Consider the following 55,590-nt stretch of genomic DNA (forward strand, 5'->3'; position numbering starts at 1 on the left):
CAGCAGGGTGCGTACGAACCGCCACACCGGGATGCCCAGCGCGGTCAGGTCGGCCCGGTGCCAGGCCACCGCCCCGGCCAGGTCGTCGGCGGGCACGGCGGAGCCGAGCCGGCCGCGCAGCCAGGTCACGTGCGCCACCACGGGCGCGGCGTCCGGGCTCGACAGCCAGGACTCGACGTGGTCGCGCAGGTCGCGCTCGATCTGCCGGATGCGCTCGCGGGTCACCGAGAAGCGCTGGGCCAGCTCGTCGAGGGTGGCCCGCTGCGGCGCGTACAGCCGGTCGCGGGCGATGGCCCGCTGGCGGTCGTCCAGCTCGGCGAAGACCTCGTTGATCAGCTCGGGGATCGGCAGCTCGGGGCGGGTGGGGTGGGGCGGCACCGCGGTACGGGTCTCGGCGGGTTCGAGCAGCCGTTCGATCACCGACAGGCAGAGCTTGTGCACGACCTCGCGGCCGAGGGTGTCGGCGGTCCGCGCGGAGTCGAGCGGATCGGTGAACCTGACCAGCGGCAGGATGTCGCCGAGCACAAGGTGTCCCCAGCAGGCCATGGACAGGTCGGCGAGCCGCGCGGCCACCTGCGGGGTCCCGATGGTGGCGCAGGCTCGATCGACGGGCAGCGCCTGCCACCACACCTGTGGCAGGCGTGGGTCGTCCGCGATCGGCGCGATCTGCCTGGGGGAGGTCCAGCGCAGGGGTGGCACGATGTCGCTCAGGCTGAGGTTCATTGAAATCCAACCGGCAAAGGATTCATATCCGCAGTTCGAGACATTATGGGGTCAGGACGGCAGGAAAGGGCTTGCCCTGCCTGAATGGGACACATACAGCAGCTCGGCTGCCCTGGTGCAGGCCACGTACAGCAGGCCGCGCTCTCGTTGCAGGTCATGGGCCCTGGCCGCCGGGTCCTCTGCGGCCGGGGTCAGCGCCGCGGGGGAGGGCACGATCCCATCCGTCACGCCTATCACGGCCACCCGCCGGAACTCCAGCCCTTTCATAGCATGCAAGGTGCATACTCGAACCCCCAGATTCGCCTTTTCGGTCGCCGCTCGGGCCGCGCGGACGAAGTCGGCCTCCCGCGCGGCGACCGCGATCTCCGACACCGGCACGCGATCGTCGACCACCCACTCCTTCAGCATGGCGATCAGCCCCGACAGTTCCGCCTCCGCGGAGTCGTAGCCGACCACGACCGGCCGGGCCCCGTGCCCGTCCGAGCCGAACCCGAACAGCTCGTGCATGGTCTCCACCAGGCCGTCCACCGGGCCGCCGCCGCGCAGCCGCACGCTCCAGGAGAGCAGCTCGCGCGACAGCCGGCGGGAGACGTCGAGCCGCCGCGGCGTCGCGGCGATGCCCACCGCGCTCAGCGGGACCCGGTTGTCGGAGATCCGCTGGTGCGGGTCGCCGACGATGAACAGGTCGTCGCTCAGGTGCGGGACGGCCGCGCGCAGCAGCCGCCACTGTGCCGGGTGCAGATCCTGCGCCTCGTCCACGACGATATGCCGGTAGGGCTCCCGCAGGGGCCCGGAATCGTCCAACAGGTCGCCCGTGGTGCGGCTGAGCAGCGCGCACGCCTCGGCCGCGAGCTGTAGCAGCGTCCGCCGGCCGCTCTCCCGCAGCCTGGCCGTCACCTTCGCGATGGCCTGCCAGATCGCGGCCCGCTCGGCCTCGCCCAGGGCCACGCTGCGGCCCGGGCGCTCGGCGTCCAGGTACTCGGCGAGCGTGGTGAGGTTCTGGGCCAGCACCGCCTGTTCCCACTCGCGCAGCACGAAGCCGGGCGAGTGCGGGCCGCCCCTGGCCGCCTCGGCGAAGAGCCGGCCGACCTCGGCGTCGCCGGCCAGATTGGGCTTGCGGCCCTCGGCCTCGGTCATGATGTGGTGGGCCAGCCGGTCCACGTTGCCCACCTCGACCCGCTTGCGCCGCACGCAGTCGGTGACCAGCAGGTCCAGTTTCGCGCTCAGCAGGTCGCTCAGCCCCCGCGAGAACGTCACCAGCAGCACCGGCCCGGCCCCCTCCGCCGCCAGGTACGCCGCCCGGTGCAGCGCGATCAGGGTCTTGCCGGTGCCCACCCCGCCGGTGACCAGAACCGGACGCTCGTAGTGCGGGGTGCGCGACAGCCGGTGCTGCTGCGGGTGCAGGAAGACGCACCAGCCGGGGGAGCCGAGCACGCGGTCGAGTTCGGTGTGGTCGGCGACGAACGCCGCGCGGTCCGGGCTGCGCCGCAGCGCCGCCTGCACGTCGGTGGTGTCGATCGGGGCGTCGTCGATGGACGTGGCGGCGGCCGGCCAGGTGACGGCGGTACGCCAGGAGTCCAGGGCCCGCCAGGCCGCGGTCAGCGAGCCGGTCCTGGCCAGCTCGGCCAGCGGCGCGTACTGCGTCGGCGGCAGCAGCGGCTCCAGCGCCGCCAAGGTCGCCTCCGTGGACACCAGGCGGATGTACGGCAGCAGGCGCGGGTCGATGCCGACCGACGCCAGGTCCGCGTCGGGCACGTCGTCGAACAGACGTCTGCCGGGCCCGTCCGCCGAACGCCGCAACGCGGGCTCCGCCCGCTCCAGCGCCTCGGCGTCCCACACCTCGATGACGCCCAGCCTGGAGTTGACCCCGAACCCGAGGCCGCTCGCGTACGCCGACGCGTCGCCGTCCGGCAGCACCGTGAGCAGCCAGTAGACGTCGCCGTCGCGCAGCACCACCCCGCGGTACCGCTCGGCCAGGCGCAGCGTCGCCACCCGCGCGTCCCGCGCGTCGCCGACCTGCTCCGGGTACGGCGCGGCCGGGACCTGCTCAAGGAACCGCCGGATCGCGACAACGACGTCCCGGCGCACCGGTTCGGCCAGTGCGCGTAGTTCCCTGGGGAACTCGGGGGAGATCGCGAGCCGTGGCAAAGGCGGTCTCCGGCTAGGAGAGAAGTGACAGCAGATCGCGGTCACCACGCTCGCGCAGCCGTACCAGCAGGTCGGGGTGACCCACCGAACCGGCCATGCCGATCCGCGTGGCGATCACCCGCGACGCCTGGTCCGCGGTGTTGTCCGGCGCGGTGTAGCCGACCAGGCGCAGCGCCTGGGTGATCGGCTCCACGTCCGGGCCCGCGGCGTCCAGGTGCCTGGTCCGCAGCATGCCATCCTCGGACAGGGTCAGGAACAGATGGCCGCCCTCCTTGGCCTCGACTTCTTCGAGCAGCCGCAGCAGCGACTCCACCACCGGCCTGCTCTGCCAGGTCATCGTGAGGTCACCCGCGGTGCTGCTAACAGTACGGCTCTGGCCCGGGGACAGTCCTAGATAAGCGGCGAATCCGCTCGGCAGCGGGCACTCGGCGCCGTTCAGGTGCTCCTCGGTGAGGTCGATCCGCAGCCACCAGCGGCCGTCGGGCTGGCGGAAGCAGCGGCGGGTGAAGCTCACGTCCTTGAAGGGGCGGAAGCCTTTGGACGCGGGTTCCTGGCCGTGCGGCTCTTGGCCGGTCGGCTCCTGCTCGGCCGGTTCCTGCTCGGGTTCCGGGGCCGCCGGCTCGTCCAGGGGCTCAGGGGGGCCGGGGTGGGGCGGGGGCAGGGGGACCGCGGCGGCCGGGTCCGGGGGCGGGAGGGGGACGGCGGGGCCTTCCGGGGGCGGGAACGGCACGGGGAACCCGCCGGGCGGGGTCAGCTCGGCGGCGGGCTCCGGGGCGGGGAACGGAGGCATCAGCTCCGGCTCGGGAGCGGGCGGCAGGGGCGCGGGCTCCGGGAACGCGGCTTCGAGGGGGCCAGGTACGGGTTCCAGAGGGCCGGGGGCGGGCTGCGGGTACGCGGGTTCCGGGTACGCGGGTTCCGGATACGCGGGCGCGGGCGCGGGTTCTGGGTATGCGGGCGCGTGGTCGAGCTGGGCGGGGGCCGCCGGTTCCGGGTAGGCCGGTTCGAGCTGGGCGGGCGCCGGGTCGGCGGGGTACGCGGGCGGGGGCGTCGGCGCGGGCGGCTGGTTCAGGATGCGCAGCCGGGGGACGTTGGCCAGCCAGTCCCTGGCCACCTCCGGATGGATGCCGATGCCGACGACCAGCTCGATGGCCTGTTCGAGCGTCGGCGGGCGGTCCGCGTTGATGATCAGGCTGCGGGTGCGCTCGTGCAGCTCGTCCAGGTCGCCGTCCACGATCCAGCCGTCCATCAGCCGGTGCCCGGGCAGCGAGGCCAGCACGAACTGCCAGCCCGGCACCTCCAGCGCGCGGATCTCCTTGCCGTGCCAGTCCGCGGCCTCGACCAGCCGCGCCTTCGGCGCGGCCTTGCCCAGTGCCTGCTGCACGTCGGCGAGGTGCGTACGGTACGGCCGGGCGTCATCGCTCACCAGCCACTTCTTCAACCGCACCCGGAGGTCGGCCTCGACCTCCTCGATCTCGGGCGTCGAGACCGCGAACAGCTTGGCCAGCTCGTCCACCGCGCCGGGCGAGTCGGTGAACACCCGGTTCTGGGCCACCGCCCAGGTCTTGTCCTCCAGGCCGGTGAAGGCCGACTCGATCAGCGCGTGCAGATCGGGCTCCTCCGGCTCTTCGGGCTCCGGCGGCTCCTGCGGGATCAGCGGCTCGAACAGCGAGCGGCCGGAGGAGGCGCCGGGCGGCGGGCCCGGGGGCAGCGGCGGCAGGTTGGTGATGCCGAGGGCGGCCAGCGGCGCGAGGCCGGGCGGGGCGAGGTCCTGAGGCGGCACTGGGGGAGGCGGCGGTTCGAGGGGAGCGGGCGGTGGTTCCGCCGGCGCGGGCGGGGCCGCCGGCACGGCGGCGGGGATCTTGGGACGCCACAGGGCCTGGCCGTTGACCCGCTGCTCCAGCTTGGGCTCGCGTTCCTGGTCCTGCTCCTGCTCTTCGTTGGGCCGGGGTTCCGGTTCGGGCGCGGCCTCCGGGGCCTCCTCTGCGGCGGGCTCCGCGGCCCCCTCAGGGGTCAGGCGCAGGAAGGCGGCGGTGAACAGCGTGGTCAGTACCGGCCGGGCCTGTACGAACGGCTGGTCGATCAGCTCGCGGGCGCTGAGCGTGAGCAGTCCCGCCCAGGAACCGGCGCGGTCCAGGGCGATCGCCGTGTACGGGTCGTCGGCCTCGTCCGGGTCGAGTACGTACAGCGCGGGCAGTACGTCTCCCACGGACGCCGCGGGCCACTGCTCCAGGGCGATCTCCGCCAGCAGTTCGCCCAGCGCCTCGGGCGGGATCGTCGCCAGGACGCGCGACATCGGCAGGCTCCGCCACCACGCGTCCGGCAGGCCGGGTTGTCGGCGCAGGCGCGGAATGGTGGCCGCGTCACTCCATCGCAATGGAGGCACGAGGTCACTCAGGCAGAATCTCATCCCGTTCCCTCTCCGGCTTTCGCACCGACACCAGCCCCCATGGACCTCGCGCGCGGCCCTCCCGCTTGGAGTGCCGCGTGTGACCTACGAGACCAAGGAAGAGACATAGTTTGGCAAACCACCCCTGTGCTTCGGGGCGATTCAGCGTCGAACGGCGGCGAACCTGAGCCTCACGTAGTCCGCCATCCATCCGGTCTCCCGGCGCAGGGCCGGTGCGGCCAGCTCGTTCACCCGCCGGAGCAGCGGGTCCACCAGGTCCGGCGGCAGGCCCTCCAGCAGCGGCGCGCCGAACAACCGCACCCAGTCGGCCGCGCCGTCCGGGCACTCGTCCAGCGGTGTCGGACGGTCGAAGTACTCCAGCAGCCGGACGGCGAAGCCGCCCTGCTCCAGGCGGGTCGCATACTCGGCGGGTGTGGGGAAGAACCACGGCAACTCCGGCTCGCGCAGGCCGTACTCGCGCCAGGCTGTGGACATCGCCGCGATCATAGCCGCGCAGTTGCCCGCGCCGCCGAGTTCCGCGACAAACCGGCCACCGGGGCGCAACGCGTCACGGACGTTGGCGATCACGGCCGGCGGGTCCTTGCTCATCCAGTGCAGCGCGGCGCTGGAGAAGACCGCGTCGTACGGCTCGGCGACGGTGAAGTCGTGGCCGTCGCCGACGATGAAGTCCAGGCCGGGGTAGTGCGCGAGCGCCTTCTCGATCATCGCGGCCGACCCGTCGATGCCCAGAACCTCGGCCCCACGCGAGTGGATCTCCGAGGTGAGCGCTCCGGTGCCGCACCCGAGATCGAGCACCCGCTCACCGGGCCGCGGATCGAGCAACTCGACCAGCGGCGCACCCTGCGCCGAGACATAGCCGAAGGAGCTGTCACACGCACCGGACACGCCAGGTGCGGCCCACCGCGTCAGGCTCGGCGTGTCGTACCGCAAGACAATCAGCTCACATTCCGAGACACCCTGGGAACATTACGGCAGGGACACTCTAGAGCCTTCGCCCCGATAGATCGTATTCATCACAAAAGCCGCAACAGTCTCTGTGGTCACTCCAGCCCCAAACCCGACATTTCCCCTGCGCGGGTGGGGCGGCGGGTGTTCGGGATGAGGCTAGGGCCGGGAGGTGGGTGGGGCGTGCTGGCGGTGCCGTGGCTGAGGCACCGTGCCACCGCTCTGGCCTTGAACGTCCCCGCGCCCGCCTGGCAGTACTGCCTGAACCGCTGACTCGCCTGGCCACCCCGACTGCCACGCCGACAGCCGCTCCCAACGCCACACCCACCCCGCCCCATCAGGTGTACCGATCCCCGGCCCTCCCGTGTACCGAACCATCGGTCCGGCGGCTCGCCGGCGGTGGGGGGTTCAGCCGATCTGCTTGGGCCAGGATTGGCGGAGGTAGGTCTTGGCGGCGTCGGTTTCCGGGATGGTCAGGACGGCGGGGCGGCCCGCTGGGGCGGGTGGGAGTTTGGCGGCGGCCTCCTCGTTGATGGTGCCGCGCATGCGGAGGGCCTCCAGGCGGGACGGGCGGGCGAAGCCGGCCAGGAAGAGGTTCTGGCCCTCGTCGGAGAACAGGAACTCCTGCCACAGCCGGGCCGCCGCCGGGTGGGGCGCGTTCTTGTTGATCGCCTGGACGTAGTAGGAGGCGAGTGCCGCGTCGCGCGGGATGACGACCTTCCAGCCCTCGCCCTCGCGTGCCGCGCGGGCCGCGTTCAGGTGGTCCCAGTCGACCGCCGTGTTGGCCGGTTTGGGCGGCCGGGCGCCGGTGGTCACCAGGTTGCCCGCCTCCTTGAGGCGGGCGAAGAACCGCACCCCGCGCTCGGCCTTGGCCGCGCCCGAGGACATCGAGGCGGCCATCACGCCGTTGAACGCGGCGGCCGTCGAGAGCGGGCTGCCGGGCAGCGTCACCGCGTAGCCGGGCTTGAGCAGGTCGGCGAACGACGCGGGCGCCGGGACCTTGCGCGGGTCGTACCCGATCGACATGTAGCCGCCGTACCCCGCGTACCAGGCGCCCTCGTGGTCCTTCAGCTCGTCAGGGATGTCCTGCCAGGTCTGCACCCGGTAGCGGGCGAACCGCCCCGCGTTGGCCACCGCCACGTCGAGACCGAGGTCGAACACGTCGGGCACCGCCGCGGTCTTGCCCTCCCTGGCCGCCTGCGCGGCGGCGTCGATCTCGCGCCGGCTGCTGGCCCGCGGCTCCAGTTCGGTCACCTTGATGCCGTACTTGTCGCTGAACGCGCCGATCACGCCGCCGTAGTTGACCCAGTCGTGGGGCAGCCCGATGACGGTCAGCGAGCCTTCCTTCTTGGCGGCCTCGACCAGGCGGTCCATTGTGGTGAACCCCTCGCGCAGCGAGGCGGCCTGCGCGTTCACCGGAGGCAGCGGCTTGCCGCCCGCCTTGGGCGCGCTCTCGCCGCCGCATCCGGCGAGCGTGGCGACTGCGGCGGTGGCGGAAAGGAGCACGGCAGCGGTACGTACGGTCACAACACGAATACTTACCGCTACAATCGTCAGCGTCGAGGAGGCGCGGCGGTGTTCTTCCGAAGTCCCCGCGAAACCCCGGCGGAGACTCCGGGAAACCCCCGGCTCAACGACTGCGGCGCTCCGGAGGCGGCGGCACCACCTTGGCCGCCGCCAGGGTGTCTTCGGCGATCTCGACCAGCTCGCCGTCCCGCCTGCGCACGGCCAGGACCCCGCCGTGCCAGGAGACCAGATCGCCCACCACGTCGCGGAAGCCACCGGTCACGTGGCGGCGTATGCTCACGCGTCGTCCCACGTCGGCGGGGCTGATCGCGATCACGAGCCGGCCGCCGAACCTGGCCGTCACCGACTTTGCCCCCCTCCGTTTCAGAGAATCACCGGGCACGGCAATACTAGGGCGTAGCAACCCGCGGTCGAAGACCCGCGCCCAGGTGCGGAACGAAGAAGGAGCCCGAGGTGACCTACGTCATCGCGCAGCCTTGCGTGGATGTCCTGGACAAGGCGTGCATCGAGGAGTGCCCCGTCGATTGCATCTACGAGGGCCAGCGCATGCTCTACATCCACCCGGATGAGTGCGTGGACTGCGGCGCGTGTGAACCTGTGTGCCCGGTAGAGGCGATCTTCTATGAAGACGACACGCCCGAGCAGTGGAAGGACTACTACAAGGCCAATGTGGAGTTCTTCGACGACCTGGGCTCGCCGGGCGGCGCGTCGAAGGTCGGCAAGATAGACAAGGACCATCCCGTCGTGGCCGCCCTCCCGCCGCAGGCCGAGGACTGACCACCTGCGGAAGAGAGTTTTGGGGGACACGCTGTGAAGGCGCTGCCGGACTTCCCGTGGGATCGTCTCGCACCGTACAAAGAGCGCGCCTCGGCGCACCCCGGCGGGATCACGGACCTTTCGGTGGGCACGCCCGTCGATCCGGTTCCCGAGTCGGTACGGCAGGCGCTCGCCGCCGCCTCGGACAGTCCGGGCTATCCGCTGACCTATGGGACCGCCCGGCTTCGTGAGGCGGCGGCGAACCGGCTGCGGCGCACCCACGGCGTCGCCGCCGATCCCGCTGCCGTGCTGCCGACGATCGGTTCCAAGGAGCTGGTCGCCTGGCTGCCCACCCTGCTCGGGGTGCGCCCGGGGCAGCGCGTGATCTTTCCCGAGCTGGCCTATCCGACCTACGACGTCGGGGCCAGGCTGGCGGGGGCCGAGCCGTACGCGACGGACGGCCTGCTCGCGCTCGGGCCCGAGCCGGTGCCGCTGGTGTGGGTCAACTCGCCGTCCAACCCCACCGGCCGGGTGCTGCCCGCCGAGCACCTGCGCAAGGTCGTCTCGTGGGCGCGCGAACGCGGCGCGGTGGTCGCCTCCGACGAGTGCTACATCGATCTGGGCTGGGAAGAGTCGCCGATCTCGATCCTGCACCCCGACGTCTGCGGCGGCTCGCACGAGGGGCTGCTCGCGGTGCATTCGCTGTCCAAGCGGTCCAACCTGGCCGGCTACCGGGCGGCGTTCGTGGCGGGCGATCCGGCGCTGATCAAGGCGCTGCTGGAGGTGCGCAAGCACGCCGGGATGATCATGCCCGCGCCGGTCCAGGCCGCCATGACCGCGGCCCTCGACGACGACGCCCACGTGGCGGAGCAGCGCGAGCGTTACGCGGCCCGGCGGGCGGCGCTGCGCCCGGCGCTGACCGCGGCGGGCTGGCAGATCGAGCACTCCGAGGCGGGGCTGTACCTCTGGGCGTCCAACGGCGCCGATTGCTGGGAACAGGTGGCGGAGCTGGCGGCGAAGGGGATTTTGGTGACACCCGGTGACATTTATGGACCTACCGGTAGTCGTCACATCCGTGTTGCTATCACCGCCTCTGATGAGCGTATCGATGCGGCGGTGAGCCGCCTCCAGTAAGATCCCGCGGCATGACCTCTGCGGTCGTACTCGGCTTGAGCATCGCCATGCTCGCCCTTCTGCTTGTCGCGTATCTCGCCACGACGCGGCAGGACAGAAAGGGCAAGTCCATGCGTTCCGCCGGGTCGCCCCCCCAGCCGCAGCCCGCTCCCGTACAGGAGCCGGCCTCGTCGTCGCGCGCGTCCGGTCCCGGACGCGCCGGCAGCGACTACCCTGACCCCCGCACCATCAGGGTGGGCGACACCGTCGGATACCAGGGCGTGCGGGCCCGTGTGCAGGGTGCGCTGTACCTGTCCTCACAGGGCAAGGAATGGACGCACTACCTGCTCGACGACGGCACCCGCCGTACACAGTGGCTCTCGGTGGTGGAACAGGGCGGCACGCCCGGCGGCGATCCAAGCCATCTTGAGGTCGAGCTGTGGACGACGGTGCCGACCCAGGGCATGGTCCCGGCCAAGAGCATGCTGATCATGGAGGGCGTGGAGTTCTTCCCGATCGAACGGGGCACCGCCGCCTTCCGCTCTGAGGGCGTGACCGAGCGTCCGGAGCGCGGGCTGCTCGACTTCGCCGACTACCGCGCGGACGACGGGCGGCTGCTGTCCTTCGAGCGGGTCCAGGGGCAGGCGTGGACCGCCTCCTACGCGAGCCCGCTGCCGCCGGGATCCATCGAGATCGAGCGCCCGAAGAACTGACCGCCGGAGCGGCGGGGCCTCAGGTCAGTTCGACGTGGCGGGCGGGGGCCTTGGTGTCGTCCCGCCAGCCGGTCTGCCCGTCGTCGGCCGACCAGGCGAGCCGGTCGAACCTGATCTTGCGCAGGCCGTACCGCTGGGCGTGCGCGACCGACCAGGCGGCGATCAGCCAGCCGCGCCGCGAGCTGGACGCGCTGATCCGGGTGCCCTGGGCGTCGAGCGTGACCGAGGCCGCCGCCGCGCCCAGCGCCCTGACCAGCTCCTTGCGCGCGGCGTCGGGCTTGGCCTTGGGGGCCGGACCCTCGCTGGGCTTGGGAAACCAGCAGTTCAACGCCTTCGGCACCCGCCCGGTGAAGGCGGCGGCGAGGATCTTGGCGTCCTCCTCGTGCTGGGCGTAGGCGGTGCCGTCCGCCGAGCGCTGCACCTCCTGGGCCGCCTCGTGCAGCGGCTTCTTGCGGTAGTCGGGCACCTTGACCAGCGCCGCGAAGAACCGTGTCGAGGCGTAGACCGGGTCCTGGAGCTGCGCCGCGCTGCCCCAGCCCTGGGAGGGACGCTGCTGGAAGACGCCGACGGAGTCGCGGTCGCCGAACGGCAGGTTGTACAGCTTGGACTCCTGGAGGCCGGTCGCGTACGCGATCACCACGGCCCGCTCGGGCAGCTTGCGCCGCGCGGCCACCGCCGCGATGGTCGAGGCCACCGACGCCTGCTCGATCTCCAGGTCGAGCTGCCCACGCGGTGTGGTGATGTGGCAGCGCTCGGTGAGCACCAGCGGCCGGGTGCGATTGAGCATCCACAGCACACCACCGGTGATCGCGACGGCGAGCACGACGACGATGACGCCGATCGCGACAACCCCATGAGAGAAGCCTTTCCGCACGTTAAGAACCTATACGCAGCCGGGTGCCGACGGTGCGCGGTCGCGCGGGGTGCGGAGCGTATTCACAGTGTCGGCGGGACGACCCACTAAGCTCCCCTCTCATGACGCAGAGCTTTTCCAGTCCGCTGCCGCCTGCCGTAGACGAGCTGTGGGAGCGCAGGGCGGAACTGAGCCCCGACGACGCCGAGGCGCGCGGCGTGGTCGTCGGCGCGGTCGACCTCCTCGACACCGGCAAGGCCCGGGTCGCCTTCGTGGACGACGCGAGCGGCGAGGTCGTGGTGGACGAGCGCGCCAAGCGCGCGATCCTGCTGAGCTTCCGGGTGCTCGGCATGTCGCGCTCGCAGGTCGGTGACTTCCAGCACAACGACCGCATCCCGCTGAAGACGACGTTCGACGGTGTCCGCGTGGTACCCGGCGGGATCGCCCGGTGGGGGGCGTTCCTGGCGCCCGGCGTGGTGATGATGCCGTCGTTCGTCAACATCGGCGCGTACGTCGACGCCGGCACGATGGTCGACACCTGGGCCACGGTCGGTTCGTGCGCCCAGATCGGCGCGAACGTCCACCTGTCCGGCGGGGTGGGCATCGGCGGCGTCCTGGAGCCGCCCAACGCCGTCCCGGTGATCGTCGAGGACGAGGCGTTCATCGGCTCGCGGTGCATGGTCGTGGACGGCGCGCGGGTGCGCAGGGGCGCCAAGCTCGGCGCGGGCACCGTGCTCACCGCCACCACCCGCGTGTACGACGTGGAGACCGGCGAAGAACTGCCCCAGGGCGAGGCTCCCGCCTGGTCCGTCTGCGTCGAGGGCACCCGCGTCAAGAGCTTCCCCGGCGGCGACTTCGGCATGCGCTGCATGCTGGTGCTCAAGCGCCTGGCCGAGGGCGAGCAGCACGACAAGCTCAAGCTCAACGAGATCCTGCGCGAGCACGGCGCGAACGCTTGAGCGGCCGGGCTCCCGACATGCGTTTGGACCTCACCCAGGAGGCGTGGCGGCTCGCCGCGCGGATCGTCGACATCGAGTCGGTCAGCGGCGGCGAGCGCGCCCTCGCCGACGCGATCGAGCAGGCCCTGCTGCCGTCGCCGCACCTCACCGTGCTGCGCGACGGCAACGCCGTGGTGGCCCGCACCGACCTCGGACACCCGGAGCGGGTCGTCATCGCCGGGCACATCGACACCGTGCCGGTCGCCGACAACCTGCCGAGCAAGGTCAGCGGCGACCGCCTGTACGGCTGCGGCACCTCCGACATGAAAAGCTCGGTGGCGGTGGCGCTGCGGATGGCCGCCCGGCTTACCCGCCCCAACCGGGACATCACCTACATCTTCTACGACTGCGAGGAGATCGAGGCCGAGCGCAACGGCCTGCGCCGGCTCAGCCTGGCCCACCCCGACTGGCTGAGCGCCGACTTCGCGGTGCTGATGGAGCCGACCGACGGGCTGATCGAGGGCGGCTGCCAGGGCACCCTGCGCGCGGAGGTGGTGGCCCGGGGCACCCGGGCGCACAGCGCGCGCTCGTGGTTCGGGGTCAACGCCATCCACGGCATCCTGCCGATCCTCACCATCCTGGACTCCTACGAGGCCAGGCGGCCGGTGGTGGACGGGCTGGAGTACCACGAAGGGCTCAACGCGGTCCGCGTGCGCGGCGGCGTGGCGGGCAACGTGATCCCGGACGAGTGCGTGGTCACGGTCAACTACCGCTTCGCCCCCGACCTGGACCTCGCGCGGGCCAGGCAGCATGTCAGGGACGTCTTCGCCGGGTTCGACGTGCTGTTCACCGACGGCGCTCCGGGGGCGCGGCCCGGGCTCACCCATCCGGCCGCGGCGGCGTTCGCCTCGGCGGTGGGCGGCGCCCTGCGGGCCAAGCTGGGCTGGACGGACGTCGCGTTGTTCTCCGCGCTGGGCGTGCCCGCGGTCAACTACGGGCCGGGCGATCCGAATTTGGCGCACCAGCGCGAGGAGTGGGTGTCGCTGCCGAAGATCGAGGAATGCGAGCAGGCGATGCTCGCGTGGCTGTCGGCCTGACAGGACCAAGGGGTGAGCCGCCCGCCGGGCGGAACTTACCCGTACATATGAAAGTGGCTTTCCTCGCCGGCCATTTGACGGGGAAAGCCACTTTCAGTCCCGAGCAGCACCCTCGACTGTTAGACGCGCCCTCGGCGAATTCCGGTTCCGCCCTCCCGCGGACTTTTTTCAAGATTCTTCTCGACCCTCCGGCGACGCGCGCGCGAGTGGTTCCGGCTAGCGTGACCGCATGAGACAGCAGCGTCCGGAACGCCGGCACGGGGCCTCGCTCGTGCGTGGCGCCCTCGTCCCCGACTCCACCCACGACCAGCGGCTCCTCGACCGGAGGGGCCCGGCGGAATGGCTGCACATGGACCCATGGCGGGTGCTGCGCATCCAGGCGGAGTTCGTGGAGGGCTTCGGTCAGCTCGCGGAGCTGCCGCCCGCGGTCACCGTGTTCGGCTCCGCCCGCACCCCGGAGGACTCCCCCGAATACCAGATGAGCGTGCAGTTGGGCCGCGCGCTCGCCGAGGCGGGTTACGCCGTGATCACCGGTGGCGGGCCCGGGTGCATGGAAGGCGCCAACCGCGGGGCCAGGGAGGCCGGCGGCATCTCGGTGGGCCTCGGCATCGAACTTCCCTTCGAGCAGCGGATGAACGACTATGTGGACCTCGGCATCGAGTTCCGCTATTTCTTCGTCCGCAAGACCATGTTCGTCAAGTACGCCAACGGCTTCATCACGCTGCCCGGCGGCTTCGGCACGCTGGACGAGCTGTTCGAGGCGCTGACCCTCGTCCAGACCGGCAAGGTCACCTCCTTCCCGGTGATCCTGCTGGGCAGCCGCTACTGGGGCGGGCTCATCGACTGGATCCGCGGCACGCTGGAGTCCACCGGCAAGATCTCCTCCAAGGACCTGGACCTGGTGCAGATCACCGACGACGTGGACGAGGCGGTGGCGGCCATCGCCGAGTCCGACGAGCGGCGGCTGGCCCGGCTGCGCGAGGAGCGCGAGGCCGTGGAGAGCAATGTCGCGGCGGGCGAGTGAGGGCCGTTAAGGTCGTCGGGTGTTCGTCTGTGTGTACTGCGCGTCCAGCCAGAAGATAGACCAGCGCTATGTGGATCTCGCCTACGACGTCGGCGTACGACTGGCCGAACGCGGGCACACCCTGGTCAGCGGAGGGGCCACGGTCTCCTGCATGGGCGCGGTGACGCGCGGTCACCGCGCCGCCGGAGGGCGGACGATCGGGGTCATCCCGCAGGTCCTGGTGGACATCGAGATCGCCGACGAGGAGTCCGACGAGCTGATCGTCACTCCCGGCATGCGCGAGCGCAAGGCGGTCATGGACGAGCGCTCCGACGCCTTCCTGGTGCTGCCCGGCGGCATCGGGACCATGGAGGAGTTGTTCGAGATCTGGACCGCACGGGTGATCGGGATACACGACCGGCCGCTGGTCGTGCTCGACCCCTGGGGCCTGTACGAGCCGCTGCGCGACCTGGTCGGCGGCATGTACGAACAGGGCTTCACCCGCCCCGACGTGTTCGACGTGATCTCCTTCACGACCACCGTCGAGGAGGCCATGCAGCGGATCGAGGCCCGTACGCAGCGGATCAGGCCCACCGCCGGCGAACTCGCGGAATCCGTTGAGGACTGATCGGGCGGAGCGATGAGGCGGGTGTGACGAGGCCCGACCATCGGGGAATTGTGGCACGATTCGTATGTGCTGGTCGTACTCGCCCTCGCCGCCCTGGCGATCCTGGGCGGCGTGGTAATGGTGGCCACGGGCCGCGGCGGTGAGATGCAGGACTTCCCGCCCGACGTCCCGCCGCTCGACCTGCCCGCCGCCGGACAGCTCGCCGCCGTCGACTTCGTCGCCCTGCAACTCCCGGTCAGCCTGGTCGGCTATCACACCCAGACCGTCGATGAGACGCTGCACCGCGCGGCCGGGGCCATCAGCGCCAGGGACACCCGGATCGCGGTCCTGGAGCAGCGGGTCACCGAACTGCTCGCGCACCGGCTGCACGCCCGGCAGGAGGCCCAGGCGGGCCGCGCGGGGGCCGCGCCGCACGGCGACCCGCGCCCGCGCGTCGAGCACCGGCCCGAGGGCCCCGAGGTGCCGCCCGAGCTGCCCCAGGACGAATCACAGGACACGGAGGAAGCCGAGAAGGCCGGCGCGGAGGAGACCAGGTGACCGCGCAGGCCGCCGATCCGGTCCGCTGCGGGTGGGCCACCTCCGCGCCCGACTACATCGACTACCACGACCGTGAGTGGGGCCGCCCGGTCCGCGGCGATGACAAGGTCTTCGAGCGGATCACCCTGGAGGCGTTCCAGTCGGGCCTGTCCTGGCTGCTCATCCTGCGCAAGCGGGAGGGCTTCCGGGAGGCGTTCGCCGGGTTCTCCATCCCGCGGGTCGCCGCGTTCACCGAGAGCGACGTCGAGCGGCTGCTCGGCGACGCGCGCATCGTCCGCAACCGGGCCAAGATCGAGGCCGCGATAGCCAACGCGCGCGCCGCCCTCGATGTCCCCGGCGGCCTGTCCGACCTGGTGTGGCGGTACGCCGACCCCGATTCGCCGGCGCCGAAGACGACCGCCGACGTGCCCGCCCAGACCCCCGGCTCCAAGGCGCTGGCCAAGGAGCTGAGGGCCCGCGGGTTCAGGTTCGTCGGGCCGACCACCGCGTACGCGCTGATGCAGGCGATCGGCCTGGTCAACGACCACCTGGCCGACTGCTGGGTGCGCGACCCGGGCTGAGCCGCGCTCAGCGCCCGTGGAAGACCGGGCGCTCCTTGGCGACGAACGCCGCGGTGGCGGCCTGGTGGTCGGCGGTCGCGGCGCAGGCGTCCTGTAGGTCGGCCTCCAGGTCCAGCGACTGCGACAGGGTGTGCGCGGCGCCGAAGGCCAGCGCGCGCTTGGTGGCCGCGTACGCCCGGGTGGGGCCCTCCGCCAGTCGTACGGCCAGCTCGCGGGCCGACTTGGCCAGCTCGTCGGCGGGCACCACGCGCGAGACCAGCCCCAGCTCCCTGGCCCGCTCGGCGGACACCGGGTCGCCGAGCAGGAGCAGCTCGGCGGCGACCGAGGGGCCGACCAGCCGTGGCAGCGTCCACGACGCGCCGGAGTCGGGAGCCAGGCCGATGGCCGCGAACGCCATCGCGAACTTCGCGTTCTCCGACGCGATCCGCAGGTCGCAGGCGAAGGCCAGGGACGCGCCAGCGCCCGCCGCCACGCCGTTGACCGCCGCGATGACCGGCTTGGCCATCTCGGTGATGGTCCGCACGATCGGGTTGTAGTGGTGGCGCACGGTACCGGCCAGGCCCTTGCCCGCCGCCAGGTTGCCGGCGTGCTCGCGGAGGTCCTGGCCGGCGCTGAACGCCTTGCCCGCGCCGGTCACCAGCACCGCGCGGACCGCGTCGTCTTCGGCGGCCCTGGTCAGGGCGGCGAGCAGGTCCGCCTTCATCGAGGCGACCAGGGCGTTGAGCGCGTCGGGGCGGTCGAGGGTGACGGTGGCCACGCCGGACTCGACATCGTAGCGGATGCTCACTGATTCTCCTGCGGATCGGCGAGGGTGCGGTCGACGAAGGCGGCGGCGGCCGGGAGCAGCCGGGCCGCCTCCTGCTCGAAGAAGCTACGGGCCTTCTCCCCGGGCCAGGCGGGCGGGAGCAGCTCCGCCGGCAGGCCCGGATCGCGGAACAGGAAGTTGCGCCAGCCGTGGACCAGCCTGCTGCGCACCGCGAAGACCAGGTCGTCGGGGGCCCTGCCGGGGACCGCGCCGACCAGGTCGGCGGCCTGGGACAGCCACAACTCGTAGGCGCCCGCGATGCTCGCGAGGTCCCATGCGCGGGCGACCAGCTCGCGCGGGTCGCCGTCGAGCGCGGCCTCGAACAGGTCGGCGTGGACCTGTTCGGCGGTCAGCAGCGTGGCCAGCTCGGGGGAGGGGCGGGGGCCGATCCAGGTGGTCTCCGACAGCGGCGCGTAGCCGAGAAAGGCGAGGTCGGCCCGCAGCCGCTCGCGTTTGGGCCGCTCGCGCACCTGCTCGACCACCACGACGTGCCACTTTCCCGGCCAGGAGATCGTTCCGGGCCGGTAAATTCTGAGTGCGGCTTCGTCCAGGCGCCGTACGCACTTGGGGGTCACCGCGTAGCCGGGCCCCTGGGGCACCCGCATCGGCGCCAGCCACCCTTGGCGCACCATGCGCGAGATGGCCGTCCGCACGGCGGGAGCGGCGATCTCAAGCGGCGCGAGCAGGCGTACCAGGGCGGCGACCGAGGCGTGGCCGCCCCGGGAACGCAGGTGGTCCCCGTACAGATCGAATAGCGCGGCGCGGGCGTTCACGAGGACCAGTTTGGCGCTCCGAAGGGGGCCCGACAACGCATTCTGGGAGGAGATCGTTACCCGGTAGCCACCGAGAGGCGGGATAATAGGACATCCAGAAGACGTGAATGCGCCGGCCGCCCCCAGCGGGTGGGCCGGATATCGCGACAGCGGAGTCCAAAGGCAGGAAGGGATGCACGCATGGCGGCGATGAAGCCGCGGACCGGCGATGGTCCGCTGGAGGTCACCAAGGAAGGGCGGGGCATTGTCATGCGGGTCCCTCTGGAGGGTGGCGGCCGGCTGGTCGTCGAACTCTCCGCGGACGAGGCCAGCGCACTAGGCGACGCGCTGAAGAACGTCGTCGGCTGACCGGCACCCAGACCTGATCGACGGCCCTGGCCGCAGGACCATCCCCGCCGCTCGGGTGGTCGGCGCCGGGGCCGTTGATGTTGGGGCGGGCCCTCCCTTCCGGCCCGCCCGCCATGAGCTCCGCGGCGCACGCCGCCCCACGACCGTAGGAGTAGAGGCAAGGTGCCCATCCAGACCACGATCTCCATCGCCGGCCGCCCGGCTGCGGACGCGACCCTGCTGGCCGTCCCCTACACCGCGGATCTCGACCCCGACGTGTCCGGGCTCCCGGTGCCCGCGCGAGACCTGCTCGCCCTGCACAAGGCCAAGGCGGAGCCGGGGGAGGTCGTGGAGACCCCGGTGGCGCGCGGCGGCGGGGTGGGCCGCGTCCTGCTGTACGGCACCGGCGACGCCGGTCCCGACGCGCTGCGCAAGGCGGGCGCGGCCGTGGTGCGCCGGGCCAAGGGGCACGAGTCGGTGAGCGTGACGCTGCCGGCGGCCGGGCCGGTGGCGGCGTTCGCGGAGGGCGCGCTGCTCGGCGCGTACACGTTCCGCATCGGCGAGCAGCGCGGCAAGGCCGTCGGGCGGGTCGAGTTCGTCGCCGCCGACCCCGGCGCGGTGGCCGACGACGTGCGCGCGGGCGAGCTGGTCGCGCGGTCCGTCGCGATCGCCAGAGACCTGGCCAACACCCCCGCGTCGGTCAAGACGCCCGCCTGGCTCGCTGAGAGGGCCGTGGAGCACACGGCCGACCAAGGGGTCACCGTGCGCGTGTGGAGCCCGCAGGAGCTGCGTGAGAGCGGTTTCGGGGGCATTCTGGCGGTGGGGCAGGGTTCGGCGAGCCCGCCGCGGTTCATCGAGCTGTCCTACCGCCCCGAAGGCGGCGACGACGGCCGCCACGTGGTGCTGGTCGGCAAGGGCATCACGTTCGACAGCGGCGGCCTGTCCCTCAAGCCGACCGCGAACATGAAGTCCCAGAAGACCGACATGGCGGGCGGCGCGACGGTGATCGCGGTGCTGTCGGCGCTGCGCCGCCGCGGTGTGCGGGCCCGGGTGACCGGCCTGGTCGCCGCCGCCGAGAACATGCCGTCCGGCACCGCCCAGCGGCCCAGCGACGTCATCACCCAGTACGGCGGGCGCACCGTCGAGGTGCTCAACACCGACGCCGAGGGCCGCCTGGTGCTGGCCGACGCCCTCGCCTACGCCGACGCCGTGCTCGCCCCCGACGCCGTCATCGACGTCGCCACCCTCACCGGGGCCATCAACGTGGCCCTCGGCCCGAGTCACGCCGGTCTCTACTCCTCCGACGAGGAGCTGGCGCGGTCGCTGATCGCGGCGGGCGAGGACAGCGGCGACCGGATGTGGCGGATGCCGCTCATCGACGACTACCGGCCCGCCCTGGAGTCCCCGATCGCCGACCTGGCCAACGTGGAGTCCGGCACGACGTACGGCGCGGGGTCGATCACCGCGGCGCTGTTCCTGCGGGAGTTCACCGGCGGGCGGCCCTGGGCGCACCTCGACATCGCGGGCACCGGCCGCAGCGTCGTGGACGAGGGCCTGTTCACCAAGGGCGCGACCGGCTTCGGAGTGCGCGCGCTGCTGCGCTGGCTCGACTCCTGAGCCCGGCTCCCGAAAAGGCTCAGCCGGCGATCTTCACCGCGGCCAGCAGGCCGTCGCCGAGCGGGATGAGCAGCGGGCGGAGCCGGTCATCGCCGCGGACCAGCTTGCCCAGCTCGCGGATCACGACCGTGTCCGGGTCGCGCTGGGCCGGGTCGGCGACGCGGTCCTGCCACAGCGCGTGGTCGAAGACCACGATGCCGCCCACGCGCAGGACGCGGACCGCCTCGGCCAGGTAGTCGGGGTATTCGTGCCTGGCGCCGTCGGCGAACACCATGTCGTACCCGCCGTCGGCGAGCCGGGGCAGCACGTCGAGCGCCCGCCCGGCGATCAGCCGGGTGCGGCCCCCGGCGAAGCCCGCCTGCGAGAACGCCTCACGGGCCAGCCGCTGGTGCTCCGGCTCGACGTCCACGCTGGTCAGCGTGCCGTCCGGACGCATGCCGCGAAGCAGCCAGAGCCCGGACACCCCGCAGCCGGTGCCGATCTCCACGACGGCCTTGGCGTTGATCGCCGAGGCCAGGAAGCACAGCGCGGCCCCGCCGCCCGGCATTATCGGCGCCGCCCCCACCTCCTCGCCGCGGCGGCGTGCGGCACGCAGGATGTCGTCCTCGGGATGGAACTCCTGGGCATAGGCCAGAGTGGCCTCCACCGGACTTTTCGGCGTCCCGCCCATTGGCCTCTCCTCCCTGCTTTCGCCGTACGCACTGTTTGGTGGCTGGTCGCAGCCTAGGGGAGGGAAGCGCGAACGGGAACTCATGTGACCCCCGGTGCGTTGCACGGTTTAAGCGGCCTTTGCCGGTCGGCAAGGCATTCAGTGCGCATGAAGGGACGAAACCAGGCACTATGGCGATAGCGGTGGTCCCGGAGAGAGGAGTGCTGGTGGACGACGGCCACCAGATGGAGACTCCCGTGTCGGGATGGACTCCCCCGACCTGGGAGGAGGTCGTCCGGACGCACTCGGCGCGGGTGTACCGGCTCGCCTACCGGCTGACCGGCAACGTGCACGACGCCGAAGACCTCACTCAGGAGGTCTTCGTCAGGGTCTTCCGGTCCCTGTCGAACTACACCCCCGGCACGTTCGAGGGCTGGCTGCACCGGATCACGACCAACCTGTTCCTCGACATGGCGCGGCGCAGGCAGCGCATCAGGTTCGAGGGCCTGGGCGACGACGCCGCCGAGCGGCTGACCGGCCGCGAGCCCTCGCCCGCGCAGGCGTACCACGACGCCCACCTGGAGCCCGACATCCAGGCGGCGCTCGACGCGCTGGCCCCCGAGTTCCGCGCGGCCGTCGTGCTGTGCGACATCGAAGGGCTGTCCTACGAGGAGATCGCGGCCACGCTCGGCGTCAAGCTGGGCACGGTCCGCAGCAGGATTCACCGGGGCCGCTCACAGTTGCGTGAGGCGCTGGAGCACCGCGCCCCGCGCGGCGAACAAGTCCCCCCGACCGCCACCTCTGGGGAGGATTTGGCATGAGCCACTTGGGAGAACGCGTCTCCGCGCTGGTGGACGGCGAGCTGGGGCACAGCGAGCGTGATCGCGCGCTGGCCCATCTCACCTTCTGCACCGACTGCCGCGCCGAGGTCGAGGCGCTACGCGCGCTCAAGTCCCGGCTGCGCGCGCTGGACGGGCCCGCCATGCCGGCGGACCTCACCATGTCGCTGCTGCGCATGTCCGAGCCTGGCGGGCCGCTTCCACCGCGCATCCGCCCTTTCCCTGACGCCTCGCACACCTTCGGCGGCGTGCCGATCCCCGGCATGCACACCATCTCGCCGCCCGACAACCGCCCGCCGCGCCGCGGCCGGGGCAGGCCCGACAACCGGGCCGACAGCTCGGCCAGGACCGGCAGGGCCAGGCGCGCCGGATACGTCGCGGTCGGCATGGCCTCGGCGGCCGTCGCCTTCGGCACCATGTTCGTGGTCGGCGGGGTCGGCCAGGCGCCGCCGGTGGTCCCGCAGATGGAGCGGTTCGCCAACCAGCACAAGACCACCGCCCCCTACGTCCATCCCGGTTTCTCCGAGGCCGTCCGCCCCACCCCGCACGCCACCCCCACGCCGACCCGGTCACCGCGGCCCGTCAAGTGAGGCGCCTGCCCGCCGCCGTGGTCGTGGCGGCCGTGGTGCTGCTCGTCCTGGTGGCGGCGCACCCGGTGGCCGGCCCGGTGAGCGGGCCGCAGCGGGAGGCGGCGGAGGGCGACGACACCGGCATCGAGCTGTTGCGCGAGGCGGCGTACGCGGGGCGTACCCGGTCCTACACGGGCACCCGCCTGGTCACGACCTGGGGCGCGGCCGGGCCCTCTTCGGCGCTCACATATGTCAGGAACGTTCCAGGGGAGGGCCTTACGGTCCGCGCCGAGACCGCCGCCGGGGCCGGCACGGTCGCGGTCGGCGTCGATCCCGGCTCCCCGGCGGCGGGCCTGGCGTCACCGTTCGACGGCATGCTCGACGTGCTCGCCCGCAACTACCGGGTGGAGACCGCAGGCACCGGCACCGCCTGCGGCCGGACCGGCAGATTCGTGCAGGCCACCCGCGCCGACGGCTCGCCCGCGGCCCGCTACCTGGTGGACGAGGCCAGCGGCGTGGTGCTGCGCCGCGAGGTCTTCGACGGCCGGGGCACGCTGACCAGGGCCGACGCCTTCATCGAGCTGAGCGTCCCGCAGGAGCGGGCGGCGCCGCGGATGTCCGGCCACGCGTGGTACGGCGGGCCGTCCCTCGGCGGCGGGCCGCCCACCGGCCAGGTCGCGCATCTGCGGCAACGCGGCTGGGACGTGCCGGCCGCGCTGCCCGGCCGCCTGGAGCTGTTCACCGCCGGGGAGACCGCCGAAGGCTACCTTCATCTTGGCTACTCCGATGGACTGTCGGTAGTGTCCATATTCGTCCAGCGTGGCACCCTGGACGAGTCTCGCCTCGCGGGTTGGCATGCGCGATCCCGCGGCGGGCATACGATCTGGATCCGTGGCCTCGCGGGTTTCGAGGCCGCGGCACAGCAAGTGGTCTGGGCGAGTGGGGAGCATGTTTACACGGTCGTCGCTGACGCCCCGGCGGACATGGTCGACGCCGCCGTGGCGGCGCTTCCGCACCAGGAGGGCATCGGCGCCTGGGAGCAGGTCTGCCGTGGCGCCGACCGCCTGCTGTCCTGGATCAGCCCGTTCGCCTGAGGATCAGCCGGTCAAAGGGCCCGTTCCGGGGCCCTTCCCGGCAGGTCCCTTTTACAACTCTCGTATGCGGCTGTGGGAACAATTGCGCCAAGAGCCGAGGAGCAGTGAGGCGGAGTAGTGAGGCATCGATGACCGACGAGCAGCGGAACGAGGCCGCCGCCCGCGAAGGTGAGGGCCGCGCGCCGTCGGACCAGCAACCGGACCACCTGGAGCAGGGTCTGGGGGACGCGCCGGCCGCTGTGACCGATCACACACCGGAACGCCCCCGGCCGGACTTCCTGCCCGCCGACGCCTCGGGCCCCGGATCGTCCGAGTTCGCGGCCCCGGGCTCCGCGCCGACCGGCCCCGGTCCCTCCGGCTCCGCGGGGGCCGATCCTGCGGGGCCCGGCTCCGCGGGGCACGATGACGGACCGCCTTCGCCGGGCTGGGGAGAGCTGGGGGCGGGGGGTCTCGGCAGGCCAGGGGCGGGAGCGCCCGACTTCGCCGCGCCCGGGTCCGCGCCGGAGGGCGTACGCGAGCACCGCGATGCCGGTACCGGCACCTGGGGCAACCCCGCCGGCGACACCGCGGCGTTCCCGGTGAACATCGCCCCGATGACCGGGCCGACGCCGTACCCGGGCCGTGAGCCCGGCCCCGCGCAGGGCCAGGGCTACGACCCCGGCCGCTACGGCGGCCACCCGCCGCCACCGCCGCCTGCCCGGGCCTTCGGCATGGGGCCCGGCTGGGCCCCGCCGCCACCGCCGCCGGGACCGCCCGGCGGCGCTCCGGGCGGCGGCTCCGCCCACGGCAGGCGCCCGCCGAGCGTGGCCGCGCTGGCCGCCATCGCCGTGGTGATCGCACTGGTCGCCGGGGCGGCCGGCAGCATCGGCACCTACCTGGCCACCCGTGGCGGCAGCGATGGCACCGACCCCGACTACAGCCTCGGGGCCTCGCCGACCGGCCGCGTCGAGCGGGCCCCCGAGTCGGTCGCCGGAGTGGCCTCCCGGGTGCTGCCGAGCGTGGTCTCCATCGAGATCAGCGGCGGCGCGGAGGGCGGCACCAGCGGCTCGGGCTTCCTGGTCAAGGGCGGCTACGTCGTCACCAACAACCACGTCGCCGCCCCGGCCTCCCAGGGCGCGACCATCACCCTCCAGTTCAGCAACCGCAAGACCACCTCGGGGCGGATCGTGGGCCGTGACCCCGGCTCCGACCTCGCGGTGCTCAAGCCGGACCAGACCTTCGGCCTGGCCGAGGTCGCGCTGGGCGACTCCGACAGCGTGGTGGTGGGCGACGAGGTGATCGCGATCGGCTCGCCGCTCGGCCTGTCCGGCACGGTCACGCTGGGCATCATCAGCTCGCTGAACCGCCCGGTGGTCGCCGGCGGCGAGAGCGGCGTGATGGACACCAGCTACATCAACGCCATCCAGACCGACGCCGCGATCAACCCGGGCAACTCCGGCGGCCCGCTGGTCAACGGCAAGGGCGAGGTGATCGGGGTCAACTCCGCCATCGCCACGCTCGGCCGTTCGCCGACCAGCGGCCAGGGCGGCAGCATCGGCCTCGGCTTCGCGATCCCGATGAACCACGCCCGCAGGGTCATCGAGGACCTGGTGACCACCGGTAGCGCCAAGACCTCCCGGATCGGGATCAGCATCGACACCTCCTACCAGGGGCAGGGCGTGCGCATCGCGTCCCAGGCCGACCGCGGCCAGCTTCCGGTGGAGAAGGGCGGGCCCGCCGACAAGGCCGGCCTGCGCCCCGGCGACGTGATCACCGAGCTGAACGGCAGCCCGGTGCAGAACGCCGAGGAGCTGATGGTGCAGATCCGCAGCAAGGCTCCGGGCGAGAAGATAACGGTCAAATTCCAGCGCGGCGGCAAGGAGCAGAGCACCACGGTCACCGTGGCCGCGGGGGCGGTGCCGTCACCACAGCCGTCCTGACCGTTCCGGGCATCAAGCCGGGCCATTACTCTGGAGGACGGGGCCGGGTCAAACCCGGTCCCGTCGGCTGGCGGTAGGAGATCGCGATGTTCGGACTCGGCCCTTTCGAGGTCGTGGTGCTCGTGGTGATCGCGTTGCTGGTCTTCGGCCCGGAGAAGCTGCCCCAGGCCGCCTCCCAGGCTGGGCGCACGCTGCGTAACCTGCGGCGGATGGCCAACAACGCCAAGCACGACATCAGGTCAGGGCTGGGCCCCGAGTTCGCCGACTTCGACCCGAGCGACCTCAACCCCAGAAACTTCGTCAGGAAGCACCTGTTCGAGGACGATGACGACTGGGCGCGCAAGCCGGGTGACACGGCGGTCGATACCCTCGACCCGGTCGGCTCGCACAACGGCGCGCTCGACGAGCTGGGCTACGGCGAGATCCCGCCCTACGACCACGAGGCGACCTGAGGTCCGGCCCGAAACCGGGCGGGCGGCCGGCTCACAGCAGGCGCCCGGCCAGGAGCAGGCCGCCCAGCGCGACCATCGCGGCCCCGGACAGCCGGGCCACCAGCCTGGCGGCGGCGGGCCGGCCGGCGAAGAGGGCGTGCGTGACCTGGCCGACCAGTAGATAGAAGGCCGCGCACGTCAGCACGAACGCCAGCCCCAGCGCGCCGATCTGCGCGCCCACCGGCCAGCCCGCCCCTGGATCGGTGAACTGCGGCAACAGCGCCACGAAGATCAGCAGCCCCTTGGGGTTCAGCGCGCTGACCCCCACCCCTCGCACGAATACCCGCCGCCCGGCCCCGAGCCCGCCCACCGTCTCGGCGGGGGCCGCGGGCCGCCGTCCGGTGTGGTACGGCTTGGCCGGGGCGGTGGGGTGGAGCAGGGTTGTGGCGCCGTGCCAGATCAGGTACGCGCCGCCGATCACCGTCAGGGCGGTCAGCAGGGCCGGGGTCGCGGCGACCAGTACGCCCACGCCGGCCGCCACCAGGACGGTGACCGCGGCGTAGCCGGTGGCCAGGCCGGCGACGGCCGGTACGGCGCGCCCGCGCAGGCCCGCCTGGACGGTGAACGCCCAGTCGGCGCCCGGCACCGCGATCAGCAGCAGCGCGACCCCCCAGAACGCGAGCAGCGATTCCATGGCCATCAGCAGATTCCCCCCATATTCGCCCGTCACGGGGACGATAGGCGAAATTCGCCAGAAAGTGCTTGCGGCTTTTGCCACCCCAGCCGCCGATCGTGGAAGAATCTTCTCCATGGACGCGATCGACCGGAAGATCCTTGCCGTGCTCCAGGAGGACGGCCGTTCGACCATCACCGAGCTGGCCGCGCGGGTCGGGCTCAGCGTCTCGCCCTGCCATCGCCGGCTGCGCGAGCTGGAGCGCGGCGGGGCCATCCAGGGCTACCGCGCGATCGTGGACCCGGCCGCGCTCGGGCTGACCTTCCAGGCGCTGGTGTTCGTCACCATGCGCCAGGAGGACCGGGAGACCCTGCTGGGGTTCGAGGAGGCGGTGGCGCGCGTGCCGGAGGTCGTACAGGCGCAGCGGTTGTTCGGCGACCCCGACTACCTGCTGCGCGTCGTGACCGCGGACCTGACCGCCTACCAGGAGCTGGAGGACGATGTCCTGGCCACGCTGCCGGGCATCCAGCGGCTCAACTCCACGCTGGTGATGAAGCACGTGGTGGCCGACCGGCCGCTGCCCACGTAGGGCCTCAGGCCGGGGGCGCCTGCTGGCCGTACAGGTGGACGCGCCGGCCCCGGTAGGTCAGGTCGCGCAGGTGCCGGTGGCCGATGCGCTCGGCGACGGCGATGGAACGCTCGTTGCCCGGCAGGATGACCGAGACGATCTCGCTCGCCCCCAGCACCGTGAAGCAGTGCCGTACGGCGGCGCGGGCCGCCTCGGTCGCGTACCCCTTGCCCCAGTGCGGGCGGGCCAGGCACCAGCCGACGCCGAGGCCGGGGAAGCCGTGCGGCTGCCACGGCCCCGCCCGGCCGACGAACCGGCCGGTGGACTTCTCGATCAGCGCCCAGTGCGAGAAGCCCCGGATCTGCCGGTGGCCGATGAACATCGCGAGGCTGCGCCAGGCGTCGGCGGGCGAGCCGCCGACGCTCTCGGCGAGCCCTCCCGCGACCTCGGGATCGGCCAGCATGGCGGCGTAGTCGGCGAAGTCGTCTCCGGTCAGCGGGCGCAGAATCAGGCGCTCGGTCTCCACGGTCGCCGGGCGGTTCAGGCGGGGGACAGGTTGAGCTGACGCCCCTTCAGGCTCGCGCCCTTGCGGCTGAGGCCCGTGGCGATGCGGCGCAGCTCGGCCGCGGCCGGGGTGTCGGGGTCGGTGAGCACCAGCGGCTTGCCCTCGTCGCCGCCCTCGCGCAGCCGCAGGTCGATCGGGATCTGCCCGAGCAGCGGCACGCGCGCGCCCAGGGTGCGGGTGAGCCCGTCGGCCACCGCCTGGCCGCCGCCCTCGCCGAACACCGCGATGCGCTCGTCGCAGTGCGGGCAGGGCAGCCACGCCATGTTCTCGATGACGCCGGCGACCTGCTGGTGGGTCTGGCTGGCGATGGACCCGGCCCGCTCGGCCACCTCGGCGGCGGCCTGCTGCGGGGTGGTGACCACCAGGAGCTCCGCGGACGGCATGCGCTGCGCGACCGAGATGGCGATGTCGCCGGTGCCCGGCGGCAGGTCCATCAGCAAGATGTCGAGGTCGCCCCAGTAGACGTCGGAAAGGAACTGGTAGAGCGCGCGGTCGAGCATCGGGCCGCGCCACACCACGGGGGTGTTGCCCGGTGGTTTGAACATGCCCACCGAGATCACCTTGATGTCGTGCGCGACCGGCGGCATGATCATGTCTTCGACCTTGGTCGGCAGCTCGCTCACGCCGAGCATCCTGGGGATCGAGTGGCCGTAGATGTCGGCGTCCACGACGCCGACCTTGAGGCCGCTCGCGGCCATCGCCGCGGCCAGGTTGACCGTCACCGAGGACTTGCCGACGCCGCCCTTGCCGCTCGCCACCGCGAAGACCCTCGTCAGCGAGCCCGCCTTGGCGAACGGGATCTCCTTCTCCGGCCCACGGTCGCCCCGTAGCCTGGTCTGGAGCGCCTTGCGTTGCTCGGCGCTCATCACGTCGAGCTCTACCGTCACCCCGCGGACGCCTTCGATCCTGCCGACGGCCGCGGTGACGTCGCGGGTGATCGTGTCCTTCATCGGACAGCCGGCGACGGTGAGAAAGATGCCGACGCGGACCGCGCCCTCGGGGGAGATGTCAACGCTCTTGACCATTTCGAGCTCGGTGATCGGTCGCCGGATCTCTGGGTCGTTGACCGTGGCCAGCGCGGCTGTCACCTGCTCCGGGGTTGGTGCCATGGGTCCATGGTATGCGACCGCATGCCGCGGGAATTCGTCCACATCCGCCTGGAAGGTGGCTAACGTCCTAGGATTGACGGGTGACTGTGACGGCGGAAGACGCACAGCCGGGGGAAGGCGCTGCCTCCCCTGAGGATCTGGCGGTCTGGCGCATGCTCCAGCGTGTCCAGGTGCGAGTCACCCGGCTTCTGGAGATCGATCTGATGGTGGCCCACGATCTCCCGCTGGCCTCCTACGACGTCCTCAACCAGCTCGCGGAGACCGCGGAGCGGCGGTTGCGGATGAACGACCTCGCCGACCGGGTGCTGCTGTCCCGCAGCGGCCTGACCCGGCTGATCGACCGGTTGCAGCGTGAGGGCCTGGTCGAGCGCGAGGCGTGCGCGAGCGACGCCCGGGGTCTGTACGCGGTGCTGACCGACGCGGGCGAGGCCCGCCTGGCCGAGGCGGCGCCGACCTACCTGCGCGGCATCCGGACCCGCTTCCTGGACGTGCTCGAACCGCAGGAGCTACGGCAGTGCGCCTCGCTGCTGGGCAAGCTGCTGCCCGCTGAGATCTGCTGACGCGCCCTGCCCTCTTATCGAGGCCTGGCCCGCACGTCGTCCACCAGGCGCTGTAGTTCGGCGTGCAGGAAGTCGCGGGTGGCCACGTCGGCCAGAGCGATGCGCAGCCCGGCCAGCTCGCGGGTCAGGTACTCGGTGTCGGCCTGGTTGCGGTCGGCGACCATGCGGTCCTGCTCGTACTGCACGCGGTCGCGGTCGTCCTGGCGGTTTTGGGCCAGCAGGATCAGCGGCGCGGCGTAGGACGCCTGGAGCGACAGGATCAGGGTCAGGAAGATGAACGGGTACTCGTCGAACCGCCATGTGTCCGGGGCGAGCGTGTTCCACAGCACCCACACCACGATGAACCCGGTCATGTAGACCAGGAAACGCGCCGTGCCCAGGAACCGCGCGATGCGCTCGGACAGCTTGCCGAAGGTCTCGGGGTCGTAGTGCGACCGCAGCGTACGGCGGAGCGCGCGCGGCTGGTCCAGCCGGTCGGCGTGCCGGACCCGGTCCGCGCGGGCGGCGCGGTCGGGCGGGTCCGGGCGGCCGGATCGGTCAGTCGTCATGGGCCGGCTCCTGGTGCTCCCGCCAGTCTTCCGGCAGCAGGTGGTCGAGTACGTCGTCCACCGTGACCGCGCCCACCAGGCGGCCCAGTTCGTCCATCACCGGGGCCGCCACGAGGTTGTAGGTCGCCAGGTAGGAGGCCACCTCGGGCACGCTCAGCTCGGGTTTGATGGGGTCCAGCGAGCCGTCCAGCACGGCACCGAGCAGCGTGCCCGGCGGGTCGCGGAGCATCCGCTGGAAGTGGGCCACGCCCAGGTACCGGCCGGTGGGCGTCTCGGTGGGCGGGCGGGTCACGAAGACCTGGGCGGCCACGGCCGGGCTCAGGTCGCTCTGACGAATGTGCGCCAGCGCCTCGGCGACGGTGGCGGTGGGCGGGAGGACGATCGGCTCGCTGGTCATCAGGCCGCCCGCGGTGTCCTCGGCGTAGGTCAGCAGCCTGCGCACCGGCTCGGCCTCGCCCGGCTCCATCATCGACAGCAGCACTTCGGCCTGCTCCGGCGGGAGATCTTGCAGCAGGTCGGTGGCGTCGTCGGGGTTCATCGCCTCCAGCACGTCGGCGGCGCGCTCGGCGTCCAGCCGGCCGAGGATGCCGACCTGGTCCGGGCCGGGCAGCTCTTCCAGCACGTCGGCGAGCCGGTCGTCGTCCAGGGCGGTGGCCACCTCGATCCGCCGCTTGCCGGGGAGTTCCTGGAGCGCGTGGGCGAGGTCGGCGGCGCGCAGCGACTCGAAGGCGGCGATCATGTTTGCCGCGCCCTGGTCCCGCTGGACCACGCCGAACCCCTGGACCTCCTCCCAGTCCACGACCGACGTCACCCCGCGCCTGCGCAGGCCGAGCCCGCCCGCGCTGCGCAGCCCGGCGGTCAGCACCGCGACCTTGGTGATCATCCACTCCGACCCGCGGGTCTCCTCCATCGCGACGTCCAGTACGGTGACCCGCTCGTCCTTGACGGTCACCGCGAGGTCGAGCAGTTCGCCGATCACCAGGGTCTCGGCGGAGCGCTTGGCGAACCGGCGCATGTTGATCCGCCCGCTGAAGATCACCGAACCGGGCTCGATGCTCCTGACCCGCGTGATCGGCAGGAAGACCCGCCGCCTGGGCTGCACCTCGATCACCATGCCGTGGACGCGCGGCGGGGCAGCGGCGCGCAGCCCGGCGACCACGTCGCGCACCCGCCCGATCTGGTCCCCGGCCGGGTCGAAGACCGGTGTCCCCGCCAGCTTGGCGATGAAGACCCGCACATCGGCAGCCTAGAAGCCGGGGCCCTGGATGCGCCGGACTGCGGGCTCAAAGGATTCTTTGCCCGCCCCGGCCGGGGGCCTCGAAGGGCATGTCGTAGCCTCGCGAACGTGACGGACAGGCTCGGGGTCTTCGAGGAGCATCGGCCGATGCTCCTCGGCATCGCCTACCGGATGCTGGGGAGCGTCGCCGACGCGGAGGACATCGTCCAGGACGCGTGGCTGCGCTGGGACGACGTCACCGGCCCGGTGGCCGACCCCCGGGCCTACCTGGCCAAGATCGTGACCAATCTCTCGCTCAACCGGCTGGGCTCGGCGGCCGTGCGGCGGGAGTCCTACGTCGGCTCGTGGCTGCCAGAGCCGCTGCTGACCTCGCCCGACGTCGCCGAGGACGTCGCGGCGGCCGAGTCGCTGGCGAACTCGCTGTCGATGGCCGTGCTGGTCCTGCTGGAGAGCCTGTCGCCGCTGGAGCGGGCGGTGTTCGTGCTGAAGGAGGCGTTCGGGTTCCCCTATCCCGACATCGCCGAGGCGCTGGACCGCAGCGAGGCCGCGGTACGGCAGGTCGGTCACCGGGCCCGGGCCCACGTACACGCCCGGCGTCCCAGGTTCGAGGCGTCGGAGGAGGTCGGCCGGCGGGTAACCGCGCGGTTCGTGGCCGCGAGCATGGGCGGTGACATCAACGCGGTGATGGAACTCCTGGCGCCGGACGTGACCATGTGGAGCGACGGCGGCGGCAAGGTGCGGGCCGCGCTGCGGCCGATCACCGGGGCCGAGAAGATCGCCAGGTTCCTGGCGAGCGTGGCGGGCGGGTTCGGCGGGTTCGAGATGCGGTACGCGCACGTCAACGGCGGTCCCGGAGTGGTGATGTCCAAGGACGGCGTGCTCGAATCCGTGACCGGCCTGGACATCGCCGACGGGCGGATCACCGCCATCTGGCTGATCCGCAACCCGGACAAACTCCGGGGATTGCCGCAGCTTGACCTCATGTGACAGTATCAAAGTGCTAGTTCACTGGTTACCGGTCCGTCGTCGCGCGGCCGACGGGGAGCACGAGGTGCGCGGCTGATGAGAAAAGTGAGCCTGGGCATAGCGGTCTTAGCGTCCTGCTGCTTCGGCTTTTCCGGTCCGATGGCCAAGTTCCTGGGCGCGGTGGGGCTGACGCCGACCGAGGCGGTCTGGGTGCGGATGGCGGGCGCGGGCGTGCTGATGCTCGCCGTGCTGGCCGTCGTGCGCCCGCGCGCGCTGCGCATCCCGGTGGGCAGGCTGCCGCTGGTGGCCACGTACGCGATCGTCGCGGTCGCGGGCGCGCAGGCGTTCTTCTTCCAGGCCATCACCCGCCTGCCCGTGGGAGTGGCGCTGCTCATGGAGTTCACCGCGCCGGTACTGGTCGCCTTGTGGGTCCGCTTCGTGCGGCGGGTACGGCTGCCGCGGACGGCCTACGTCGGAGCCGTGGTCGCGTTCGGCGGCCTGTGCGTCGTGGTCGAGGTGTGGCAGGGCCTGCGCCTGGACGGCGTCGGCCTGCTGCTCGGCGCCGGGGCGGCGGCCTGCTGCGCCGGATACTTCCTGCTCAGCGACAGCATGGGCGACGACGTGGACCCGCTCGGCGTGATCGCCTGGGGCCTCGCGGGCGCGGCCGTCGCGCTCGTCCCGCTGGCCCGCCCGTGGGGCATCGACTGGACCGCCTTCGGCCGCGCGGCCACGGTCGGCGATCACACGCTGCCCGCCCTCGCGGCGGCGGCCTGGATGGTCGTGGTGGCCACGGTGTTCGCCTACGTCGCCAGCGTCACCGCGGTCCGCAGGCTGTCGGCCGCGGTCGGCTCCACGGTGTCCACGCTGGAGGTCATCGCGGGGGCCGTGGTCGCCTGGGTGCTGATCGGCGAGGCCCTCGGGCCGTACCAGATCATCGGCGGCCTGATCGTGATCGGCGGAGCCCTCCTGGCCCAGTCGGCCACCGCCCCGCCCCCGGTGCCGCGTCCGGCCGAACGCCCGGTGGCCCGCCAGTACGGCTAGGCCGCCTCGGGAATCAGTCGGACGATCTGCGACCCATCGGCCCAGCGGGCGGTCATCGCGGCTCCGTCGGGGGCGTTGAGCCGTTGCTTGGCGAGGGCCGCGACGGCGGGCGCGGCCTCGGCCGCCGACTGGTCCACGACCTCCACGGCGGCGTCGAAGACGGCCAGCTCGCCGCCCTTGTCCTTGCTGCGCAGGGTGACCCGCACCCGGCCGGACTCGGCGAGGCCGGGCAGCGACTGCTCACCGCCGCCGGTGACCACGTAGATCGCGCCGTCGTGCCAGGCGTGCCAGGCCAGCCGCGGCCGGTCGTCCAGCGTGATCCACAGCACACCGGACTTCTTGGCCCCCTCCTCGATCAGCGCGAGGGGCGGGGGCTGCGGGGGGAGATCGGGTGAAGTGCTCACGTCGCGACTTTATGCCCGCCGGCCACTCCGAGGGCGAGCACCTGCGTGAGCAGTTCCGGATAGGTGTAGGGCCGCGACAGCCGCGCGTCGGCGCGGACCGGGGACTGCCGGCATCCGGCGGCCTCGATCAGCAGGATCCGCGTCGGCGACTCCGCCAGCAGGTCGCGCGTACGGCCCGCGGCGAGGGCGGGCGCGTCGCGCTCGATGATCAGTACGTCGTACTCGCGCGCCGTCTTGAGCAGCAGATCCGCGTCGTCGCTCGCCCCGTGCGCGACGTCGGCCGCGATCCCCTCCTCCCTCAGCCCCTCGGCGACCATGTCGGCCAGCTCGGTCTCCGTGTCGGTGATGGGCACGATGAGGACGCGCATAGTCGGCTCCCCCCCGTTGTGCGCGAAGCGGGACCTCCCGCTCCCCTAGAACTATGCCAGCACATCTGTTAAGCGCCGGTAAGAAGCGCTTTGCAGCTACTTTAGGGGCTTTGGAGCGATGCATCGGGACGCGCGGAACGGCGCTCCCTGGTGGGAGCGCCGTTCAGTGGCACCCGGCGTGGGGACGCTCAGTCGCGGTCGCCGCGGGCCATCCGCACCAGCTTCCACGTGCCCGGCAGCAGACCGGCCGCGGCCACCACCTTCAGCGCGTCGCCCAGCAGGAACGGCACCACGCCGGCCATGAGCGCCTTCGGAAGGTCCATGCCGGTGGCGACCATCAGCCACGGCACGCCCACCGTGTAGATCAGCAGCGTGCCGAGCGTGATCGTGCCCACCGTCCGCGCCACCGTACGGTCGCCGCCGCGCCGCGCCAGCGCGCCCGTCACCGCCGCGGCCAGCACGAAACCGGCCACATAGCCCAGCGTCGCGTTGCCGCCGTCCGGGGCGAACCACGGCACGCCCACCTGCCCGAGGACCAGGTACAGCGCCATCCCCAGCGCCGCCAGCACCGGCCCCAGCGCGGCGGCCGACAGCAGCACGGCGAACGTCTGCAGCGTCGCCGGGACCGGGGTGCCCGGCAGCGGGAAGCTCACCTGGGCGGCGACGCCGGTCAGCAGCGCCGCGCCGACGACCAGCGCGCCGTCACGCACCCGCGCCCCGGGGAGGAGGTCCGTGAGTACGGCGGGCCGCTGTACGCCCGAGAGGACAGCCATGTCTTAACTCCTCTAGATCGTTGGTTGACCTCCAATATCGGACATAGCACTCGAAGCTTGGTAGAGCGGGGTGGCCAAGAAAGCCGACCCGGCTTTGTGGCAAGCCCACTGCCGCCCGTTACGGTGTCCGCATGCGATCGCGACGTTCTTGCCTGTCCGTACCTGGAAGCAATCCCAGATTCCTGGAGAAGGCCCAGGGCCTCGACGTGGACGAGGCTCTCCTGGACCTTGAGGACTCCGTGGCGCCCGCCGCCAAGGAGGCGGCCCGGCGCAACATCGTGGCCGCGCTGCGCGAGGGCGACTGGTCGGGCAAGGTACGCGCGGTCCGGGTGAACGACCTGGCCACGCCGTGGACCTACCGCGACGTGATCGACGTCGTGGAGGGCGCGGGCGAGGCGGTCGACTCCCTGATCCTGCCCAAGGTCCAAGACCCCTCGCAGGTGCGGTGGCTGGACACCCTGCTCACCCAGATCGAGCTGGCCAACGGCCTGGAAGTGGGCCGGATCGGCATCGAGGCGCAGATCGAGGACGCCAAGGCGCTGGTCAACGTGAACGCCATCGCGGGCGCCTCGCCCCGGCTGGAGGCCCTGGTGTTCGGCCCGGCCGACTTCATGGCGTCCATCAACATGCGGACCCTCGTGGTCGGCGAGCAGCCGCCCGGCTACACCGAGGGCGACGCCTACCACTACACGCTGATGCGGATCCTGATGGCCGCCAGGATGTACGACCTCCAGGCCATCGACGGCCCCTACCTCCAGATCAAGGACGTGGACGGCTTCCGCCGCGTCGCGGGCCGGTCCGCCGCGCTCGGCTTCGACGGCAAGTGGGTGCTGCACCCCGCGCAGGTCGACGCGGCGAACGAGATCTTCTCGCCCACCCAGGAGGACTACGACCACGCCGAGCTGATCCTGGACGCCTACGAGCACGCCACGACCGTCGAGCGACGCGGCGCGATCATGCTCGGCGACGAGATGGTGGACGAGGCGTCGCGGAAGATGGCCCTGGTGGTGGTCGCCAAGGGCCGCGCCGCGGGGCTGCTGCGGACCACCACCTTCACGCCGCCTGCGTAGTCGTTCTCCCAGGCGTCCGCCGATCGTTCACAAGCGTACGCCGATCGCGGTGAAGAACCACAGCGACGAGGTCAGCCAGAGCCCCACCAGCGCGGTGAACGCCAGCCCGCCCAGCATGGGCAGGCCCCAGCCCGGCAGGCCGCGCCGGGGCAGGGCGAGCATCTTGGCGACGAACACGCCGTAGAAGAAGCAGCCGAGCAGTGAGTGGACCAGGACGCGGGCGACGTCGTACTGGAGGCCGAGGGCGTACAGGCAGTGGAAGGCCACGGGGATGGTGAGCAGGAACGCCGCCCTGCCCGACCACCGGTGCAGGCCCCCGATCCAGGCGGGCGGCCGGGGGACGGGAAGCCTGCCGTACATCACGAGCGCGGACCCCACCTGCACGAACGCCAGCAGGAACGCCCCGGTGGTCAGCCACGCCTTCATCGCCAGCGGGCCGGAGAACCCGGCGGGGCCCACCGCGAACCCGGTCGGTGCGTGGACCCGCCCATAGATGCCCAGCGCGACCGCCATCAGGGCCCCGGCCAGCAACGGGCCCACCAGCTTGGTCGCGCTTGATGACGGGCGGGTGAGGAGGACGGTGTGGGGGCTGGTCGGCTCTCCGGTGTGGTCGTCGCCGGTCATGGCATCTCTCCGATGAACTCGTCCACGTCCTTGGCGTCCACCTGGGCGCCGTCGATGGTGGGGTCGGTGCCCGGGGTGAGGGCCGGCACGGCGACCGGCTGTTCGCCGCGCTTGGCGAAGCCGGTCTGTGTGCCGTCGGCGAGCACGATCCAGCCGGCCTTGAGCCGGGCGCCCCGCACGATCGCGCTCGCCCGGTAGAGGCCGGAGGGCTTCTTGGCGGTCGGCGCGGTGAAGTCCCAGCTCTTGCGGCCGATGCGCAGCCCGCCCACCGCGCGGTTTCCGTCCAGCCGGGCCGACACCGAGGAGCCGCCGAAGCCCTTCAGCCTCACTTCGCCGTCCTTGGCCCTGCCCGCGAACCACGCCTCCGTCCTGCCGTCGCAGAAGTAGCCGATCACCTTGCCGTTCCGGACGGAGATGGCGATCAGCCCTCCTTGCTCCTTGACCCGCCCGGCGTAGTCCGCGCGCACCGGCGCCGGCCTGCCGGTTTTGACCGCTGTGGGCGGGGGAGGGCTCACCTGAGTGGTGGCCTCCGCGCCGGCCTGCGCCGCGCCTCCGGCATCGGTCGAATTCGCCGAAGACGCGGCGGAGACGCTGAGGACGCCTAGTGCGACGGCGACGATCCCCCCGGCCGCCAGCGTCAACGCTGGTCCCAGCCTTGGCATGACTCTTCTCCCCGAGGAGTTGTGGATGTTCCTGCTACGAGGGTCGGCGTTATCCACAGGCGCGTCTGTGAAGAAATGCGCACAGCGACCGGCGAGGAAGAATGGAAGACATGCGCGAAGAAGATCGTCCCGACGCTCGCCACCCCACCCCGCCCGCAGAGCCCCCGGACGCCCCTTCGCCCCCCACCGCCCCCGCACCGCCGGAAGAGGGGGCACCCGCCCCCTCCGCCCCGCCGAGCGGCAACACGGCGTCCGCGCCTCCTGGCCCTGTGTCGCACTCCGCCGAGTCCTCGCCGGGGGAAGACGGTCGCGTCGGTCCATCCGGCTCTGGTTCTGACTCACCGCCGGAGGGTCCGCGTCCTGGCGCGGGCGTGTATCCGGGGGCGGGGCCGTACGGGCCTCCAGGTGGGCAGCCCGGGTCCGGGCACGGGTACGGGGCTTCAGGCGGGCCGTACGTGGGGTACGGGCCCGCTGAGGCGGGGGTGCCGCCCTACCCGTACGGCACGGCACCACCCCCGCAGCCGTGGACGCGGGGTCCTGAGCCCGGTGTGACCTATGACCAGATGGCCCGCACCCCCATGCACCGCTGGTGGCGGCCGGTGCTCGGCACCGTGGTGGTCGCGGCCGGTTATCTCCTGGTCAGCCTCATCGTGTTGCTCGGCGGCATGCTCTTCGCCGTCATGGCGGGCGTCGAGATCTCGATGACCGGCGCGATCCCGTTCGCCGACCCGGTGCTCGGCCTCGCGGTGATGCTGCTGTCCATCGCCGCCGCCCTGCCGGTGGTGTTCGGCGCGGCCTGGCTGATCCAGCGACGCCCGCCCGGCACGCTGTCCTCGGTGCTGGGCCGGTTGCGCTGGGGCTGGATGCTGTTGTGCGTGCCGGTCGCGCTCGGCGCGGGCGTGCTCGGGCACCTCACCGCGTCCATCGTCTTCGGCCTGACCGGCGGGGAGATGCCCGCCGGCATCGGCTGGGCCGGATGGGACACCTTCATCTCCGGGCTGGCCGTGACGCTGATCCTGGTACCGATCCAGGCCGCCAGCGAGGAATACCTGTTCCGAGGGTGGTTGATCCAGGCGTTCGGCGCCTTCCTGCGTACCCCCTGGCCGGGCATCGTGCTCGGCTCGGCCGGGTTCGCGGCGCTGCACAGGTACACCGGCTGGGGCATCGTCGACGTGTTCGCCTTCGGTGTGGTCGCGGGCTGGCTGGCCGTGCGCACGGGCGGGCTGGAGGCCCCCATCGCGTTGCACGTGGTCAACAACGTGCTGGGGCTGGGGATCAGCTCCGCCTCCGGCGACCTGGAGGGGGCGCTGGAGCAGGGGGCCGTGGCCTGGCAGGCGCTCGCGTCCAGCGCGGTACAGCTCACCGTCTTCGTCGTCGTGGTGCTGCTGCTCGCGCGCCGGCGAGGGGTCGAGACGACGACGCCGGGCCGGGAGGTGTCACCGCCGCTGCCGATTAATACCTGACAAAGAGCTACAAAACACATTAAAAGCCACGGGCCATAAAAAAATCTGACTAGAGAGGTCTCGCCAGAGCGGGCGTGTCGTGTTGCCCTGGTGTGTGCGGAGCACCGCGTACGGCGGGCCGGTGATCGGGAGGTGATCGTCAAAGCGGACCGTGGTTCGGCCGAGGACGCCGGATATCCCGTGCCGTCCGGGATTTCGGGAGCGGACCGGTGGAACGGTCCGTGTGTGATACTCCGGCCTGGGAAGGGATTGGCGACGTCGCCAGGTTTGGGAGAGACGAACGTGCGAGCCCCGACGAGGAGGTGCTGAGCGTGGCTTCGGGCCCCCACGACCCGCGCTCGCCGATGGACGACGACGGCGCGCCCGAAGAGGCGATTCCGGGCCGCCCGGATGCCGGGCCGCACCCGCCGCCCGCCCTCCGGCACTCGCCTCCGGGTCCGTCCGAAGAGAAGACCACGGGTGTGCCGCTCGCCTCGCCGTGGGTGATGCCGCCCTTCTCCGCGCCGACCCCCGAGGACTCGCCGTCCATCGAGCCCCGGCAGCCGCGCCGCCGCCCGTACGCGCCGCCGTACGGCCGGCGCGCCCGCCACGCGAGCGGAGACGCCCCGGACGCCGCCCAGAACGCCCCTGCGGGAGGAGAAGGCGCCTCCCCGCCAGTGAGCCACCCCCAGGACGCCGAGCCGTCCCACGGCCCCACAGAGCCCCCCAACCCGGCCCCCGCCGATTTACCTCACCCCCCGGATCCCCCTGCCTCACACCCGGTGTGGAGCAGCCCGGACCACCCCCACCCCCCGGACCCCGAGGCCCCCCGGCCCTCTGGTGGGGTGGGTTTGCCGTGGGGCCGGGGGCCTGGCGAGCCGTATTCGCCCTGGGGTGAGAGTGTTCCTGAACGAGGCGGACCTGCGCCCGAGTCGGGTGAGGTGAGTTCGCCCTGGGGTGAGGGTGTACCGGGACCGGACGACAGACCGGGGTCCGCGCGGGGTGCGGGACCAAGCGGGCCGCATTCGCCCTGGGATGGCAGCCCCGGTGGACCGGGGGAGCCTGGCGGTGGGGCGCGTCCCCTGTGGGGCGGAGGTGTCCTCGGGCCGGATGACGACTCTGGCGGACCGGGATCCCGGCAGGGTGGGACGGATCGGCCAAGGCGACTGGATGCCGGTGGCCCGGACGAGGGGTTCGGCGGCTCGCCCCCGCCGGGGCGTACAGCGGCCGGTCGGGGGCCTGGTGGGGTGGGTTCGTCTTGGGATGAGGGTGTCCCTGGGGCGGAATCTCGTGATTTTGGGGAGCCGGGGCGTGGTGCCGATGGTCCTGGCGGTTCGCGTACGTCGGGGGCAGGGGCTGATGCGGGCTCCGGTGGTTCGCCGTGGGGTGAGGGTGTCCCTGGGGCGGATCGGCCGTGGCGTCCGGATGCCGCTGGGGGGCGTCCCGCATGGGCGGCGGGGGATGTTGGACCTGGTGGTTCGTCCTCGTCTGACGCTGGGGCGGCGGCGGAGCTTGAGGAGGGGCCTTCTTCGTGGGGGGCCGGTGCGGGGGAGGAGGCCGGCGGGGAGCCGCCGCCGAGGCGGGTGGCCAGGCCGGACAAGCTGGTCGCCACCGGGCCGCCGCGTAAGCCGTCCAAGCGTCCGGCGAAGGACCCTTCCGCCCGGCCGCACGCGGGGCGCGCACCGTACGGGCCTCCGGCGGGCGCGGGCTCCGGCGGGCGTCCGGAGGAGAGCGCGGACACCAAGCCTTACCCGCGACCGGCGGGACTGCCCATAACGGCGCGGCAGGAGCGGACACCGGGCGAGCCGGAATCCCCGGCGAGTGAGCGGAACGAACCCGCGCAGCCGGCCCTGAGCTGGGGCGAAGCGCCACCGAACCTGACACCCCCTCCGGCAGCGGCGGCCGACCAGAGCGGTACGCAGCCCCCGCCGACGGATCCGGACGAGACGGTTCACCACCTGGGGCGTCCCCCGGGCGGTAGACCGGCACGCCCCGACCGCTTGGTGGCCCGCGGCCCCGCCCGCGAGCAGACCCCAAGGCCCACCCCCGGGTCTCCCGGGTCAGAAGGCGGCCGAAGCGCGCCCCGGCCGGACGTCGGCCAAGGAGAAGCCTGGGCCGGTGGCCTTGCGCCGAGCGACCCGGAGGCGGGCCGAGGCGACGCGCGGACCGGTCGAGACGGCGTGCCGTCCGGTGAACCTACGCCTGGCGGTCACGATGAGGCGCGGGCCGGTCTGGGTGGCGTGCTGTCCGGTGAACGTACGCAAGGGGGTCAAGGCGCGGGACAGGGGTCCGGGTGGCCCGGTGATCGCCCGGACAGCGGCCCAGGCGGCACGCCTGAGGATCGAGAGCCGGAGAGCGGGTGGCCCGGCGGACGGCCTGAGGGCGGCCGGGGCGCCTCGGCCGGTGATCATGCTGAGGGTGCGCGGGGTGAGTCGTGGCCCGGCGGGCGGCCTGAGGGTGGCCGGGGCACCTCAGCCGGTGATCATGCTGAGGGCGGTCGGCGTAGGGGCTCGGTCGGTGATCAGGGTGAGGGTGTCCGGGGTGAGTCGTGGCCCGGCGGGCGGCCTGAGGGTGGCCGGGGCGCCTCGGTCGGTGATCAGGGTGAGGGTGCGCGGGGTGAGTCGTGGCCTGGTGGGCGTTCTGGGGGTGGCCGGGGCGGGGCCTCGGTTGGTGATCAGGGAGAGAGTGGTCGAGGTGAGGGGGAGAGTCGTGGGCGGGAGTTGGGGGTGGCGCCGTCGGCGATGCGGCGGTCGACCCCCGTACGGCGGCGGCGGGGTGGGCGGCTGCTCGCGCCGCTGTTGGTGATCGTCGTGCTGCTGGCCGCCGCAGGCGGTGGCCTGGTGGTGTGGCGGTGGGCGACGAGTCCGGTCGGGTCCGGGTTGTTGCTGGCCGACGGTGACGGCGGGTCGGGCGACGACGCGTTCGCCGTACCCGCCGGAGGGACCGGGGCCAGTCAGGTGCTCAACGCCGTGACCTCGGTCGGCGACACCATCGTGGCGGCGGGCAGTGACACCACCAGCCCCGTGCCGCGCCCCCTGTTCCTGATGTCCCGCGACGGCGGCAAGAGCTGGCAGCTCGGCAACGTCACCGGCCAGGGCGGGCAGGAGCCCGGTCCGACGACCGTGGGCGGCGTGGCGGGCGGCGACGGGCTGTGGCTGGCGGTCGGCGACACGCAGGGCTACCCGGCCGGCGGCGGCGACGCGACGGCCGACAGGGGCGTGTGGACCAGCACCGACGGCTTCTCCTGGGAGGCCGTGGAGGCGGCCGGGCTGGCCGAGTTCCGGGGCGGTGACCGGATCGCCGACATCGCGCGTACCGGCTCGGGGTTCGTGGCGGTCGGCGCGACCGTGCTCGACGACGGTACGGCGGGCCCCGCCGCCTGGCTGTCACCCGACGGCCGGTCCTGGGAGCGGGTGTCCGGCGCGGAGCTGGGCGGACCGAAGGACGTACGCGGCGTCAAGGCGGTGGTCGCCAGGGGCGACGACGTCGTGGCGCTGGCCGACGCCCCCTCCGGCGGCACCGGGTCGGTGGTACTGCGCTCCGCGGACGGCGGGCGCACCTGGCAACGCGCCGGTTCCCCGCTCGCCGGGGTGACCCCGCGCCCCGGTGCGCTCGCGGCGGTCGGCGACGGGTTCGTGGCGGTGCCCACCAGGCATCGCGACGACGCCGGTGACGTACGGGTCCACTGCTCAGCCGACGGCGCGAGCTGGGAGCGCTGCGGCTCCATCGGCGGGCTGCCGCGCGACAGTACCGGGGTGACCGGCCTGGCCGCCTCGGCGGCGGGCGTGGCGGCGGTGGCCCAGGCGGGCTGGGACCGCTACGCCGTCTACACCAGCAAGGACGGCCGGAGCTGGGCCAAGGGCACCGACCTCGGCGAGGTGCCCGGCACGCTGCGGGCGCTCAGCATCTCCGACGCGGGCACGCTGGTGGTCGGCGGCGACCGGCGTACTCCGGCCGACGTGGGCAACCAGCTCGTGCTGATGACCGCCGCCAAGGGCCAGGCGGCCCAGCCGGTCGCGCTCGGCGACATCGCGGGCCTGACCCGGGTGGCCAGGGAGACCAGCGGCATGGCCGCCGCCAATGGCGCGTTCGTGACGGTCGGCGCGGCGGCCGGCGACGCCGCCATCTGGACCAGCGGCGACGGCCGCGCCTGGACCCGCGCGGGCCCGCCGGAGATCCTGGGCGGGGCGCAGCGCCAGGCGCTGAGCGACGTGACGCACGGCCGTAAGGGCTGGATCGCGGTCGGCCGCGCGATGAGCGACGCGTCCTCCACCGAGCCGCTGGTGGTCACCTCGGCCGACGGCGGTTCCTGGCGCAGGGTCCCGATGACCGAGGGGCTCACGCCCGCGCAGGGCCACTACTTCACCGCCCCGCACGCGGTCGCCGCCTCCTCGGCCACGTCGGGCGAGGGCGCGGGATACGTCCTGGCCGGCGAGGACCGCGGCCCGGCGGGTGTGACGCCGGTGCTCTGGTTCAGTTCCGACCTGCGCAGGTACACCCGTTCGGCCAAACTCCCCGCGGGCGGCGCGGGGGTGCGCATCCACGACGTGGCGGCCACGGCGGAGGGCTACGTGGCGGTGGGCGGCGCGGGCGCGGCGCGGCACGAGAGCGGTGTGGTGTGGGTGTCGTCCGACGGGCTCAACTGGACCGCGCTCAAGCGGCTGACGCCGCCGGAGGCGTCGTCGGCCGGGCTGCGGCACGTGGTCGCGGCGGGCGGGCGGATCGTGGCCGTCGGCGAGGCCAGCGTGAACGGCACGACGCGCGTGTTCGCCGCCATGTCCGCCGACAACGGCTCGTCCTGGGAGTACGGCTGGCTGCCCGCCGACCAGGCCGCCGCCGTGACGGACCTGGCCGAGACCGACGGCGGCATCGTCGCGGTCGGCAGCCACGGGCCCTCGGCGGAGAGCGACAGCGCCGCCTGGACCTCCCAGAACGGCCTGACCTGGCAGCGCCAGACCCTCACCCAGGAGGGCCTGGGCGGGTCGGGCGCGCAGTGGCTCACCGCGGTGGCGGTCTCCGGTGGCGACGTGGCCGCGGTCGGCCGCTCGACCACCTACAGCGCCGACCACCTCACCCTGTGGCGGACGAACGTCCACCAATGAGCCCCCATTCGCGCAGCGCGTCCAGGACGCCGGGCGACATGGGGAGGCGGTCCAGCTCGGGTACCGGCACCCAGCGGGCGTCGGCCGCGTCGTCGCCCGCCGTGAGAGCGGTGTCACCGGCGGGGGCGGCGAGGTAGTCGCGGATCACGTAGACGACGCCGGGGCCGCCGGGGCGTTCGACCGTGCCCGCGAGCCGTACGACGGAGACGCGCAACCCGGTCTCCTCCAGCAGTTCGCGGACCACCGCCCGCTGGTCGGACTCGCCGGGCTCGACCCGGCCGCCCGGCAGGGACCACAGGCCCTCGCCCGGCGGGTGGCCGCGCCGGATGAGGAGCAGCCGCCCGTCGTCGTCGAAGACGACGGCCCCCACGCAGTTCACCCGCATATGTGCAAGGTTACGGCTCGATCATTGACCCGGCCCTTGACTAATGGGGCAGAGAGCGCGCAGCGTGAGAAAACGTGAGAACCGCTCCGATATGTCCACGTTGTCATGGAAGCCTGCGGGCGCCGAGCGCGTGGTCCAGCGCGTGGCGGTGCCCCGAACACGGGGACGTGCTGCCGCTGCGACCACCCCGGCATCCCGCCCCCGCCGCACTGGAAGCGGTGCGCAAGATCGCCAGAGTGCCCGTGTGGCTGCCCTGGCCGCTGCCGCCCGGCTGGCTGGTGACCGGGTTCGCCGAGGCGGGCGACGAGCGTACCGGCACCCGGGCGAGCGTCACCGCGCTGTCCGGCCCGTCGGTCACCCACGGCCCGGCCGACCTGCTAGTCGTGGCCGAGGAGCCGGGCGCCGGAGTGGGGGCGGGGTTCGCCGGGCTGGGCGGCCCCGACCCGGGGGAGGGCTTCGGCGCGGGACCGCCGAATGCCAAGATCGACATCCGGGGCCACCCCGCCTCGCTGTGGTGTGTGCAGGCCGCCCCCGACCGGGCCGTCTACGCCGGGGAGGCGCTGGGGAACTGGCTGTGGACGATCTTCTGGCCCGCGGAGTCCGGGTGCCTGATCGCGCTCGCCGAGCTGAGCCTGCGCGACCTGCGGGAAAACGACCAGGACCTGGATCTGCCGTACGGGGCGCTCTCGCCGAGGCTGCCGGACGGCGACGCGAGCTGATTTCGCGAGCTGATTTCGCGAACCGCCCGTGAATTACCCACGAGCCTCGCCGAACGCTGTGTTCTCTCATCCGGACGGGATAGGGTCTCCCCCGTGACAGCGCGTATCGAGAAAGTGGTGACCGAAGGCGTCGTCGACGTCGACGGTGTCGAGCACAAGGTGGCGAACAACACCTACATCCTGGGTGACGACGACGAGGTCATCGTCATCGATCCCGCGCGCGACGCGGACAAGATCATGGAGAAGGTGGGCGAGCGCGACGTGCTCGCCGTCGTGTGCACCCACGGGCTCGCCGACCACGTCGGCGCGGCCATCGAGGTGGCGTCCCGCGACGAGGCGGTGGTCGCCCTGCACCCGAAGGACCGCAGGCTGTGGCGGGAGACCTGGACGGAGACCTGGCCCGACATCGACATGGAGGACGAGGGCCTGTTCGGGGTGGCCGACGTCCGCCTGGAGGTCATCGCCACGCCGGGCATCACCCAGGGCGGCGTGTCGCTGCTGTGCGAGGAGCTGGGCGTGATCTTCAGCGGCAAGACCCTCCAGGCCGACGGGCCGGGCAGGCTGGGCGGCGAGTACCCGGCGCTGGCCGACCAGCTCACCGCGATCGGCGAGCGGCTGTTCACCCTGCCGCACGCCACGCGGGTGCTGCCGGCGCACGGTGAGGAGACCACGATCGGCGACCAGGAGCGTCACTTCGACGACTGGATCTCCGGCTCGCTGACCGCACAGGACACCCCGCCGGCCGCCGAGTCGCCGCTGCCCGACGGCAGGTCCGTCTCCGGCATCCGCCTCAACCTCGGCGACGACTGACCGGGTCCTGAGCCGGAAGGTCGGTCCGCGCTCTCGAAGGTGCGGAAGTGGTCCGCGGCGAAGTCGCGAAAGCGACCGGCCGCCGCGGACAGATAGGCGTCGCGCCGCCACACCATGCTCAGCGTGCGCCGGGTCTCGGGTGCTCCAGGCGTACCCACGCGACCGGCGCGTGCGGGGCGGCCCGCAGTGAATTGATCGCGATATTGGTCTTTGTTGGCATAAGTGGTGCGTCCCTAGCGTCGGAGCCATGGACGCGACGCTCCTCGCCCGCCTCCAGTTCGCGGGCACCACGGGGATCCACTGGATCTTCGCGCTCCTCACCCTCGGCCTGGCGCCGCTGGTCGCGGTCATGCACAGAGGCCGGGCCGAACCGCCAGCTCGTCCAGCTCGCCTGCGCCGCCGTGTCCGCCGGTCTGGTACTGCTGGCCGCCCTCGCGGTGCCGCCGCGAGCACGGCCGCCGGGCTCGTGACCGGCGCGGCCGGTCGCGCCCCTGGTGCTCGTCCCGGTGGCCGCGGTCGCGCTCGCCCTCGGGCCCGCCGTACCGGCCCTGGCCAGGGGCAGGACCGGTACGGCCTTCGCCGCGACCGCGACCGCGACGGCCGCCGCACTGCCGGTCCTCGTGCTCGCCGCCGCCCCGCACCCCTACGTGCCGGCCTCCACGGTGGATCCCCGGTACGGCATGACCATGGCCCAGGCGGTGGCGGACGAGGCGACGCTGTGGCCGCTGACGGCGTTCGCGGTCGTGGTGGTCCCGCTCATGCTCGCCTACCGGGTCCGGACCTGGCGGTCCTACCGCGGCCGGGTGGGCGCGAGCGACGCGCCCGTGCGGCTCACCTCCGGCCCGCGCGCGGCCGAACGGCGTTGACGGGTCTCACGCGCACTCGCCGTCCACCGGGCAGGCGGACGTCGGCGCGGAAGCCGCGGAGACCGGCCGGGACGCCGCCTCCCGGCCGTCCGCGTCGAGCAGCCGGGTGACCGCCGCGGCGAGGGTCATGTCGTCCACCACGCCGAACTGGTGCCCGCGCAGGTTGCCCTCGCGGTCGATGAGCACGGTGGACGGGGTGCCGCGCATCCGGTACCGGCCGAAGGTGACCGGCGTCGGGTTGTCGCCCTGGTGCGCGTCGACCGCGACCGGGAAGCCGATCCGGTACTCGTACAGGAACGCCTTGAGGCTGGGCGGGGTCATGGCCTCGTGGTGCTCGAACACGCTGTGCAGGCCGATCACGGCGAGCTCGTCGCCGAAGGTCTGCCTCAGCCGGGCGACCTGGGGCAGGCCGTGGGCCACGCACCCCGGGCAGAGCATCTGGAACGCCTCCAGGACCACCACCCGGCCGCGCAGGGCGGCGAGGTCCAGCGGGTCGCTGTTGAACCATTGGGTCGTCGTCCACGGCGGTGCCGCGGTGACAGGGGTGGACGGAGGAGAGGCGACGATCGACACGGTTGCTCCTTAGTGCTTGTTGTGCCGTCTCCGAGGGACATGCCACACTATAGCTAGGAGTCCTACCTACTTTCGATAGCGCAACCACCGGCTCAGAGATCCGGAGAACTCGAACCGCCTACCGAGGATGACCGCCTTGTCGCGCGCCGTGGCCGCGCGGCGATGACCCGCCTCGAATGCGCGCGCGGTTCAGGGGCCTGCATGCGATCCGCCCGCTTGCCGGGCTACCGTAGCGACCAGGCCGATGTGCCATGCCGAAGGCTCTGCCCGGCACGGCACTCCGGCCCCGCGACCGCCGTCAGACCCGCAAGATCCAAAAGATCCACACGATTCGACGAGTGAAAGAGTGACGATGACGTTCGAGGACAATACCGAACCTCTGACCACGGCAGCAGGGGCTCCGGTCGCCGACAACCAGAACAGCCTGACCGCCGGGCCGCGTGGGCCGGTGCTGCTCCAGGACCTCTGGTTGCTGGAGAAGCTCGCCCACTTCGATCGCGAGGTCATCCCGGAACGGCGCATGCATGCCAAGGGCTCCGGCGCCTTCGGCAGGTTCACCGTGACCCACGACATCACCCGCTACACCAGTGCCGCCCTGTTCGCCGAGGTCGGCAATTCGTGCGAGACGTTCACGCGGTTCTCCACCGTGGCCGGTGAGCGCGGCGCGGCCGACGCCGAGCGCGACATCCGCGGCTTCGCCACCCGTTTTTACACCACCCAGGGCAACTGGGACCTGGTGGGCAACAACACGCCGGTCTTCTTCTTCCGTGATCCGCTGAAGTTCCCCGACCTGAACCGCGCCGTCAAGCGCGACCCCAGGACGAACATGCGCGATCCGGAGAACAACTGGGGCTTTTGGACCAACCTTCCGGAGACCCTGCTCCAGGTCACGATCATCATGAGCGACCGTGGCATTCCGAAGTCCTATCGCCACATGCACGGCTTCGGCTCGCACACGTTCAGCATGATCAACGCCGCCGGCGAGCGTAACTGGGTGAAGTTCCACTGGCGCACCCAGCAGGGCATCGAGAACCTCACCGACGCCGAGGCCGCCGCGATCATCGGCGAGGACCGCGAGTCGCACCAGCGCGACCTGTACGAGGCCATCGAGAGCGGCGACTTCCCCAAGTGGAAGCTCTACATCCAGGTCATGCCGGAGGCCGACGCCGCGACCTACCGGTTCCACCCCTTCGACCTCACCAAGGTCTGGAGCAAGGCCGACTACCCGCTCATCGAGGTCGGCGAGCTGGAGCTGAACCGCAACCCTGAGAACTACTTCGCCGACGTCGAGCAGGCGGCGTTCACGCCGGCCAACGTCGTCCCCGGCATCTCCTTCAGCCCCGACAGGATGCTTCAGGGCCGGTTGTTCTCCTACGGTGACGCCGCCCGCTACCGGGTCGGTGTCAACCACCACCAGATCCCGGTGAACTACCCGCGGGCCGCCGGGCTGGTCAACACCTACCACCGCGACGGCACGATGCGCGTGGACGGCAACCAGGGCAGCGTGCCCGGCATCGAGCCGAACAACTTCGGCCGGTGGCGGGAGCAGCCCGCGTACGCCGAACCGGCGCAGGCGCTCGCCGGCGCCGCCGACCGGTACGACTTCCGGGCCGACGACGACAACTACTTCCAGCAGCCCGGCGACCTGTTCCGCCTGATGAACGCCGAGCAGCGCCAGGCGCTGTTCGACAACACCGCGCGGCAGATCAAGGGCGCCCGCAAGGAGACCGTCGAGCGGCACATCGCCAACTGCACCCAGGCCGACCCCGAGTACGGCGCGGGCGTGCGCAAGGCGTGCGAGGCCATCGGCGCGATCTGACCGGCGGCGGCCCCGGCGACCCCGGCGGCCCGGTGAAACGGGCCGCCGGGCGAGCCCGCCACGCGCTCAGGCGCTCGCGGCGGCCGGCCGGTGCTCGGGGCAGTCGGTCTGCAGGTCCGTCAGCGCCAGCGGCGCTTTCAGCAGATGGCAGTGATGCGGCGCGGCCGGGTCGGCGTGCTCGTCACGGCCGAAGAACCGGCAGGTCGTGCACATCCGCGCGACGCTCACCACGCCGCGGCGCTGAAGGTCGCCGATCACATGCAGCAGGGTGTGCAGCGCCGCCGCGCGGTCGGCGACCGGCAGCGCGGCCAGCGCCGCCAGCAACGGCCCGTCCCAGGGCGCCAGCTCGCCCGCGACCGTCTCGCCCGCCTCGGTCAGGCTCAGCACACGCCGGCGGCCGTCGAGCCCCGGTGAACGCGACACCAGCCCCTTGCGCTCCAGCGCCGTGACGGCGTCGGACATCGTCGGCGTGGTGACATCGAACTCCGCGGCGAGCGCGCTCACCTCTCTGCGCGCCCCGGACTGCCGGGACAGCGCGAGCACGGCCTGCTGCTGGAGCGGGGTCAGGCCGTGTCCGCGGGCGCTGCGCTGGGCGAGCGAACGCATGCCGTGTCCGAGCCGCTCAAGGGCGTCGGCCAGCCGCCGGTCCAGATCCGCCGTGCCTCCGGGGTCGGTCACGTGCTCCGTCATGCAACCTGCCTCGAAAGGGTAGGACTCCTAATTAGACCTATGCTACGCGGCATCCCGGGATGTGCCCACCTGATCATCCTTCGCGGAGGTTCCGTTCGGGCCGATCGTGTCGGTGGCGGCCGGTAACGTGAGGCCGGTGAAGATCGGGTCGGGCGGCTCTGGCGGCTCGGGAGACTCTGGCGGTTCTGGCGGCGGAAGGCGGTCTGTGGTGGAGCAAATGGGGCTCGACGGGATGCCGCGCCGGCTCTACTCCTGCACGCCCTCGCGGCTCAACAGCTGGCTCGACTGCCGGCGTCGCTACCGGTTCACCTACCTCGACCGGCCGTCCCCGCAGAAGGGGCCGCCCTGGGCGCACAACAGCGTGGGGGCCAGCGTCCACAACGCGCTGGCCGCCTGGTGGCGCGAGCCGTACGACCGGCGCACTCCGGCGATGGCCGGCGTGCTGCTGGGCAACGCCTGGATCACCGAGGGGTTTCGCGACCAGGAGCAGTCCACCGCCTGGCGCGACCGCGCCCGGCACATGGTGACCGGCTACACCGCGACCCTCGACCCCGCCCACGACCCGATCGGCGTCGAGCGCACGGTCGCCACCCGCACCGCCGCGATGGCCCTGTCCGGCCGGGTCGACCGGATCGACCAGCGCGGCGACGAGCTGGTCATCGTCGACTACAAGACCGGCCGCCGCCCGCTCGACACCGACGACGCGCGTTCCTCGCTCGCCTTGGCCGTCTACGCCGTGGCCGCGGCGCGGGTCATGCGCCGCCCGTGCCACCGGGTCGAGCTGCACCACCTGCCCACCGCCTCGATCGTGGAGTGGGAGCACACCGACGAGTCGCTGGCCCGGCACATCGGCCGGGCCGACGAGATCGCCATCGAGGCGGCGGCGGCCGACGAGCGCTACCGGGCCTGGTCCGCCACCATGCCCCGGGCGCGGGGTCGGGGCGACGCCGGGCCGCGCACGCCCCCGGAGGTGCCCGGCGAGATCGCCGAACTGTTCCCGGCGACCCCCGGCCCGCTGTGCGGGTGGTGCGACTTCCGCCGCCACTGCCCCGAGGGCCAGACGGCCTCCACCCCCCGCCAACCCTGGGACGGCCTGGCCGACGACTGACCCGACACCATCCCCCAGCGGTTGCGGTGCGTGTCACCCATGGCCTTCGCTTCGCTCAGCCGCCTTCCTTGTGTCGGGCTTCGCCCGACGTGGGTACCGCGTCGTTCGCTCGCTGGCCGGTGGGAAGGGCTGGGTGCTGATACGGCGCTCTGCATGGGGGCGGGCCACGCGTCACCGCGCTCGCGCACCGGATCGCCGCGCTGCCGCCCGGCGTGGCCGAGGTCAGTGGTCCGGTCCCGGACCTGTGTGAGGAGGGCCAGGCGTACGTCAAGGTCTACCCGGCTCCGTAGGCCGTCGGGGATCGGATGCGCCGCGTGGCCGAGGCCAGTGGTCCGGTACCGGACCTGTGTGGGGAGGGCCAGGCGTACGTCAAGGTCTACCCGGCTTCGTAGGCCGTCGTGGATCGGATGCGGCGCGCGGTCGAGGCCGGCGCGCGGACCCGGGACGCCGAGCTGGGCCTGGAGGGCCTGTTCGACGCCCTGGACGCGACCGGCTGATCAAGGACGGGCGGGCCAGCGGCGGGGATCGCCGAGGCCGCGCAGGCCCTTGGCGGTGTCGTAGCCGGCCGCCGCGAACCGCTGCCGCGAGGCGGCCAGCATGGCCCGGGTGCTCGGCATGAACGCCTTGTGGTGGACCCGCTCGGGGAGCTGGTTCATGGTGAACCGGAAGGCGGCGAGGGCCGCCGTCACGACCGGCGCGGGGACCTCGGGCAGCACGCCGTACATCCGCCTGGCCCAGGCCGGCAGCGTGTAGTAGCACAGCGCGCCGAACGGGAAGTACACCGGCTTGCCGGCGCTGAGGTGCCGCAGGTCTTCGGGCAGGCGCGGCCAGAGCAGGAAACGCACGGCCGAGGCCGCTTCGGGGGTGAGCGCCAGGGCGGGGCGAATCGCCGCGAAGTAGGACCTCATCTCGGCCAGCGACCCAGGCACGTCCTCCGGGTGCAGGCCCACGTAGGCGGCGCTGCGGCGCTGTTCGGCCAGGTACCGGTCCGCCTGGCGGTCGGTCAGCCGCAGCCCGCCGCGCCTGGCCGTCTCCAGGTAGGAACTCACCTCGGCGCAGTGGACCCACAGCAGCAACTCGGGGTCGTCCACCCGGTGCGACCTGCCGGTGTCCGGGTCCTTGATCCGCAGCGCGCGGTGGATGCCGCGCACCCGCCTGCCGATCTCCTCGGCGTCCTGCGGGCTGCCGTAGGTGACGCGCCCCACGAAGTCCGCGGTACGGCGGAGGCGGCCGAACGGGTCTTCCTGGAAGTCGGAGTTCTGCCAGACGCCGCGCATGGCGAGCGGGTGCAGCGCCTGGAGCATGAGCCCGCGCACGCCGCCGACCCACATGGCGCGGTCGATGTGCACCCGCCAGGTGACCGTGTGCGGAGGCTGGACCACGATTTCCGCATCGCTTTCCATATAGGGGTAATAATCTCGCGAACCCCCGGCGATCCGGCAAGCGGGTCAGAACGGGCCGTGGTATCCGGTCTCGGCCAGGTTCCAGAACCTGATCAGCGCGGCGGCCGTGGTCTCCGGCGCCTCCACGGCGGGCGAGTGCGCCGCGCCGGGCACGACCACGCAGTCGGCGTCGAGTCGCCCGGCCATGTCGGCCTGCGACTCGGGCGGCCAGCCGTCGTCGTGCTCCCCGTACAGGACCAGGGTGGGCACCTCGACCTCGGCCAGCTCGTCGGTGCGGTCGCGAGCGGTCAGCACCTCGTGGGCCATGGTGGCCAGGCCGGTCACCGAGTTGGCCAGCAGCCGCTTGTGCAGGAACGCCCTGATCTCGTCGGACACGCCCGCGGCGATGCACTCGGGCTCCAGGCGTTCGTACCAGATGCGCTCCACGCCGCGCTCGGGCAGCTCGTCCATCATCACCCGGCCGAACCGTTCGCGCCGCCCGACGATCGCCGCCGGGCCCGTGCTCATCAGCGTGTAGGAGGCGAACTTCGTGCGGCCGTCGATCACCGCCTCACGGGTGACCAGGCCGCCGAAGGAGTGGCCGACCAGGTGCAGCGGCTCGCCGCCGGAGATCTCCTGGCAGAGTGAGTCGATGTCGTCGCCGAGCGCCGGGCAGCGGTAGGCCCCTGGGTCTTCCGGCCCGGAGGTCTCGTACTGGCCGCGCATGTCGATCGCGATCACCCGGCGGCCGGACTGCGCGAGCGGCTGCATGATCGCCAGGAAGTCTTCCTTGCTGCCGGTGAGCCCGGGAACCAGGATCGCCGGCCATCGCTCGGGGACACCGCTGATCGGAAGCGCCTCCAGAACGGCGAAAGCGCCCGTGGCGGTCTCGATCCGCTCGGAGCGGACGCCTTCCGGCAGGGTCAGAAATCGCGGCGTACTCACGTGTGACCACAATACCCAGCGCCGCCCTCCCCGACACCGCCGTAGTGCTTACGCTGGTGCTAGCGGGGTGGCAGCGACATTTCATAACCAGTGGGTCAGTAGCGGGGAGGGCTGTCCGCAACCGTTCCGGACAGCCCATTGCGCTTCAGCACCCGCCCGGACCGTTGCGGCCGGGCGGGGGCCTCACCTGGGGTGGTCAGTTACGGCGGGCGTTGTTCCCGCGAGGACGGCCACCGGCGGGCGGGCGGCGACGGCGCTGAGAGATGCGCTCGGTCGCGGCCGAGGGCGCGATGTCGTCGTCGTCCGTGGCCAGATCGGGTGACCGGAAGATCACCGTGAAGGGGCTCGCCGGGATGATCCGCTCGGCCTCGCGCCGTGTGGCGTTGGCGTGCTCCATGCCACTCACCTCCTGGGTGTGGAAACGATCGACGGGGAAGTCGCCATAGTCGCCGTGGTCATCGGCGTCGGCGTCGTCATAGTCGTCGTCGAAGTCGTCCTGATCGTCGCTGTCTTGATCGTCATAGTCCTCGTCGTAGTCGTGGTCGTAGGCGTCGTCGCGGCCCGATGTCCGGGTGGACTCGGGTTCCACGGTCGGCACGATCTCCGCCACCTCCGCCGCCTCCGCCGCTTCGGTGGCCACCGTGGCTCGTGCGGCCTGTGCGACTTCTGCGGCGTTTGTGGCTTCCGCGGCCTTCGTGGCTTCCGCGGCGACGGTCGTGATCGGCTCGGCTGCGGCGGCCTCCTCCATGGCCCGGCCGCCCCTGGTGCGGCGGCGCTGGCGGGTACGGGTGGGCCGTTCGTGGCGCTCGTCGCCGTCCCGGTCCTGGTCGCGCTCCCGGTCCTGGTCCCGGTCTTGGGCGCGCTCCTGGTCGCGGCCACGGTCACGGTCACGATCGCGGCCACGGTCTCGGTCGCGATCCCGGTCCCGGTCGCGCGGCCGGGTGTTGTCGCGCCGGCCGCCACGTCCGCGCGGCCTGCCGGTCTCGCCCAGATCCTCGATCTCCTCGGCGTCCAGCCCGGCGCGCGAGCGCTTGTCCCGGGGCAGGATGCCCTTGGTGCCCTCAGGGATGCCCAGCACCGAGTAGATGTGCGGCGAGGTGGAGTAGGTCTCCTCGGGCTCGGCGAAGTCCAGGCCCAGCGTGTTGTTGATCACCTTCCATCGGGTGAGATCCTCCCACTCCACGAAGGTGACCGCCACGCCGGTGCGCCCGGCCCGGCCGGTGCGGCCGATCCGGTGGACGTACGCCTTGTCGTCCTGCGGGCAGTCGTAGTTGACCACGTGCGTGACGTCGTCGATGTCGATGCCCCGGGCGGCCACGTCGGTCGCCACCAGCACGTCGACCTTGCCGTTGCGGAAGGCGCGCAGCGCCTGCTCGCGCTGGCCCTGGCCCAGGTCGCCGTGTACCGCGGCGGCGGCGAACCCGCGCTCGTGCAACTGCTCTGAGACCATGTCGCAGGCCCGCTTGGTCTCACAGAAGACCATCGTCAGCCCGCGCCCGTCGCACTGGAGGAGCCGCCCGACGATCTCGATCTTGTCCATCCGGTGTACCCGCCACACGTGCTGAGCGACCTGCGGCGCGGACTCCGGCTCGATATCGGTGTTCTCCGCCCGCACATGGGTCGGACGGTTGAGGTAACGGCGGGAGAGAGTGACGATCTCCCCCGGCATGGTCGCCGAGAAGAGCATCGTCTGCCGGTCGGCCGGCAACAGCTTGATGATCCGCTCGATGTCGGGCAGGAAGCCCAGGTCGAGCATTCGGTCGGCCTCGTCGAGCACCAGCATGGTGACCTGGCCGAGGTCCAGGTGCTTCTGCTTGACCAGGTCGAGCAGCCGCCCGGGGGTGCCGACGATCACATCGACGCCCGCGCGGAGCGCCTCGACCTGTGGTTCGTAGGCCCGCCCGCCGTACACGGAAAGGATCCGTGAGCCGAGCTTGCCGGCGGCGGCGGTCAGGTCCTCGGTGACCTGGAGCGCCAGTTCTCTGGTAGGGACGACCACCAGCCCGCGCGGCTTCTTGCGATTCTTCCGGGGCTTGCCGATGCGTTGCAGCATGGGGATGCCGAACGCGTAGGTCTTCCCGGTGCCGGTGCGAGCCTGGCCGATGACGTCCTGGCCGCTGGCGGCCAGGGGAAGTGCCATCTCCTGAACAGGAAACGGCGTCGTGATGCCCTCGGTCTCGAGGGCATCGGCGATCTCTGGAATGACTCCGAGGTCTCGGAAAGTCGTCAGCGTGTGCCTGCCTAAGTCTCCGTGGAAGGCGGCCATGCCGGGACCACAGGCCGTAAGATTCCCCCGTACAGGGGTCCTCGCGGAAGGCCAGCCCTCATCAATTCATCAGCGACCGGCGCACCACTGACATGGGGGCATCCGGGGGCGTCGCCCTCGGATCTACTCAGCGCGGTCGCACTTTCACAGAGCAGTGTACTCGATAGCACAACAGAGAACAGATTTCTGGTTGTTCCCCACGTTTCGGTCTCGGGATGAGCCCTACTTACTCGTACCCTGCATCCATGACTGAAACCCCTCCCGCGGCGGGTTCTTCCGGAGTCACCGACCTTCTGGGCGTCCTCGCCTACGCCGAGCTGACCGCTTTCTGGCGGCTCGCCGAGGACGCGGCCAGGCTCGCGCCCTCGCTCACCGACCGTGCCGCGCTGAGCGACCTGGCGGCGACGGAGTACGGGCACTTCCGTCTGGTGCGCGACCGGCTCACCGAGATGGGCGCCGACCCCGAGGAGGCGATGGCCCCCTTCGTGGGGGCGCTGGACGACTGGCACGCCAAGACCCGGCCGGGCGATTGGCTGGAGGCGCTGGTGAAGGCGTACGTGGGCACCGGGATCGCACAGGACTTCTACCGCGAGGCGGCCCGGCACGTGGACGCGCGGACCAGCGGGCTGGTGGACGAGGTGCTGGCCGACGAGGGGCGTTCGGAGTTCGCGGTGGAGCGGGTGCGGGGCGCGCTGGGGCAGGACCCGAAGCGGACTGGACGGCTGGCCCTTTGGGCCAGGCGCATGGTGGGGGAGGCGCTGAGTCAGGGCCAGCGGGTCGCCGCCGCGCGGCCGGACCTCGCGGCGCTCCTGGTGGAGCCGGCCGGCGAGGACCTCGCCGAGATCTCCCGGATGTTCGCCCGCCTCACCGAGGCCCACGGCAAACGGATGAGCGCCCTCGGCCTGACCCCAGGTCCTTGATGCCGCTCGCCAAGGGCGGGGGCACCGGAGGTCACCCCGGGCGGCCCGGCTCTGACCCCTGACCCCGATCACCCCGGTAGCCCTGAGGCGGCCCGGCTCTGGCTCCTGACCCCGATCACCCCGGTAGCCCTGAGGCGGCCCGGCTCTGGCTCCTGACCCCGGTTGCCCCGGTTGCCCCGGCTGGCTTGGCCTGGGGCGGCCCGGGGCGGCGGGCGGGAGTCGCCCGCCCGTCGCCCGGGGTCAGAGAGTGCCGCCGAAACCGGCCGGACGGGGCTCGTCTTCGCCGATCTCCACGAAACCGAGTGATTCAACCGGTATCACGATCCTGCGCCCCCGCACGTCGGAGATCGCGAACACGCCCCGCTCGGCGGCGAGCGCGCTGCGCAGCTCCTCCTCTACCCGCTCGGCGGTCCAGTCGGTCTCC

Annotated in this window: 57 protein-coding genes (2 of these 57 cut by a window edge); 29 read left to right on the plus strand and 28 right to left on the minus strand. The window is 72.3% G+C overall.

Annotated elements, in window-relative coordinates; all coding sequences use genetic code 11:
• The 6 genes from ACH34R_RS29645 to ACH34R_RS29670 form a co-directional block, all read right to left on the minus strand.
• A protein-coding gene (locus tag ACH34R_RS29645; protein WP_397564819.1) for a sigma factor-like helix-turn-helix DNA-binding protein crosses the window boundary here: on the minus strand, positions 1–723 show its 5' portion. It extends 1,131 nt beyond the left edge of the window; only the first 723 of its 1,854 coding nucleotides appear in the window; it begins with the start codon at positions 721–723; the stop codon falls past the left edge of the window.
• A 51-nt stretch (positions 724–774) separates the two neighbouring features.
• The gene (locus ACH34R_RS29650) at positions 775–2,871 is read right to left on the minus strand and encodes a UvrD-helicase domain-containing protein (protein ID WP_397564820.1); all 2,097 of its coding nucleotides are present in this window, start codon (positions 2,869–2,871) and stop codon (positions 775–777) included.
• A gap of 13 nt (positions 2,872–2,884) precedes the next feature.
• The gene (locus tag ACH34R_RS29655) at positions 2,885–5,164 is read right to left on the minus strand and encodes a hypothetical protein (protein ID WP_397564821.1); all 2,280 of its coding nucleotides are present in this window, start codon (positions 5,162–5,164) and stop codon (positions 2,885–2,887) included.
• A gap of 255 nt (positions 5,165–5,419) precedes the next feature.
• Positions 5,420–6,163, minus strand: a complete 744-nt coding sequence (locus ACH34R_RS29660) for a class I SAM-dependent methyltransferase (protein WP_397564822.1) — start codon at positions 6,161–6,163, stop codon at positions 5,420–5,422.
• Positions 6,164–6,631: 468 nt separating this feature from the next.
• Positions 6,632–7,750 carry an ABC transporter substrate-binding protein gene (locus ACH34R_RS29665; RefSeq protein ID WP_397564823.1) on the minus strand — a complete coding sequence of 373 codons (1,119 nt, stop codon included), beginning with the start codon at positions 7,748–7,750 and terminating at the stop codon, positions 6,632–6,634.
• 103 nt (positions 7,751–7,853) lie between these two features.
• Positions 7,854–8,093 (minus strand): hypothetical protein, encoded by a 240-nt coding sequence (locus ACH34R_RS29670; protein WP_397564824.1) that lies wholly within the window; start codon positions 8,091–8,093, stop codon positions 7,854–7,856.
• 110 nt (positions 8,094–8,203) lie between these two features.
• Between ACH34R_RS29670 and fdxA the strand changes: the two genes are divergently transcribed.
• From fdxA to ACH34R_RS29685, 3 genes are read left to right on the plus strand one after another with little or no spacing between them, the layout of a single operon-like run.
• Positions 8,204–8,527, plus strand: coding sequence for a ferredoxin (gene fdxA / locus ACH34R_RS29675; RefSeq protein WP_111168876.1), 324 nt, complete (start codon positions 8,204–8,206; stop codon positions 8,525–8,527).
• A gap of 33 nt (positions 8,528–8,560) precedes the next feature.
• A complete protein-coding gene (gene dapC, locus ACH34R_RS29680; RefSeq protein ID WP_397564825.1) occupies positions 8,561–9,640 on the plus strand; it encodes a succinyldiaminopimelate transaminase in 1,080 nt (359 codons plus the stop codon).
• Positions 9,641–9,651: 11 nt separating this feature from the next.
• A complete protein-coding gene (locus ACH34R_RS29685; RefSeq protein WP_397564826.1) occupies positions 9,652–10,332 on the plus strand; it encodes a DUF4178 domain-containing protein in 681 nt (226 codons plus the stop codon).
• 19 nt (positions 10,333–10,351) lie between these two features.
• Here ACH34R_RS29685 and ACH34R_RS29690 read toward each other — a convergent pair whose 3' ends face one another.
• Positions 10,352–11,206 carry a hypothetical protein gene (locus ACH34R_RS29690; protein WP_397564827.1) on the minus strand — a complete coding sequence of 285 codons (855 nt, stop codon included), beginning with the start codon at positions 11,204–11,206 and terminating at the stop codon, positions 10,352–10,354.
• Positions 11,207–11,307: 101 nt separating this feature from the next.
• Here ACH34R_RS29690 and ACH34R_RS29695 point away from each other — a divergent pair, with 101 nt between their 5' ends.
• The 6 genes from ACH34R_RS29695 to ACH34R_RS29720 all read left to right on the plus strand — a co-directional run bounded on the left by ACH34R_RS29695 (position 11,308) and on the right by ACH34R_RS29720 (position 15,948).
• Entirely contained in the window at positions 11,308–12,144 is an 837-nt protein-coding gene (locus ACH34R_RS29695; protein WP_111168880.1) for a 2,3,4,5-tetrahydropyridine-2,6-dicarboxylate N-succinyltransferase, read from the plus strand.
• A gap of 17 nt (positions 12,145–12,161) precedes the next feature.
• A complete protein-coding gene (gene dapE, locus ACH34R_RS29700; RefSeq protein WP_397564828.1) occupies positions 12,162–13,220 on the plus strand; it encodes a succinyl-diaminopimelate desuccinylase in 1,059 nt (352 codons plus the stop codon).
• A gap of 229 nt (positions 13,221–13,449) precedes the next feature.
• On the plus strand, positions 13,450–14,244 hold the full coding sequence (locus tag ACH34R_RS29705) for a TIGR00730 family Rossman fold protein (RefSeq protein WP_397564829.1): 795 nt from the start codon (positions 13,450–13,452) through the stop codon (positions 14,242–14,244).
• 19 nt (positions 14,245–14,263) lie between these two features.
• The gene (locus ACH34R_RS29710) at positions 14,264–14,851 is read left to right on the plus strand and encodes a TIGR00730 family Rossman fold protein (RefSeq protein ID WP_397564830.1); all 588 of its coding nucleotides are present in this window, start codon (positions 14,264–14,266) and stop codon (positions 14,849–14,851) included.
• A 66-nt stretch (positions 14,852–14,917) separates the two neighbouring features.
• Positions 14,918–15,388 carry a hypothetical protein gene (locus tag ACH34R_RS29715; RefSeq protein WP_397564831.1) on the plus strand — a complete coding sequence of 157 codons (471 nt, stop codon included), beginning with the start codon at positions 14,918–14,920 and terminating at the stop codon, positions 15,386–15,388.
• Positions 15,385–15,948 carry a DNA-3-methyladenine glycosylase I gene (locus ACH34R_RS29720; RefSeq protein ID WP_397564832.1) on the plus strand — a complete coding sequence of 188 codons (564 nt, stop codon included), beginning with the start codon at positions 15,385–15,387 and terminating at the stop codon, positions 15,946–15,948. Before ACH34R_RS29715 ends, ACH34R_RS29720 begins: the two co-directional genes overlap by 4 nt.
• A gap of 7 nt (positions 15,949–15,955) precedes the next feature.
• Here ACH34R_RS29720 and ACH34R_RS29725 read toward each other — a convergent pair whose 3' ends face one another.
• Both ACH34R_RS29725 and ACH34R_RS29730 read right to left on the minus strand, forming a co-directional pair.
• The gene (locus tag ACH34R_RS29725) at positions 15,956–16,735 is read right to left on the minus strand and encodes an enoyl-CoA hydratase-related protein (protein ID WP_397564833.1); all 780 of its coding nucleotides are present in this window, start codon (positions 16,733–16,735) and stop codon (positions 15,956–15,958) included.
• Positions 16,732–17,526 (minus strand): PaaX family transcriptional regulator C-terminal domain-containing protein, encoded by a 795-nt coding sequence (locus ACH34R_RS29730; protein ID WP_397564834.1) that lies wholly within the window; start codon positions 17,524–17,526, stop codon positions 16,732–16,734. Before ACH34R_RS29730 ends, ACH34R_RS29725 begins: the two co-directional genes overlap by 4 nt.
• Before the next feature lie 180 nt (positions 17,527–17,706).
• Between ACH34R_RS29730 and ACH34R_RS29735 the strand changes: the two genes are divergently transcribed.
• Positions 17,707–17,874: a DUF3117 domain-containing protein gene (locus ACH34R_RS29735; RefSeq protein ID WP_083502187.1), complete on the plus strand. Its 168-nt coding sequence runs from the start codon at positions 17,707–17,709 to the stop codon at positions 17,872–17,874.
• A gap of 162 nt (positions 17,875–18,036) precedes the next feature.
• Positions 18,037–19,470, plus strand: coding sequence for a leucyl aminopeptidase (locus ACH34R_RS29740; RefSeq protein ID WP_397564835.1), 1,434 nt, complete (start codon positions 18,037–18,039; stop codon positions 19,468–19,470).
• A 19-nt stretch (positions 19,471–19,489) separates the two neighbouring features.
• Here ACH34R_RS29740 and ACH34R_RS29745 read toward each other — a convergent pair whose 3' ends face one another.
• Positions 19,490–20,140, minus strand: coding sequence for an O-methyltransferase (locus ACH34R_RS29745; protein WP_397564836.1), 651 nt, complete (start codon positions 20,138–20,140; stop codon positions 19,490–19,492).
• 224 nt (positions 20,141–20,364) lie between these two features.
• Between ACH34R_RS29745 and sigE the strand changes: the two genes are divergently transcribed.
• The 5 genes from sigE (at position 20,365) to ACH34R_RS29770 (ending at position 24,992) form a co-directional block, all read left to right on the plus strand.
• Positions 20,365–20,940, plus strand: a complete 576-nt coding sequence (sigE, locus tag ACH34R_RS29750; RefSeq protein ID WP_397564896.1) for an RNA polymerase sigma factor SigE — start codon at positions 20,365–20,367, stop codon at positions 20,938–20,940.
• Positions 20,937–21,548 (plus strand): anti-sigma factor family protein, encoded by a 612-nt coding sequence (locus ACH34R_RS29755; protein ID WP_397564837.1) that lies wholly within the window; start codon positions 20,937–20,939, stop codon positions 21,546–21,548. Before sigE ends, ACH34R_RS29755 begins: the two co-directional genes overlap by 4 nt.
• Entirely contained in the window at positions 21,545–22,621 is a 1,077-nt protein-coding gene (locus tag ACH34R_RS29760) for a hypothetical protein (protein ID WP_397564838.1), read from the plus strand. The genes ACH34R_RS29755 and ACH34R_RS29760 overlap by 4 nt, the downstream gene beginning before the upstream one ends.
• Before the next feature lie 128 nt (positions 22,622–22,749).
• Positions 22,750–24,540, plus strand: coding sequence for a trypsin-like peptidase domain-containing protein (locus tag ACH34R_RS29765; protein WP_397564839.1), 1,791 nt, complete (start codon positions 22,750–22,752; stop codon positions 24,538–24,540).
• Positions 24,541–24,626: 86 nt separating this feature from the next.
• The gene (locus ACH34R_RS29770) at positions 24,627–24,992 is read left to right on the plus strand and encodes a sec-independent translocase (protein ID WP_397564840.1); all 366 of its coding nucleotides are present in this window, start codon (positions 24,627–24,629) and stop codon (positions 24,990–24,992) included.
• Positions 24,993–25,023: 31 nt separating this feature from the next.
• Here ACH34R_RS29770 and ACH34R_RS29775 read toward each other — a convergent pair whose 3' ends face one another.
• Entirely contained in the window at positions 25,024–25,671 is a 648-nt protein-coding gene (locus ACH34R_RS29775) for a LysE family translocator (protein WP_397564841.1), read from the minus strand.
• A 109-nt stretch (positions 25,672–25,780) separates the two neighbouring features.
• On the opposite strand from ACH34R_RS29775, the gene ACH34R_RS29780 reads away from it, so the two are divergent.
• Positions 25,781–26,233, plus strand: a complete 453-nt coding sequence (locus ACH34R_RS29780) for an Lrp/AsnC family transcriptional regulator (RefSeq protein ID WP_397564842.1) — start codon at positions 25,781–25,783, stop codon at positions 26,231–26,233.
• 4 nt (positions 26,234–26,237) lie between these two features.
• Here ACH34R_RS29780 and ACH34R_RS29785 read toward each other — a convergent pair whose 3' ends face one another.
• A complete protein-coding gene (locus ACH34R_RS29785) occupies positions 26,238–26,738 on the minus strand; it encodes a GNAT family N-acetyltransferase (protein WP_397564843.1) in 501 nt (166 codons plus the stop codon).
• A 14-nt stretch (positions 26,739–26,752) separates the two neighbouring features.
• Entirely contained in the window at positions 26,753–27,886 is a 1,134-nt protein-coding gene (locus ACH34R_RS29790; protein WP_397564844.1) for an Mrp/NBP35 family ATP-binding protein, read from the minus strand.
• 80 nt (positions 27,887–27,966) lie between these two features.
• Here ACH34R_RS29790 and ACH34R_RS29795 point away from each other — a divergent pair, with 80 nt between their 5' ends.
• The gene (locus ACH34R_RS29795) at positions 27,967–28,446 is read left to right on the plus strand and encodes a MarR family winged helix-turn-helix transcriptional regulator (RefSeq protein WP_397564845.1); all 480 of its coding nucleotides are present in this window, start codon (positions 27,967–27,969) and stop codon (positions 28,444–28,446) included.
• A 14-nt stretch (positions 28,447–28,460) separates the two neighbouring features.
• Here the strand turns inward: ACH34R_RS29795 and ACH34R_RS29800 are convergent, their stop codons facing one another.
• The gene (locus tag ACH34R_RS29800; RefSeq protein ID WP_397564846.1) at positions 28,461–28,994 is read right to left on the minus strand and encodes a DUF1003 domain-containing protein; all 534 of its coding nucleotides are present in this window, start codon (positions 28,992–28,994) and stop codon (positions 28,461–28,463) included.
• Positions 28,984–30,231 carry a magnesium transporter MgtE N-terminal domain-containing protein gene (locus ACH34R_RS29805; RefSeq protein WP_397564847.1) on the minus strand — a complete coding sequence of 416 codons (1,248 nt, stop codon included), beginning with the start codon at positions 30,229–30,231 and terminating at the stop codon, positions 28,984–28,986. The genes ACH34R_RS29800 and ACH34R_RS29805 overlap by 11 nt, the downstream gene beginning before the upstream one ends.
• A 108-nt stretch (positions 30,232–30,339) precedes the next feature.
• Here ACH34R_RS29805 and ACH34R_RS29810 point away from each other — a divergent pair, with 108 nt between their 5' ends.
• Together ACH34R_RS29810 and ACH34R_RS29815 are read left to right on the plus strand one after the other, a co-directional pair.
• Complete coding sequence (locus ACH34R_RS29810) at positions 30,340–31,218, plus strand: sigma-70 family RNA polymerase sigma factor (protein ID WP_397564848.1); 879 nt, start codon at positions 30,340–30,342, stop codon at positions 31,216–31,218.
• A gap of 75 nt (positions 31,219–31,293) precedes the next feature.
• Positions 31,294–32,238, plus strand: a complete 945-nt coding sequence (locus ACH34R_RS29815; protein WP_397564849.1) for an EamA family transporter — start codon at positions 31,294–31,296, stop codon at positions 32,236–32,238.
• Here ACH34R_RS29815 and ACH34R_RS29820 read toward each other — a convergent pair.
• From ACH34R_RS29820 to ACH34R_RS29830, 3 genes are all read right to left on the minus strand, one after another.
• Positions 32,235–32,642, minus strand: coding sequence for a hypothetical protein (locus ACH34R_RS29820; protein WP_397564850.1), 408 nt, complete (start codon positions 32,640–32,642; stop codon positions 32,235–32,237). The genes ACH34R_RS29815 and ACH34R_RS29820 overlap by 4 nt on opposite strands.
• Positions 32,639–33,010: a hypothetical protein gene (locus ACH34R_RS29825; RefSeq protein ID WP_397564851.1), complete on the minus strand. Its 372-nt coding sequence runs from the start codon at positions 33,008–33,010 to the stop codon at positions 32,639–32,641. Before ACH34R_RS29825 ends, ACH34R_RS29820 begins: the two co-directional genes overlap by 4 nt.
• Positions 33,011–33,198: 188 nt before the next feature.
• On the minus strand, positions 33,199–33,783 hold the full coding sequence (locus ACH34R_RS29830; RefSeq protein WP_397564852.1) for a biotin transporter BioY: 585 nt from the start codon (positions 33,781–33,783) through the stop codon (positions 33,199–33,201).
• A gap of 131 nt (positions 33,784–33,914) precedes the next feature.
• On the opposite strand from ACH34R_RS29830, the gene ACH34R_RS29835 reads away from it, so the two are divergent.
• On the plus strand, positions 33,915–34,853 hold the full coding sequence (locus tag ACH34R_RS29835; RefSeq protein WP_397564853.1) for an HpcH/HpaI aldolase/citrate lyase family protein: 939 nt from the start codon (positions 33,915–33,917) through the stop codon (positions 34,851–34,853).
• Between the two features lie 27 nt (positions 34,854–34,880).
• On the opposite strand, the gene ACH34R_RS29840 is transcribed toward ACH34R_RS29835, so the two are convergent.
• Both ACH34R_RS29840 and ACH34R_RS29845 read right to left on the minus strand, forming a co-directional pair.
• On the minus strand, positions 34,881–35,477 hold the full coding sequence (locus ACH34R_RS29840; protein WP_397564854.1) for a DUF6529 family protein: 597 nt from the start codon (positions 35,475–35,477) through the stop codon (positions 34,881–34,883).
• Positions 35,474–36,139 (minus strand): hypothetical protein, encoded by a 666-nt coding sequence (locus ACH34R_RS29845; RefSeq protein ID WP_397564855.1) that lies wholly within the window; start codon positions 36,137–36,139, stop codon positions 35,474–35,476. Before ACH34R_RS29845 ends, ACH34R_RS29840 begins: the two co-directional genes overlap by 4 nt.
• 548 nt (positions 36,140–36,687) lie before the next feature.
• On the opposite strand from ACH34R_RS29845, the gene ACH34R_RS29850 reads away from it, so the two are divergent.
• Positions 36,688–37,602 (plus strand): type II CAAX prenyl endopeptidase Rce1 family protein, encoded by a 915-nt coding sequence (locus ACH34R_RS29850; protein WP_397564856.1) that lies wholly within the window; start codon positions 36,688–36,690, stop codon positions 37,600–37,602.
• Between the two features lie 2,039 nt (positions 37,603–39,641).
• Here the strand turns inward: ACH34R_RS29850 and ACH34R_RS29855 are convergent.
• Positions 39,642–39,845, minus strand: a complete 204-nt coding sequence (locus ACH34R_RS29855) for a hypothetical protein (protein ID WP_397564857.1) — start codon at positions 39,843–39,845, stop codon at positions 39,642–39,644.
• A 477-nt stretch (positions 39,846–40,322) separates the two neighbouring features.
• Here ACH34R_RS29855 and ACH34R_RS29860 point away from each other — a divergent pair, with 477 nt between their 5' ends.
• Positions 40,323–42,683 carry a hypothetical protein gene (locus ACH34R_RS29860; RefSeq protein ID WP_397564858.1) on the plus strand — a complete coding sequence of 787 codons (2,361 nt, stop codon included), beginning with the start codon at positions 40,323–40,325 and terminating at the stop codon, positions 42,681–42,683.
• Here ACH34R_RS29860 and ACH34R_RS29865 read toward each other — a convergent pair.
• The gene (locus ACH34R_RS29865) at positions 42,652–43,068 is read right to left on the minus strand and encodes an NUDIX hydrolase (protein ID WP_397564859.1); all 417 of its coding nucleotides are present in this window, start codon (positions 43,066–43,068) and stop codon (positions 42,652–42,654) included. The genes ACH34R_RS29860 and ACH34R_RS29865 overlap by 32 nt on opposite strands.
• Before the next feature lie 74 nt (positions 43,069–43,142).
• Between ACH34R_RS29865 and ACH34R_RS29870 the strand changes: the two genes are divergently transcribed.
• From ACH34R_RS29870 to ACH34R_RS29880, 3 genes are all read left to right on the plus strand, one after another.
• On the plus strand, positions 43,143–43,787 hold the full coding sequence (locus ACH34R_RS29870) for a DUF6758 family protein (protein ID WP_397564860.1): 645 nt from the start codon (positions 43,143–43,145) through the stop codon (positions 43,785–43,787).
• A gap of 93 nt (positions 43,788–43,880) precedes the next feature.
• Complete coding sequence (locus ACH34R_RS29875; protein ID WP_397564861.1) at positions 43,881–44,597, plus strand: MBL fold metallo-hydrolase; 717 nt, start codon at positions 43,881–43,883, stop codon at positions 44,595–44,597.
• A 494-nt stretch (positions 44,598–45,091) separates the two neighbouring features.
• Entirely contained in the window at positions 45,092–45,463 is a 372-nt protein-coding gene (locus ACH34R_RS29880; RefSeq protein WP_397564862.1) for a hypothetical protein, read from the plus strand.
• A gap of 6 nt (positions 45,464–45,469) precedes the next feature.
• On the opposite strand, the gene ACH34R_RS29885 is transcribed toward ACH34R_RS29880, so the two are convergent.
• A complete protein-coding gene (locus tag ACH34R_RS29885) occupies positions 45,470–46,036 on the minus strand; it encodes a redoxin domain-containing protein (RefSeq protein ID WP_397564863.1) in 567 nt (188 codons plus the stop codon).
• 352 nt (positions 46,037–46,388) lie between these two features.
• Here ACH34R_RS29885 and ACH34R_RS29890 point away from each other — a divergent pair, with 352 nt between their 5' ends.
• Positions 46,389–47,855, plus strand: coding sequence for a catalase (locus ACH34R_RS29890; protein WP_397564864.1), 1,467 nt, complete (start codon positions 46,389–46,391; stop codon positions 47,853–47,855).
• 66 nt (positions 47,856–47,921) lie between these two features.
• Here ACH34R_RS29890 and ACH34R_RS29895 read toward each other — a convergent pair whose 3' ends face one another.
• The gene (locus ACH34R_RS29895; RefSeq protein WP_111170741.1) at positions 47,922–48,545 is read right to left on the minus strand and encodes a MarR family winged helix-turn-helix transcriptional regulator; all 624 of its coding nucleotides are present in this window, start codon (positions 48,543–48,545) and stop codon (positions 47,922–47,924) included.
• A gap of 217 nt (positions 48,546–48,762) precedes the next feature.
• On the opposite strand from ACH34R_RS29895, the gene ACH34R_RS29900 reads away from it, so the two are divergent.
• Complete coding sequence (locus ACH34R_RS29900) at positions 48,763–49,653, plus strand: RecB family exonuclease (protein ID WP_397564897.1); 891 nt, start codon at positions 48,763–48,765, stop codon at positions 49,651–49,653.
• A gap of 497 nt (positions 49,654–50,150) precedes the next feature.
• Here the strand turns inward: ACH34R_RS29900 and ACH34R_RS29905 are convergent, their stop codons facing one another.
• From ACH34R_RS29905 to ACH34R_RS29915, 3 genes are all read right to left on the minus strand, one after another.
• On the minus strand, positions 50,151–51,056 hold the full coding sequence (locus tag ACH34R_RS29905; RefSeq protein ID WP_397564865.1) for an oxygenase MpaB family protein: 906 nt from the start codon (positions 51,054–51,056) through the stop codon (positions 50,151–50,153).
• Between the two features lie 45 nt (positions 51,057–51,101).
• Positions 51,102–51,980: an alpha/beta fold hydrolase gene (locus ACH34R_RS29910; RefSeq protein ID WP_397564866.1), complete on the minus strand. Its 879-nt coding sequence runs from the start codon at positions 51,978–51,980 to the stop codon at positions 51,102–51,104.
• A gap of 196 nt (positions 51,981–52,176) precedes the next feature.
• Entirely contained in the window at positions 52,177–54,120 is a 1,944-nt protein-coding gene (locus tag ACH34R_RS29915) for a DEAD/DEAH box helicase (protein ID WP_397564867.1), read from the minus strand.
• A 371-nt stretch (positions 54,121–54,491) separates the two neighbouring features.
• Between ACH34R_RS29915 and ACH34R_RS29920 the strand changes: the two genes are divergently transcribed.
• A complete protein-coding gene (locus ACH34R_RS29920; RefSeq protein ID WP_397564868.1) occupies positions 54,492–55,166 on the plus strand; it encodes a ferritin-like fold-containing protein in 675 nt (224 codons plus the stop codon).
• Between the two features lie 240 nt (positions 55,167–55,406).
• Here the strand turns inward: ACH34R_RS29920 and ACH34R_RS29925 are convergent, their stop codons facing one another.
• Positions 55,407–55,590 carry the 3' portion of a DUF3107 domain-containing protein gene (locus tag ACH34R_RS29925; RefSeq protein ID WP_397564869.1) on the minus strand. 47 nt of this gene lie beyond the right edge of the window, so 184 of the gene's 231 nt are visible here — the last part of the coding sequence; its start codon lies beyond the right edge, outside the window; it ends in the stop codon at positions 55,407–55,409.

Origin of the sequence: Spongiactinospora sp. 9N601 (assembly GCF_044326295.1) — a bacterium.
GTDB classification, from domain to species: Bacteria; Actinomycetota; Actinomycetes; order Streptosporangiales; family Streptosporangiaceae; genus Spongiactinospora; species Spongiactinospora gelatinilytica.

Bases quoted from the DNA above. Each gene is read 5' to 3' on its own strand.
- ACH34R_RS29770 (WP_397564840.1), top strand. From the start codon at position 24,627: ATGTTCGGACTCGGCCCTTTCGAGGTCGTGGTGCTCGTGGTGATCGCG.
- ACH34R_RS29790 (WP_397564844.1), bottom strand. From the start codon at position 27,886: ATGGCACCAACCCCGGAGCAGGTGACAGCCGCGCTGGCCACGGTCAAC.
- ACH34R_RS29780 (WP_397564842.1), top strand. From the start codon at position 25,781: ATGGACGCGATCGACCGGAAGATCCTTGCCGTGCTCCAGGAGGACGGC.
- ACH34R_RS29860 (WP_397564858.1), top strand. From the start codon at position 40,323: ATGCGGCGGTCGACCCCCGTACGGCGGCGGCGGGGTGGGCGGCTGCTC.
- ACH34R_RS29735 (WP_083502187.1), top strand. From the start codon at position 17,707: ATGGCGGCGATGAAGCCGCGGACCGGCGATGGTCCGCTGGAGGTCACC.
- sigE (WP_397564896.1), top strand. From the start codon at position 20,365: ATGGAGACTCCCGTGTCGGGATGGACTCCCCCGACCTGGGAGGAGGTC.
- ACH34R_RS29920 (WP_397564868.1), top strand. From the start codon at position 54,492: ATGACTGAAACCCCTCCCGCGGCGGGTTCTTCCGGAGTCACCGACCTT.
- ACH34R_RS29815 (WP_397564849.1), top strand. From the start codon at position 31,294: ATGAGAAAAGTGAGCCTGGGCATAGCGGTCTTAGCGTCCTGCTGCTTC.
- ACH34R_RS29655 (WP_397564821.1), bottom strand. From the start codon at position 5,164: ATGTCGCGCGTCCTGGCGACGATCCCGCCCGAGGCGCTGGGCGAACTG.
- ACH34R_RS29755 (WP_397564837.1), top strand. From the start codon at position 20,937: ATGAGCCACTTGGGAGAACGCGTCTCCGCGCTGGTGGACGGCGAGCTG.
- ACH34R_RS29905 (WP_397564865.1), bottom strand. From the start codon at position 51,056: ATGGAAAGCGATGCGGAAATCGTGGTCCAGCCTCCGCACACGGTCACC.
- ACH34R_RS29895 (WP_111170741.1), bottom strand. From the start codon at position 48,545: ATGACGGAGCACGTGACCGACCCCGGAGGCACGGCGGATCTGGACCGG.
- dapE (WP_397564828.1), top strand. From the start codon at position 12,162: ATGCGTTTGGACCTCACCCAGGAGGCGTGGCGGCTCGCCGCGCGGATC.
- ACH34R_RS29890 (WP_397564864.1), top strand. From the start codon at position 46,389: ATGACGTTCGAGGACAATACCGAACCTCTGACCACGGCAGCAGGGGCT.
- ACH34R_RS29830 (WP_397564852.1), bottom strand. From the start codon at position 33,783: ATGGCTGTCCTCTCGGGCGTACAGCGGCCCGCCGTACTCACGGACCTC.
- ACH34R_RS29685 (WP_397564826.1), top strand. From the start codon at position 9,652: ATGACCTCTGCGGTCGTACTCGGCTTGAGCATCGCCATGCTCGCCCTT.
- ACH34R_RS29835 (WP_397564853.1), top strand. From the start codon at position 33,915: ATGCGATCGCGACGTTCTTGCCTGTCCGTACCTGGAAGCAATCCCAGA.
- ACH34R_RS29915 (WP_397564867.1), bottom strand. From the start codon at position 54,120: ATGGCACTTCCCCTGGCCGCCAGCGGCCAGGACGTCATCGGCCAGGCT.
- ACH34R_RS29840 (WP_397564854.1), bottom strand. From the start codon at position 35,477: ATGACCGGCGACGACCACACCGGAGAGCCGACCAGCCCCCACACCGTC.
- ACH34R_RS29900 (WP_397564897.1), top strand. From the start codon at position 48,763: ATGGGGCTCGACGGGATGCCGCGCCGGCTCTACTCCTGCACGCCCTCG.
- ACH34R_RS29705 (WP_397564829.1), top strand. From the start codon at position 13,450: ATGAGACAGCAGCGTCCGGAACGCCGGCACGGGGCCTCGCTCGTGCGT.
- ACH34R_RS29745 (WP_397564836.1), bottom strand. From the start codon at position 20,140: ATGGGCGGGACGCCGAAAAGTCCGGTGGAGGCCACTCTGGCCTATGCC.
- ACH34R_RS29695 (WP_111168880.1), top strand. From the start codon at position 11,308: ATGACGCAGAGCTTTTCCAGTCCGCTGCCGCCTGCCGTAGACGAGCTG.
- ACH34R_RS29800 (WP_397564846.1), bottom strand. From the start codon at position 28,994: ATGACGACTGACCGATCCGGCCGCCCGGACCCGCCCGACCGCGCCGCC.
- ACH34R_RS29865 (WP_397564859.1), bottom strand. From the start codon at position 43,068: ATGCGGGTGAACTGCGTGGGGGCCGTCGTCTTCGACGACGACGGGCGG.
- ACH34R_RS29775 (WP_397564841.1), bottom strand. From the start codon at position 25,671: ATGGCCATGGAATCGCTGCTCGCGTTCTGGGGGGTCGCGCTGCTGCTG.
- ACH34R_RS29825 (WP_397564851.1), bottom strand. From the start codon at position 33,010: ATGCGCGTCCTCATCGTGCCCATCACCGACACGGAGACCGAGCTGGCC.
- ACH34R_RS29845 (WP_397564855.1), bottom strand. From the start codon at position 36,139: ATGCCAAGGCTGGGACCAGCGTTGACGCTGGCGGCCGGGGGGATCGTC.
- ACH34R_RS29765 (WP_397564839.1), top strand. From the start codon at position 22,750: ATGACCGACGAGCAGCGGAACGAGGCCGCCGCCCGCGAAGGTGAGGGC.